This window comes from Peribacillus sp. NPDC056705 (assembly GCF_043656335.1).
In genome coordinates this window covers 57,672-115,342 of record NZ_JBHTYI010000004.1, presented here as the reverse complement: position 1 = coordinate 115,342, position 57,671 = coordinate 57,672, and the positions used below count along the sequence as shown (strand labels likewise).

The 57,671-nt window shown below is 39.9% G+C and carries 48 protein-coding genes, 1 tRNA gene, 1 pseudogene and 1 riboswitch (2 of these 51 cut by a window edge); of the genes and pseudogenes, 12 read left to right on the top strand and 38 right to left on the bottom strand.

Going from position 1 to position 57,671, the window contains the following annotated elements:
• The 3 genes from ACFRAK_RS07265 to ACFRAK_RS07255 form a co-directional block, all read right to left on the bottom strand.
• A protein-coding gene (locus ACFRAK_RS07265; RefSeq protein WP_034315159.1) for a PrkA family serine protein kinase crosses the window boundary here: on the bottom strand, window positions 1-779 show its 5' portion. It extends 1,117 nt beyond the left edge of the window; 779 of the gene's 1,896 nt are visible here — the first part of the coding sequence; the start codon lies at window positions 777-779; the stop codon falls past the left edge of the window.
• A 512-nt stretch (window positions 780-1,291) separates the two neighbouring features.
• Window positions 1,292-2,926 (bottom strand): glutamate/serine transporter AimA, encoded by a 1,635-nt coding sequence (locus tag ACFRAK_RS07260; RefSeq protein ID WP_394571478.1) that lies wholly within the window; start codon window positions 2,924-2,926, stop codon window positions 1,292-1,294.
• A gap of 167 nt (window positions 2,927-3,093) precedes the next feature.
• Window positions 3,094-4,083, bottom strand: coding sequence for a glutaminase (locus ACFRAK_RS07255; RefSeq protein ID WP_394571591.1), 990 nt, complete (start codon window positions 4,081-4,083; stop codon window positions 3,094-3,096).
• A 409-nt stretch (window positions 4,084-4,492) separates the two neighbouring features.
• Here ACFRAK_RS07255 and ACFRAK_RS07250 point away from each other — a divergent pair, with 409 nt between their 5' ends.
• A complete protein-coding gene (locus ACFRAK_RS07250; RefSeq protein ID WP_192208158.1) occupies window positions 4,493-5,755 on the top strand; it encodes an ATP-binding protein in 1,263 nt (420 codons plus the stop codon).
• Between the two features lie 4 nt (window positions 5,756-5,759).
• The gene (locus ACFRAK_RS07245; RefSeq protein ID WP_394571476.1) at window positions 5,760-6,707 is read left to right on the top strand and encodes a response regulator; all 948 of its coding nucleotides are present in this window, start codon (window positions 5,760-5,762) and stop codon (window positions 6,705-6,707) included.
• 78 nt (window positions 6,708-6,785) lie between these two features.
• On the opposite strand, the gene ACFRAK_RS07240 is transcribed toward ACFRAK_RS07245, so the two are convergent.
• From ACFRAK_RS07240 to ACFRAK_RS07210, 7 genes are all read right to left on the bottom strand, one after another.
• Window positions 6,786-7,793, bottom strand: coding sequence for a FecCD family ABC transporter permease (locus ACFRAK_RS07240; RefSeq protein ID WP_387596918.1), 1,008 nt, complete (start codon window positions 7,791-7,793; stop codon window positions 6,786-6,788).
• Window positions 7,790-8,800 (bottom strand): FecCD family ABC transporter permease, encoded by a 1,011-nt coding sequence (locus ACFRAK_RS07235; protein ID WP_387596921.1) that lies wholly within the window; start codon window positions 8,798-8,800, stop codon window positions 7,790-7,792. Before ACFRAK_RS07235 ends, ACFRAK_RS07240 begins: the two co-directional genes overlap by 4 nt.
• A 67-nt stretch (window positions 8,801-8,867) precedes the next feature.
• The gene (locus ACFRAK_RS07230; protein ID WP_387596924.1) at window positions 8,868-9,788 is read right to left on the bottom strand and encodes an iron-hydroxamate ABC transporter substrate-binding protein; all 921 of its coding nucleotides are present in this window, start codon (window positions 9,786-9,788) and stop codon (window positions 8,868-8,870) included.
• On the bottom strand, window positions 9,739-10,587 hold the full coding sequence (locus ACFRAK_RS07225) for an ABC transporter ATP-binding protein (protein WP_394571475.1): 849 nt from the start codon (window positions 10,585-10,587) through the stop codon (window positions 9,739-9,741). The genes ACFRAK_RS07230 and ACFRAK_RS07225 overlap by 50 nt, the downstream gene beginning before the upstream one ends.
• 300 nt (window positions 10,588-10,887) lie before the next feature.
• On the bottom strand, window positions 10,888-11,637 hold the full coding sequence (gene nfsA, locus ACFRAK_RS07220) for an oxygen-insensitive NADPH nitroreductase (protein WP_387596930.1): 750 nt from the start codon (window positions 11,635-11,637) through the stop codon (window positions 10,888-10,890).
• An 81-nt stretch (window positions 11,638-11,718) separates the two neighbouring features.
• Window positions 11,719-12,207 (bottom strand): tRNA (uridine(34)/cytosine(34)/5-carboxymethylaminomethyluridine(34)-2'-O)-methyltransferase TrmL, encoded by a 489-nt coding sequence (gene trmL, locus ACFRAK_RS07215; RefSeq protein WP_098370923.1) that lies wholly within the window; start codon window positions 12,205-12,207, stop codon window positions 11,719-11,721.
• A 67-nt stretch (window positions 12,208-12,274) separates the two neighbouring features.
• Window positions 12,275-13,132, bottom strand: a complete 858-nt coding sequence (locus tag ACFRAK_RS07210) for an amidase domain-containing protein (protein WP_387596933.1) — start codon at window positions 13,130-13,132, stop codon at window positions 12,275-12,277.
• A 277-nt stretch (window positions 13,133-13,409) separates the two neighbouring features.
• Here ACFRAK_RS07210 and ACFRAK_RS07205 point away from each other — a divergent pair, with 277 nt between their 5' ends.
• Window positions 13,410-14,102 (top strand): DUF421 domain-containing protein, encoded by a 693-nt coding sequence (locus tag ACFRAK_RS07205; protein WP_387596936.1) that lies wholly within the window; start codon window positions 13,410-13,412, stop codon window positions 14,100-14,102.
• A gap of 443 nt (window positions 14,103-14,545) precedes the next feature.
• Here the strand turns inward: ACFRAK_RS07205 and queG are convergent, their stop codons facing one another.
• Complete coding sequence (gene queG, locus ACFRAK_RS07200) at window positions 14,546-15,685, bottom strand: tRNA epoxyqueuosine(34) reductase QueG (RefSeq protein ID WP_387596939.1); 1,140 nt, start codon at window positions 15,683-15,685, stop codon at window positions 14,546-14,548.
• A 106-nt stretch (window positions 15,686-15,791) separates the two neighbouring features.
• Here queG and ACFRAK_RS07195 point away from each other — a divergent pair, with 106 nt between their 5' ends.
• A complete protein-coding gene (locus tag ACFRAK_RS07195; RefSeq protein WP_387596941.1) occupies window positions 15,792-16,460 on the top strand; it encodes a B3/B4 domain-containing protein in 669 nt (222 codons plus the stop codon).
• A 429-nt stretch (window positions 16,461-16,889) separates the two neighbouring features.
• Here the strand turns inward: ACFRAK_RS07195 and ACFRAK_RS07190 are convergent.
• The 7 genes from ACFRAK_RS07190 to mgtE form a co-directional block, all read right to left on the bottom strand.
• Window positions 16,890-16,963: transfer RNA gene (locus ACFRAK_RS07190), tRNA-Gly, on the bottom strand.
• A gap of 185 nt (window positions 16,964-17,148) precedes the next feature.
• Window positions 17,149-17,562, bottom strand: a complete 414-nt coding sequence (locus tag ACFRAK_RS07185; RefSeq protein WP_394571474.1) for a YbjN domain-containing protein — start codon at window positions 17,560-17,562, stop codon at window positions 17,149-17,151.
• A gap of 146 nt (window positions 17,563-17,708) precedes the next feature.
• Window positions 17,709-19,142, bottom strand: coding sequence for an FUSC family protein (locus ACFRAK_RS07180; protein ID WP_394571473.1), 1,434 nt, complete (start codon window positions 19,140-19,142; stop codon window positions 17,709-17,711).
• Between the two features lie 5 nt (window positions 19,143-19,147).
• Window positions 19,148-19,660 carry a hypothetical protein gene (locus ACFRAK_RS07175; protein WP_394571472.1) on the bottom strand — a complete coding sequence of 171 codons (513 nt, stop codon included), beginning with the start codon at window positions 19,658-19,660 and terminating at the stop codon, window positions 19,148-19,150.
• Between the two features lie 415 nt (window positions 19,661-20,075).
• Complete coding sequence (locus ACFRAK_RS07170; RefSeq protein ID WP_387705844.1) at window positions 20,076-20,243, bottom strand: hypothetical protein; 168 nt, start codon at window positions 20,241-20,243, stop codon at window positions 20,076-20,078.
• Window positions 20,244-20,275: 32 nt separating this feature from the next.
• Window positions 20,276-21,304 carry an NADP-dependent oxidoreductase gene (locus tag ACFRAK_RS07165; protein ID WP_387596947.1) on the bottom strand — a complete coding sequence of 343 codons (1,029 nt, stop codon included), beginning with the start codon at window positions 21,302-21,304 and terminating at the stop codon, window positions 20,276-20,278.
• Window positions 21,305-21,799: 495 nt separating this feature from the next.
• Window positions 21,800-23,158 carry a magnesium transporter gene (gene mgtE, locus ACFRAK_RS07160; protein WP_394571471.1) on the bottom strand — a complete coding sequence of 453 codons (1,359 nt, stop codon included), beginning with the start codon at window positions 23,156-23,158 and terminating at the stop codon, window positions 21,800-21,802.
• A gap of 282 nt (window positions 23,159-23,440) precedes the next feature.
• A riboswitch (M-box (ykoK) riboswitch) is annotated at window positions 23,441-23,606 on the bottom strand.
• 345 nt (window positions 23,607-23,951) lie between these two features.
• Between mgtE and ACFRAK_RS07155 the strand changes: the two genes are divergently transcribed.
• Window positions 23,952-25,295: an alpha/beta hydrolase family protein gene (locus tag ACFRAK_RS07155; RefSeq protein ID WP_394571470.1), complete on the top strand. Its 1,344-nt coding sequence runs from the start codon at window positions 23,952-23,954 to the stop codon at window positions 25,293-25,295.
• A gap of 1,077 nt (window positions 25,296-26,372) precedes the next feature.
• Window positions 26,373-26,501, top strand: coding sequence for a hypothetical protein (locus ACFRAK_RS07150; RefSeq protein WP_318290963.1), 129 nt, complete (start codon window positions 26,373-26,375; stop codon window positions 26,499-26,501).
• A 236-nt stretch (window positions 26,502-26,737) separates the two neighbouring features.
• On the opposite strand, the gene ACFRAK_RS07145 is transcribed toward ACFRAK_RS07150, so the two are convergent.
• From ACFRAK_RS07145 to ACFRAK_RS07135, 3 genes are read right to left on the bottom strand one after another with little or no spacing between them, the layout of a single operon-like run.
• Window positions 26,738-28,261 carry a sodium:solute symporter family protein gene (locus ACFRAK_RS07145; protein ID WP_387707715.1) on the bottom strand — a complete coding sequence of 508 codons (1,524 nt, stop codon included), beginning with the start codon at window positions 28,259-28,261 and terminating at the stop codon, window positions 26,738-26,740.
• Window positions 28,258-28,458: a DUF3311 domain-containing protein gene (locus ACFRAK_RS07140; protein ID WP_192207968.1), complete on the bottom strand. Its 201-nt coding sequence runs from the start codon at window positions 28,456-28,458 to the stop codon at window positions 28,258-28,260. The genes ACFRAK_RS07145 and ACFRAK_RS07140 overlap by 4 nt, the downstream gene beginning before the upstream one ends.
• A gap of 12 nt (window positions 28,459-28,470) precedes the next feature.
• Window positions 28,471-29,643 carry an amidohydrolase gene (locus ACFRAK_RS07135; RefSeq protein ID WP_387707717.1) on the bottom strand — a complete coding sequence of 391 codons (1,173 nt, stop codon included), beginning with the start codon at window positions 29,641-29,643 and terminating at the stop codon, window positions 28,471-28,473.
• 280 nt (window positions 29,644-29,923) lie between these two features.
• On the opposite strand from ACFRAK_RS07135, the gene ACFRAK_RS07130 reads away from it, so the two are divergent.
• Window positions 29,924-31,269, top strand: a protein-coding gene (locus ACFRAK_RS07130; RefSeq protein ID WP_394571469.1) for an IS3 family transposase whose coding sequence is annotated in 2 segments (ribosomal slippage) — window positions 29,924-30,380 and window positions 30,380-31,269 — 1,347 coding nt in all. Because the reading frame shifts where the segments join, the coding sequence is not laid out codon by codon here.
• Window positions 31,270-31,321: 52 nt separating this feature from the next.
• Here ACFRAK_RS07130 and ACFRAK_RS07125 read toward each other — a convergent pair.
• From ACFRAK_RS07125 to ACFRAK_RS07115, 3 genes and pseudogenes are all read right to left on the bottom strand, one after another.
• Window positions 31,322-32,620, bottom strand: coding sequence for a hypothetical protein (locus ACFRAK_RS07125; RefSeq protein WP_387596962.1), 1,299 nt, complete (start codon window positions 32,618-32,620; stop codon window positions 31,322-31,324).
• A 397-nt stretch (window positions 32,621-33,017) separates the two neighbouring features.
• A pseudogene (locus tag ACFRAK_RS07120) lies at window positions 33,018-33,296 on the bottom strand (LbetaH domain-containing protein); the annotation flags it as partial.
• A gap of 291 nt (window positions 33,297-33,587) precedes the next feature.
• Window positions 33,588-34,892: a helix-turn-helix domain-containing protein gene (locus ACFRAK_RS07115; protein ID WP_387596965.1), complete on the bottom strand. Its 1,305-nt coding sequence runs from the start codon at window positions 34,890-34,892 to the stop codon at window positions 33,588-33,590.
• A 484-nt stretch (window positions 34,893-35,376) separates the two neighbouring features.
• Here ACFRAK_RS07115 and ACFRAK_RS07110 point away from each other — a divergent pair, with 484 nt between their 5' ends.
• From ACFRAK_RS07110 to ACFRAK_RS07100, 3 genes are all read left to right on the top strand, one after another.
• Window positions 35,377-36,906, top strand: coding sequence for an AbgT family transporter (locus ACFRAK_RS07110; RefSeq protein ID WP_260287387.1), 1,530 nt, complete (start codon window positions 35,377-35,379; stop codon window positions 36,904-36,906).
• Between the two features lie 114 nt (window positions 36,907-37,020).
• Window positions 37,021-38,280 (top strand): amidohydrolase, encoded by a 1,260-nt coding sequence (locus tag ACFRAK_RS07105; RefSeq protein ID WP_394571468.1) that lies wholly within the window; start codon window positions 37,021-37,023, stop codon window positions 38,278-38,280.
• Window positions 38,281-38,319: 39 nt separating this feature from the next.
• Window positions 38,320-39,726 (top strand): M20 family metallopeptidase, encoded by a 1,407-nt coding sequence (locus tag ACFRAK_RS07100; protein ID WP_387596971.1) that lies wholly within the window; start codon window positions 38,320-38,322, stop codon window positions 39,724-39,726.
• Window positions 39,727-40,176: 450 nt separating this feature from the next.
• On the opposite strand, the gene ACFRAK_RS07095 is transcribed toward ACFRAK_RS07100, so the two are convergent.
• From ACFRAK_RS07095 to speB, 9 genes are all read right to left on the bottom strand, one after another.
• Complete coding sequence (locus ACFRAK_RS07095; RefSeq protein WP_394571467.1) at window positions 40,177-40,698, bottom strand: P-loop NTPase family protein; 522 nt, start codon at window positions 40,696-40,698, stop codon at window positions 40,177-40,179.
• A gap of 214 nt (window positions 40,699-40,912) precedes the next feature.
• Window positions 40,913-41,971 (bottom strand): alkene reductase, encoded by a 1,059-nt coding sequence (locus ACFRAK_RS07090; RefSeq protein WP_394571466.1) that lies wholly within the window; start codon window positions 41,969-41,971, stop codon window positions 40,913-40,915.
• A gap of 457 nt (window positions 41,972-42,428) precedes the next feature.
• Window positions 42,429-43,856, bottom strand: a complete 1,428-nt coding sequence (locus ACFRAK_RS07085; RefSeq protein WP_387596980.1) for an MDR family MFS transporter — start codon at window positions 43,854-43,856, stop codon at window positions 42,429-42,431.
• A gap of 59 nt (window positions 43,857-43,915) precedes the next feature.
• Window positions 43,916-44,488, bottom strand: coding sequence for a TetR/AcrR family transcriptional regulator (locus ACFRAK_RS07080; protein WP_387596983.1), 573 nt, complete (start codon window positions 44,486-44,488; stop codon window positions 43,916-43,918).
• Between the two features lie 462 nt (window positions 44,489-44,950).
• On the bottom strand, window positions 44,951-45,043 hold the full coding sequence (locus ACFRAK_RS07075; RefSeq protein WP_387596986.1) for a putative holin-like toxin: 93 nt from the start codon (window positions 45,041-45,043) through the stop codon (window positions 44,951-44,953).
• An 828-nt stretch (window positions 45,044-45,871) separates the two neighbouring features.
• Window positions 45,872-46,768 carry a D-2-hydroxyacid dehydrogenase gene (locus ACFRAK_RS07070; protein WP_394571465.1) on the bottom strand — a complete coding sequence of 299 codons (897 nt, stop codon included), beginning with the start codon at window positions 46,766-46,768 and terminating at the stop codon, window positions 45,872-45,874.
• Between the two features lie 88 nt (window positions 46,769-46,856).
• Window positions 46,857-47,663, bottom strand: coding sequence for a class II aldolase/adducin family protein (locus tag ACFRAK_RS07065; protein ID WP_387596992.1), 807 nt, complete (start codon window positions 47,661-47,663; stop codon window positions 46,857-46,859).
• Complete coding sequence (locus ACFRAK_RS07060; protein WP_394571464.1) at window positions 47,660-49,099, bottom strand: sodium:solute symporter family protein; 1,440 nt, start codon at window positions 49,097-49,099, stop codon at window positions 47,660-47,662. The genes ACFRAK_RS07065 and ACFRAK_RS07060 overlap by 4 nt, the downstream gene beginning before the upstream one ends.
• 101 nt (window positions 49,100-49,200) lie before the next feature.
• On the bottom strand, window positions 49,201-50,199 hold the full coding sequence (speB, locus tag ACFRAK_RS07055; RefSeq protein ID WP_394571463.1) for an agmatinase: 999 nt from the start codon (window positions 50,197-50,199) through the stop codon (window positions 49,201-49,203).
• A gap of 549 nt (window positions 50,200-50,748) precedes the next feature.
• On the opposite strand from speB, the gene ACFRAK_RS07050 reads away from it, so the two are divergent.
• Window positions 50,749-52,152, top strand: coding sequence for a sigma-54 interaction domain-containing protein (locus tag ACFRAK_RS07050; RefSeq protein ID WP_394571462.1), 1,404 nt, complete (start codon window positions 50,749-50,751; stop codon window positions 52,150-52,152).
• Between the two features lie 497 nt (window positions 52,153-52,649).
• On the opposite strand, the gene ACFRAK_RS07045 is transcribed toward ACFRAK_RS07050, so the two are convergent.
• From ACFRAK_RS07045 to ACFRAK_RS07035, 3 genes are all read right to left on the bottom strand, one after another.
• Window positions 52,650-52,901, bottom strand: a complete 252-nt coding sequence (locus ACFRAK_RS07045) for a hypothetical protein (RefSeq protein ID WP_394571461.1) — start codon at window positions 52,899-52,901, stop codon at window positions 52,650-52,652.
• 407 nt (window positions 52,902-53,308) lie between these two features.
• Window positions 53,309-53,629, bottom strand: a complete 321-nt coding sequence (locus ACFRAK_RS07040; RefSeq protein WP_394571460.1) for an antibiotic biosynthesis monooxygenase — start codon at window positions 53,627-53,629, stop codon at window positions 53,309-53,311.
• Window positions 53,630-54,222: 593 nt separating this feature from the next.
• Entirely contained in the window at window positions 54,223-54,507 is a 285-nt protein-coding gene (locus ACFRAK_RS07035) for an IDEAL domain-containing protein (RefSeq protein ID WP_387704834.1), read from the bottom strand.
• Between the two features lie 346 nt (window positions 54,508-54,853).
• On the opposite strand from ACFRAK_RS07035, the gene ACFRAK_RS07030 reads away from it, so the two are divergent.
• Complete coding sequence (locus ACFRAK_RS07030; RefSeq protein ID WP_387597014.1) at window positions 54,854-56,152, top strand: MFS transporter; 1,299 nt, start codon at window positions 54,854-54,856, stop codon at window positions 56,150-56,152.
• 90 nt (window positions 56,153-56,242) lie between these two features.
• On the opposite strand, the gene ACFRAK_RS07025 is transcribed toward ACFRAK_RS07030, so the two are convergent.
• Both ACFRAK_RS07025 and ACFRAK_RS07020 read right to left on the bottom strand, forming a co-directional pair.
• Complete coding sequence (locus ACFRAK_RS07025; RefSeq protein WP_387597017.1) at window positions 56,243-56,938, bottom strand: YjjG family noncanonical pyrimidine nucleotidase; 696 nt, start codon at window positions 56,936-56,938, stop codon at window positions 56,243-56,245.
• 232 nt (window positions 56,939-57,170) lie between these two features.
• Window positions 57,171-57,671: the final stretch of a sodium:solute symporter family protein gene (locus ACFRAK_RS07020; RefSeq protein ID WP_387597020.1), read on the bottom strand. It continues 984 nt past the right edge of the window; 501 of the gene's 1,485 nt are visible here — the last part of the coding sequence; the start codon falls outside the window, past its right edge; it ends in the stop codon at window positions 57,171-57,173.

The following is a 57,671-nucleotide window of genomic DNA, read 5'->3' as shown; positions in this document are numbered from 1 at the left end:
TCACATTTCAGCATCTCCTGGAACTCCATCATCCCGCGGTTCGCCTTGTTCAGCTCACCATCAAAGCGATAGGCACGCGGATCTGATTCCGATCCGTATTCGGCAATGGTCGAAAAATCGATGCTGCCCGTCAAATCAGCAATATCCTGTGACTTAGGGTCTGAAGGACTGAATGTTCCAATTCCAACACGCTTATCCTCTGAAAGGAAAATACGCTCGACCATCACATCTTCAATCCTGCTTCCATACTCCTGTTCTAACCTCATTACATTCAGCGGCGATAGGTTTCCTTCAATCCGGATCCCATATTCTTCAAAAAAATCATCCCGTAAATACTGCGGAATGAGATGCAGTGGGTCTTCATGCATCGGGCATCCTTTTATTGCATAAATCGCGCCAGAGTCTTTTAATGAATAATTTTCAAGTCCACGCTTCAGTAAAGAAACGAGTGTGGACTTCCCACCTGACACCGGACCCATGAGAAGCAATATCCGCTTACGGACATCGAGCCGCTTTGCCGCTGGATGGAAATATTCCTCGATGAGCCTCTCCAGTGAATCCTCTAGTCCAAACAACTGCCCGCTGAAAAAATTGTATTTCTTTGTCCCATTTACTTCCTCTATCCCTGCATCTCTGATCATGTTGTATACACGTGAATGAGCAGATTGAGCAACTAAAGGCGTTTCTTTCAATATTTCTAAGTACTCTGCGAAGGTGCCTTCCCACTTCAGCTTCTGTTCATCTTCTCTAAATTTTTCGATTTTCTTTAAAATATCCATTAAGGAACCTCCCCCTGTCACTTTCAGAGAATACTTAAATCTATGCTCCAAGTCTGACAAACATGTCAGACTTTAAAAAGTGGCCGGGCAATGTTTCGAATCCCCCTTGACTCTCCATGTATCGAAAAAGGCTTAATCATTGAGAATTGATGATAAATATGCTGACAAGAAAATTTGTGTGCACTCCTGCTAAAAATTAGGGTATACTAAGCCTATACTTAAGTGGGACAATATGGGTAAAGGGAGGTCATAACATGGGCACAGTTGTTATCGTTGGAGTTGCTATTACATTTTTAGCTGCTATCTTCACTGCCGGATATGAAGATAAACCAGGTGTGAAATAAAAGAATAAAGGCCTTTTCTTACATTCCAAAAAGGGGGACAGCAAATTAAATTTGCCGTCCTCCTTTTTGGTGTCCTCATTAATATAAATAGAAAGAAGCACTTTCGATGTCATTCTACGAATGTAATAGCTTATTGGAACATGCTAACCAATGAAGTGGATTCATCATTTATACAGCGTTCTTTTTATCAGTTTGAGATGCAACGTCGTTCTCCATCGATCTCAAGTCTTCATTTACTTTTTGTCCTTGTTCCAAATATTCTGTTTGGAATCCACTCTTTATTGCCCAACTATAAAACCCTAAGGCTAAACATGTAATGATGACCATATCCCAACCAAATGGGATTATGTTTAGTCCTCCAAACTTTTCACTGCCTAGGTATGAAACGGTCATCATACAGAGTAAGTAAACAACCATCCAAAGCCCAGCCGAAAAGTTTTGACGGAATCCCTTCCATTTCATTTTTGATTGATAATAGAAATAAATGGGAAGGCCAATCATAATGATAAATAATACTTGTCCTGTCAGCGGCCATCTTGCCCAATATAGAACCAAGGAAGCGAAAACAAAACCAAGCGGTGCAATGATGCTTAATCCTTTTAGACGTAATGGTCTGTACAAATTCTGACCTGTGCGCCTTAATGTCATAACTGTGACTGGACCTGTAATATAAGAAACTAATGTCGCAACCGAAATAACCTCTGCCAAAACGCCCCAGCCTCTAAACATGAATAAAAATAAGAAAGATACCCCTAGATTCAAAAACATGGCTTGACGAGGGATTCCATAAAGTGGATGCAGTTTTCCAAAAACGCTTGGCAAATATTTATTCTTTTCCATTCCATAAAGCATTCGTGACGTTGTCGCCGTGTATGTTATTCCTGTCCCGGATGGAGAAATAAATGCATCCACATATAGTAAAATAACTAACCAGTTTATGCCTAGAACAATTGCTAAGTCAGCAAACGGTGAATTGAAATTCAAATGTCGCCATCCGTTCACGATCATGGACGGATCCACGGCTCCTATAAACGCAACCTGTAATAAAACGTAGATGACCGTTGCAATTAAAATGGATCCAATTACGGCAATTGGGATCGAACGTCCAGGATTCTTTGCCTCACCTGCCATATTAATTGGACTTTGAAAACCGTTAAATGCAAAGATGATACCAGAAGTTGCTACAGCTGTAAGTACACTTGCCCAACCATTTGGAGCCATGCTTCCTGCAGAGGTAAAATTGGATCCATGAAACCCTGCAAATAAAAGTGACCCAATCGTAAGTCCAGGTATAATAACCTTAAACACTGTAATAAATGAATTAGCTTTCGAAAACAAACTAACTGTCCAGTAATTTAATAAAAAGTACACGATCAGTAAGGCAGAGGCAATTGCCAGGCCTCCCCCAGTAAGACTTCCATTTTCTACTAATCCATGTGTCCACCGTGCCCATTCCCATGGCCATGAGCTCATATATTGAACAGAAGCGATCGCTTCAACTGGAATTACCGAAACGATTGCAATCCAGTTTGCCCAACCTGCAAGAAACCCTAAAAAAGAACCATGAGAGTATTGCGTGTATTTTACCATTCCCCCAGCTTCAGGAAACATAGATCCTAATTCACTGTAAGAAAGTGCGATAAATAAAATAACGACCATCCCGATAATCCAAGAGATAATGGCAGCGGGTCCTGCGATTTGCGCCGCTCTCCAAGCTCCGAATAACCAACCTGAGCCAATAATAGACCCGAGTCCTACCATCGTTAACGAAAACGTTCCCATCTTTCGCTGCAAATTATTCATATGTTCATCACCATGCTTTCCAAAATTGTTCCTTTATAATAAGGTCCTTAAAGAAATTGGACTTTATGATTCGTCTCAAGTACATTCAACTGAATCTTAAAGTAATTGCTGCATTACATAACGTCTTGTTAAAGATTACCTTTTTATAAGAATAAATTCCCCTGCTTTTAGAAAATACTTAGATCCCATTCCTGTGCCATTTGTTTCAATAACATACTACCTGTTACACTATTCCCATATTCATCAATGGCAGGTCCATATATGCCAATGCCACATCCATCTTGAAAAGGCATTCCGCTTCGGGCACTTGGAGGAACTAGTGCCATAATCCCGCCAGATACTCCACTTTTGGCTGGCACCCCAACAAAAGCCGCAAATTTCCCCGAAGCATTGTACATACCACAAGTAAGCATTAATGCTTTGGCCAGCTTAGCCACTTTTTTAGGGAGTACTTGTTCTTTACGAATAGGATGGTATCCATCTTGTGCAAGAATCAGTCCAAGCAAGGCTATGTCTTCTGTGGTTACTTCTATGGAACATTGCTTGAGGTAAACCTCTAAAGCTTCCTCTACATCCGACTCTAAATAATTCGTCTCTTTTAAATAGTGGGCTAAAGCTCTATTTCTATGGGAAGTTTGCCACTCAGATTGATATACTTCCTCATTGATGGCTGGGCGCTTCCCTAACAAATTTTCAAATAATGCATAGAGAAATTCCAATTTTTTTCGTGAAGAATCCCCTGGGAGAAGCGATGCTATGGTAATCGCCCCTGCATTTATCATAGGATTAAATGGCTTTCCCGGCTTATGCATTTCTAAACGAATAATTGAATTGAAAGCATCCCCGGTTGGTTCCACATCGACCCTCTCTAGCACATAAGAAATGCCGCACCCCAAGCATGCGGCTATAAAGCTGAGCACTTTTGAAATACTTTGCAGCGTGAAGGGGACTTCCCAATCCCCTGTCTTGATCATTGTTCCACCAGGCTCCAATATGCAAATGCCCAATTGCGGTAAATGTGCATTTCTCAATGCCGGTATATAATTGGCGGTTTGCCCTTCAGTAGCAAAGGATCTGTAATGTGCTACCCATTCATCTAAGTCGGCTATTCTTTGACTATTAACATGAATGTCATACTCTTTTGACAATTCTTCAATCACATTCTTCCACCTCTTCAGTTGTTGTATCATTTTTTTCAATATGAGCGTCTTTCCGAATGCCATCAAGCTTACTTATAATAGATTCGATGAAGACATAATGAATATTCAAAATATTATTAAGCGCTTTCAAATATTTCTATCTACCGTTCATTTTAAATTGGGAACTACATAATCATACGAAAACCTACAAAATCAAAAAATAAAAAACCACAAAAAAACGTATTTATTTCACATATAGAAAAAAGATTGGGTTTGCCATAATCGGTAATAAGCCGTTCTATTCAGAAACAAAGAAAGCGTTGTATTGAAGCCGATGAAACTGTATACTGATTTTTTAAACAAATTGGGTGGTGACGACTTGAATCTCAGTACGTTAATGAAAAAAGAGGTCAATATCCTTGCTTTGATGTTGTTAACAGTGCCGTTGGCAGGCGAATTGAGTTTTTACCCTTTAAATGAAACGTTTCGGGTAAGCTTTGGTCCGCCTGTACTTTTCTTCTTTTTACTATTATTACAGAAAACACCTGCCATTTTTTCAGGCTTCCTGACAGGAACAATGGTTGTGGTATTTCGTATTCTAATAGATTTTTTCATGCTTGATAGTTTTTCCTGGTCTTCCTCTTTTCAAGTTCATTTTCCAAGTTTCTTTTTTTATTTCACCTACTCCTTTCTTTTTTATTTAGTGAAAATCAATCGCTTTCAAAACCGATCGTTGATTATTGGATTTATTGGTCTTATTATCGAAATTTTGTCTGACTCAATAGAATTAATCTTTCAATATATTGTATTAGAAACAACAATTACGTTAGGTTCACTAAACGAGATGATCATGATCGCATTCGCCCACAGTTTTATCGTTTTAAGCTTTTTTAATATGATGAAACTATATGAAGCACAATCAAGGGAACGGCAAATCAGAAAACAAAATGAACATATGCTGATGCTCATTTCCAATTTATACGAGGAAACGATCCACTTAAAAAAAACATTAAAAAATGCAGAGAATATTACAAAGAAATCGTATGATTTGTATCGAGAATTAAAAGCATTGGAAAAACGGGAAAAGCACTTTCATGTTCCTACAGAACCATATAGTCAAAAAGCATTGCGCATCGCGGGTGAAATGCATGAAGTCAAGAAAGATAATCAACGAATTTTTGCTGGTCTCTCCAAATTGATTTCCAATGAGAGCTTTAGGGATTATATGAATGCTGCTGAACTTTTTCATTTAATCATCCGAATTAATGAAAAATATGCCTTATCATTAGGAAAGGATATTCAATTTGAATACTCATTAGATGGAAAAAACGATTCACATTATCATGTATATACCGTGTTATCCCTTTTCAATAATTTAGTCGCTAATGCAGTGGAAGCAATTAAAGAAAAAGGAATCGTACATTTAAGTTTGAGTGAAAGTCGCGACAATGTAGAATTCAGGGTTGCTGATACCGGACCTGGAATTCCTCAAAAATATCAGACTGTCATATTCAAACCTGGATTCACATCAAAATATGATCATTTTGGGACACCTTCAACAGGGATTGGTCTCTCATATGTTAAAGAAGTCGTAAAAGAACTGGGAGGCGATATCCTGTTTGAGAATAGTTTTAACGGTGCCGTTTTTTCAATAAAATTACCCATTCATAAGTTGATCCAGAAAGGATGATTCCATGCGTTTTTTTATAACAGATGATGATTGTGCGATACGTTCAAACTTGAGCCAAATTATTGAGAACGAAGATTTAGGAGAAGTGGTGGAGGAAGCCGAGGATGGAAGTCTATTAGAAGGACATATTTTGAATTTAAAACAAATCGATATACTATTTATTGATTTATTAATGCCAATCCGGGATGGCATTGAGACACTTCGTCATATAAAAAATACATTTAACGGGAAAATAATAATGATTTCGCAGGTTGAATCAAAGGATCTGATTGGTGAGGCATACTCACTTGGAATCGATTATTATATTACTAAACCAATCAATCGTATTGAAATATTAACAGTCATCCGAAAAGTCATGGAACGCATTCATTTAGAAAGATCGATCACAAATATCCAGGCCTCATTAAACAGTGTATTGAACTTTGAACAGCCAAAAGTTGATAAATCCAATCGTTATAATGAAAAAAGTGTAAGAGAGGTGGGTGAGTTCCTTTTATCGGAATTAGGGATCGTTGGAGAAAAGGGTGCAAAAGATTTAATCGAAATCCTGCAATATTTATTTATGTATGAACGGACTTTTACTTTTGGAAGGCATTTCCCGACCCTTAAAGATATCTTTGTAGAAATCACCAAAAAAAAGCTCGGCACATCAGCTTTGCAGGTTGATATCAACCGGGAGATAAAAGCTGCCGAACAGCGAATACGCAGAACGATTAACCATTCGTTAAATCATTTTGCTTCGCTCGGTTTAACGGATTTTTCAAATCCGAAGTTTGAAAATTACGCTTCTAAATTTTTTGATTTCACAGTCGTTCGTCAAAAGATGAAAGAACTGCAATATGATTCAACAATAGTCCTTACACCTACCCGGGTAAATACAAAAAAATTTATTCAAGTGTTTTATTTCGAGGCGAAACGATTGAGCCCTGATGAAATAATTAGATATACATAATCCTGATTAAAACCAAAAACGAAAGCACTGAAAAGACATAAAATCCCCTGAAAAATTTCAGGGGGTTTTTGCAAGATTTTATTTTTTCAACAATAAATACATGAAATAAGGAGCACCGATCAATGCAACCATGATACCTGCAGGAATCCCCTCGGGTTCAATTATATTACGGCCTATTGTATCGGCAAGCAACAATAGCCATCCACCGATTAAAATGGCAACCGGAATGAATAGTTGATTTCGAGGTCCCACCAAAGATTTTGCTATATGCGGGGACATGAGTCCAATGAATGCAATTCCGCCTGTAACAGAAACGGCAGCCGCGGCCAATGCTACAGCAGTGATTAGCAATGTGATCCGCTCCTTCTCAATCGATACACCGACCCCAATTGCGACCGGTTCACTTAAACCAAGCAGATTCAAACGATTTGCTTTATATAATGTGAATGGAATGAGAATGATTAACCATGGAAGAACTGCCCAAATGAAAGGCCAATCCGTTCCCCATATATTTCCCGCCAACCATTTTGCAATGAAATCGACTTTGGCTCGTTCCGCTGATGAAATGAGGACAATCATCAGGCCTGAAAGCGCCATTGAAAAACCAACCCCGATCAACACTAACCGGACGGGTTCAAGGCCGCTCCTTCTCTTAAATGAGAGGATATATATTAAACAGGCCGTCAATAACGCGCCGATAAAACCGACAAGCGGAACCATATAAACAAATGATCCAGCGTCAAGCGGGAAAAACAGAAAGAAAGCGGCTATGGCAACACCAGCTCCAGAATTGATCCCGATGATTCCGGGATCGGCCAAATCATTACGTGTGATTCCTTGAAGGATGGCTCCCGACAGTGCCAGGGCCATGCCTGCTAAAATGGTAATGATGATTCGTGGTAATCGGACGGAAAATAATATGAATTCCTCTTTAAATGTCCCTTGCCCTAAAAGCGTTGGAATCAGTCGCCCTATAGAAAGATTCGAATATCCCGAACACGTTCCTATAATGATCGTAATGATAATGAGTGCGGACAATGCACCTACTATCCATCGCTGTTTTTTGACTAAAGCTGACTGGATCATGAAAATGCTTTACCTCCTTTGCGCACGATTAGGAGGAAGAAAGGTAAACCTATCATCGCAACAATCGCTACCACAGGTGTTTCATATGGAGAATTGATTGTACGGCCGATCGTATCGGCAAGTAGCATGAAAGTGGCTCCTAAAATCGCTGACATAGGCAGGATGAATCGATAATCCGTACCCACGAAAGCCCGGACCATATGGGGGACCATTAAGCCGATGAATACCATATTTCCAACAAGTGCAACGGCAGCGCCTGCCAGGAGAACGATGACTACGAAGAGTACCGCCTTTATTTGTGTTGTCTTTTGGCCTAATCCTACCGCCACTTCTTCACTTAAGCTTAGTATGGTGAGCTGTCTGGAAAAGAAAAGGGAAATCAGGATGCCAATTAAAATGAACGGGACGATTACCCGAAGCTGGCCCCATGATGTTCCGATATTCCCGCCTGCAGTCCACATCGATACATCTTTTGATACTTTGAAATAAAGGCCGACCCCTTGCGAAACGGCAAAAAGGAATGCAGAGACTGCAGCACCAGCCAATACGATCCGTAAAGGAGAAAATCCTCCCTTTTTCATCGCACCTATCCCGAAAACCATGGTTGCCCCCACCGCGGAACCTATAAAGCACGCAATCATGATCCCTAAGTTATTGGCATTTGGAATGAATGCCAAAGTAATGGCGAGACCTGCATTGGCTCCTGCCGTCAATCCAAGCAACCCCGGATCAGCAAGTGGATTCCTAGTCATTCCCTGCATGATCGCACCGGAAACGGCAAGTGCTGCACCCACAAAGATTGCCCCCACTTCACGAGGGAAACGGATTTCCCGAATGATTGAAAGTTTTTCACCAGCAGCATTTGATGTCAGTGCTTGCCAGACATCTTTTACGGTAACATCCGCCGCACCAAATGCCATTGAAATAATGAACATGCCTATGAATAGAGCGACCCCTATGATCAGTTTATATATAAATGGGATGAAACGTTGATTTTCATTAGTCATCTGTCTCTCTCATCTCTTTTTTTATAGAATAAAAGGAGAGGAATTGGAATCCCTCTCCCTCGCTGCATTATTTTCCAAGAAAACTTTTGGAAAAGAAGTCTAATTGGTATTCTAATGTTATTGGATCATTGAAGTAGAATTTTTTTGCATCAGCTTCATATAGTTGATTGTTTTTAACGGCAGGTATGTTTTTAAACGTATCTGTTTGTTGGAATGAATTGTCCTGATCTTTGTTATTGCTCAAAATCACATAATCACCGGCATAGTCTTTCAGGACTTCTAATGACAAGGCAAAGTAACCATCTTTCAATGCCGTTTCTTTTACCTTTTCAGGCATGCCCAATTTCATTTCTTGGTAAAGGATTTCCGTTCCACGGCCCCAATTATCGCCGTATACATAAAACTGTTTGTCAAACTTTTCGAAAACGGAAACGGTAGCATCTTCTCCAATTTTAGCCTTAATTTCATCACCGGTTGTTTTTGCCCGTTTTTTGAAATCATCCACCCATGCTTGAGCTTCTTTTTCTTTATTCAAAAGTTTACCAATTTCTACATGTTGTGTTAAATAGTCCACTTTTCCGTATGTATACGTTACAGTTGGAGCAATTTCCTTTAATTTATCAACATTTTTAATCGTTGATAAACCAATGATTAAATCCGGATTCAACTCGATGATTTTTTCCAGGTTTTCGTCCGTTACTTCCTCGACATTTTTTAACTCTTTAAAGTTCGGGTTCATTTTAGACCACGAATCAACCCCTACAAGGTTAACATCCAATGCCATTACGTTACCTGCGAAAGAAGATAGTACTAAAACACGCTGAGGATTTGCCGGAACTTCAACAGGACCATTTTCAGATTGATATGTGATAGTACCTGATTTTTCCTTTTTTGAATCGGTGCTTTTTTCTTTTTCGGTTGACCCGTTACCACAAGCACTAATAATTAACACTAACAGCAGTATAAACGGGAACATTATCTTTTTCATTTGTTGTCAAATCTCCTTTTAATAAATTGTATGTGCTGCACATTGGTTTGTTCGTTCGTTGATCTCGCCCGATTACCGCATCAATATGGAATACTTCCTTAAGCACTTCATGAGTGATGACTTCTTCGCAATCACCCGCTTTGACTATTTCCCCGTCCTTTAAGGCAATGATATAGTCGGCAAAGCGAGCAGCTTGGTTTAAATCATGAAGAACCATGACGATTGTACGTCCCTGTTCTACATTCAGCTTCTGTAATAATTCTAGAACCTCCAGCTGATGCGCCATATCCAAATAAGTGGTCGGCTCATCCAGGAATATGATTTCCGTTTCCTGGGCAAGGGCCATGGCAATCCAAACACGCTGGCGCTGACCTCCTGAAAGAGCATCCACCGGACGGAACTTGAAGTCTTTCGTTCCGGTCACTTCAAGTGCCCAATCGATCACATCATAGTCTTTTTGGGTCAGGCGCCCAAAACCTTTTTGATAGGGAAAACGTCCATATGATACGAGCTCCCCAACCGTCAATCCGCTTGCACTCTCGGGTGTTTGCGGAAGTATGGCCATTTTTCTTGCAAGGATCTTAGTGCTTTCTTTTGAAATATTCACTCCATCTAAAACAACCGACCCTGATTGATTTGGAATGATCCTGGTGATCGCTTTCAAAAGTGTGGATTTTCCACATCCATTTGAACCGATGATCGTTGTGATTTTATTATCTGGAATTTCCACACTGAGATCTTTTACAATTAAACGTTCACCATAACCAATATTTAAATTCTCTGTATATAGGCGAACCATTTTTTAACCTCCATTTACTGAAAAATAGATAAGTAAAAACTCAAATGAAAATGATTATCATTATCCATTACCTAATTACTATAATTCTATCTATATATATTGTCAATGGTAATTTCATGGGTATATTAAGAAGAAATTCTGCCGTGTTTTTTTTTTGAGCCGAACCGTATACAAATGAAAACGGTAAAGATCCCGGAAACATTTCCGGGATCTTTACCGTTTGGCCCATGCTCGGGACTTTGAAAGATGGTCTTTTATGGGAAGGCAAGAATACTCCTACCTAATAGGCACTTTCATCAATCAATGTTTCTTAAAACCTTGTTTCTCAACGTAATCTTTCATGTACAACCTGCTTTTCTTTCCAAGCATTCCAGCCATTTGCTCGGTCCAGGTGTCTTTTCGTTTACCTTTAGTCCGTTGCTCGTAATAGCTGGAAATCGTTTTATTATACTCTTCAAGTTGTCCGATGAACTCCTGCTTATCCTCCTGATATCCATTTTCATGATAGATATTGGCCAGCGGCAAACGCGGCTTTTTATCCGAACGGTTTTTCGGATATCCGACCACTAGACCGAATAATGGCATAACGCGATGCGGTATATTCAAAATCTCTGACACTTCCGGGAGATGATTGCGGATCCCGCCTATATAGCAAATGCCAAGATCCATCGATTCTGCTGCCAATGCTGCATTTTGAGCCGCAAGAGCAGCGTCGATACAGGCAACCATGAATTTCTCCGTACTTTCAATCGATTCGGACAGGTCCGTGTTTTCCATTTCGGAAACCATATCCTGACGATATAAATCGGCGCAAAAGACGAATAGATGTCCATTCTTCTCTACATATGATTGTGGTCCGGCAAGTTCAGCAAGCTTGGCTTTCTTATTGGGATCGGTTACCCCTATGATTGAATATGCTTGGATATAGCTTGAAGTCGATGCCGCTTGGGCACATTCCACAATCGTATTGATTTGCTCCTCAGACAATAACTTGTCCTCAAAAGAACGAATGGAACGGTGATCTAAAATCTTCTCAATAATGTTATTCAATGCTCCCACCCCTTAAGAATATGTAAAAAATCCCTCATCGGGGCTCAAATGTCCCCGATGACAGTATGACATTGGTGAAACTCAACCTTTTGTTTTCAAATCCAATTCACGGTAATTTTGCTGTCTCAGTGCTTCATAAACCAAGATAGCAGCCGTGTTCGACAGATTAAGGGAACGTACTTTATCCGTCATCGGAATCCGAAGGCAACGATCCATATTTTCTTGGATCAGCTCTTTCGGGAGACCCGTCGTTTCACGGCCAAAAATGAAGTATATTTCACTGTCTTGATCACTGTAATCGAAGCTGGAATGCGGCTGCTCCCCGAACTTCGTTAAGTAATAAAATTCACCGCCGGCATTTCTTTCATAAAACTCTTCTAACGAATCATAATAATGGATTTTTACATTTTCCCAATAATCGAGACCGGCCCGTTTAAGCTGTTTGTCATCCGTCGAGAAACCGAGCGGGCGGATGAGATGTAAAGACGTATCCGTCCCTGCACATGTTCTTGCGATATTTCCTGTATTTGCTGGAATCTGTGGTTGATATAAAACTACATGTATTGACACTTCATTTTCACCTCTAGTTTGAACTTCACCTTAATTATAGCATTAAACAAAAAAGACTAAAAACCAATCAACCTCCATCCAAAATCACAAAGAATTTATAAACGATGTTCGGTGTATACCTGGTCGAATCCTCATACGTCCAATATCGGTGACGGCTGTTCATCGTATGTGCATTCACAAGCGGCATCCCGTCCTGATCCTTCGCCGTAACAATCAAGTTATGATCAAACCGTCCGTCGCCTTCGAAATCTATGCAGAGGATATCACCCAAATTCAATTCCTGGGCCGACTCCACCCGCTTTGTCCTGATGACATTCCCGGCGTTTAGCAGATGATATAAGGAATGGGCCGTCGTCCATGTATAACTCCAGCTTTTCCCCCTTATCCACCAGCCCTTATTTTTGTTTGGCGCCCCCCACATCGGTATTCCTCCCGCATGCAAACATTGTGAAATGAAATTCGTACAATCATCAGTGAATTTATGATAAGCCGGATTGAATTCATTCCACCAACGCTCGGCATATTGGACGGCCTTCATCCGATCATATTTATATGCGAGACGATCTGCGCCCGGATCACATTTTGGCGGTGCCTCTACGGTTTCAAAGGTGGGAAAAAGCTCACGTTCATCCACTATATACCCATTTCGAAACCGGGCCTCCCTTTCTTCCATTTCTTCTTCTATATAAAATGAATCCTCCTGTTTCAATAAATATTGCAGATGCACATGATATGTCAGGACTGTATCATTGTCTTCCTTTTTCCTCGAATGCACCTTCCCTGCCGCATTCACCCGAACAATTTCAGCAGCACGGTTCCTCATCATTTCCCTTTTCAAATGTAACTTCCTTTCACTCCGCTCCAAATCATCGGAAGTATAAAACTCTATTCTTTCTTGTAAAAGGCGTTGCAATTGTTCCCTCAAGTTCATGCCCTCCTTCTTACCATCTATGCTAATGTGTATGTGCGAAGGGGAGTAAAATGCACCTGATGATTTCCCCCTGCCTTTTTACGATTTTAAAGGGTAATCCAAACAACCCTCACATTCATAAATTTTACTGTCACGTGGTGAAGCCTTTCCGTATGGGTCGATTACAGTATGGCTTATTTATGCTGAATTATAATCAAAGTAATATTGGGGAAATAATAAAGATGGATACACAATTTTCTAACCTGATTAGACCAGATTGGAGAGGGAAATTTTGAGCATTATTGAAGTGTTAAGTAGGGTGGTCGCCGCTTTTGTGGTTTTACTATTGATTACTCGAATTATGGGAAAAAAGCAAGTAAGTCAGCTGACTTACTTCAACTATATTACAGGTATCACTATCGGCGCGGTGGCTGCTTCCATCACAATTGATACAAGTATTGATGTGGTTGACGCCTTCGTTAGTTTAATCGGTTGGTCCGTACTCACTATTCTTGTAAGCTTTATTAATTTAAAATCTCCAAAAGCTCGTATAATACTTGACGGCGAACCTACAATTGTAATCAAAGATGGAAAAATCCTAGAGAAAGCTTTGAAAGGGGAAAAATTAAACATGGATGACCTTAGCATGCTATTGCGAGAACAAAGCATATTCTCCATGCAAGAGGTAAACTATGCCATTTTAGAACCAAATGGTCAATTGTCTGTCTTAAAAAAAGTGGATAGCCAGAGTGGTTCCAAAAAGGATATTACTTATGTGAAACCATTATACATACCTACTGAAATTATTGTGGATGGAAAAATCGTTCCTCATAATTTAAGTAAACTGAGTTTAAACCAAAGCTGGTTGGAAACGCAATTACAGCATTTTGGTGTATGCCTACAAGATGTATTTTATGCTGAAATACAAAGTGATGGCACTTTGTATATAGATAAAAGACAAGATAACCAGTATCCTCCACGTTAAGAGGGAAAGGGGAACTCAAGTCATTTAAATTTGGACAGTCATGCATCGAGAGCTAACGAATTGCTGATTATTAACAGCCCAATAATCTCTATTTTTAGGTTCCCACAGGTATATATTTATTTATATATATACAAACATCTCCATCGCAGGAATAGTACAACAACTAGTTATTCAGCATGGCAAGTGTCCCAAATAAGCGGTGCTGCAGCTCACCTTAAGTATGAATTGGTAGATGCCGTAACAAATATACCCGTATAACAGCAATCTTATGACGGGGATGTAAGTTCTGCTGATAATCGATACTAAGTTTTATCTTCTGTTCAATAATGTATTTACTACAAAAGACTACTACTTAGAGTGGTAATTTCCATAACTAAAAAAAAGAGGAAGAAGCTGTCACAAAAGTCATTTACGACTTATGGACAGCCTCTACATCTTAAATATCATTTTGTTTCCAAGGTAAACTGCAGTCCTTTCTCAATTTCCGCCAGTACCTCTTCATCCGTTTCCTTCATTCTTGCTTCTTCCAGAATGGAAACGGCCTGCTCCCGGCCAATTTTCCCGACTGCCCAAGCCGCCGTTCCTCGGATTACAGGCCTTGGATCTTTCTTCATGACCTGTATCAATTGGGGCAATGCCGTTTCATCTTTGAAGTGGGCCAATGCTAAAATGGCATTTCGTTGGATTGGCTTTTTACCACGCCAAGATCCAGATACATGGCCGTATTTCTCTTTAAAGTCCCGATTTGAAATCGTAAGCAATGGTTTCAACAGCGGTTTCGCCAGCTCTGGGTCGGGTTCCATCTCTTCATGGAAATGAAAATCCATTCCTTTGTTTTTCGGACAAACTGTCTGGCATGTATCACACCCATACAAACGATTGCCTATTTTCGTCTTGAACTCATCCGGAAGGAAACCTTTTGTCTGCGTTAAGAATGCAATGCAACGCTTGGAATTTAGCTGCCCGCCCTGAACGAGCGCACCAGTCGGGCAAACATCGACGCATTTATTGCATGTCCCGCATTGATCTTCCATCGGTTGATCAGGTTCAAATGGCAGGTTGGTAATCATGTCCCCCAAATATACATAAGACCCGAATTCCGGAGTGATGATCATACTGTTTTTTCCACTCCAGCCAATTCCCGCACGCTCAGCCACTGCCCTATCTGATAATTCACCCGTATCAACCATGGATTTCGTCAATGCTCCTGGCACTTTATCTTTAATGAAGTTCTCAAGTAACTGCAATCTATTTCGAAGAACGGTATGATAATCCGTTCCCCAAGAAGCCCTGCAAAAGATCCCGCGTCGCTCACTTTTTGTACTTTGCGGAGCATCCTTCAATTTCGAAGGATATGCAAGCGCAATCGAAATGATGGATTGCGGTTTATCGAATATCAATTCAGGCCTTACCCTCTTTTCTATATCGGCTTCTTCAAACCCTGACTGATAATCCAGCTCCTGTTGACGTATCAGCCTACCTTTCAATTCGGTAAAAGCCGTGGCCGATGTAAAGCCGATTTTATCAATGCCGATTTCCTTACTATATAAAATCACTTCTTGCTTGAATAAGTTCATATCCATATATTAATCACCTACTTCATTCAGTATTCCCATTGAAGCTTGAATCCATTTCAAACCATTGCTATCTATGATAAACTAATTGCAATCATTTTTGGAGGTGAAACGGTTGGAAATTACCATATCAGCTAATCTAAGCAGTAAAATCCCTGAATTCAAAGTCGGGATCATTACATATGAAAACATCGAAGTAGGTCCCTCCCCGCAAATGGTGAAAGGAAGACTACAACTATTTCAGGAAGCACTTTTCTTCGACCTTGAAGAAAAGGAATTGACCGACTTTTCCGGCATTAAAGCGTGGCGGGAGATTTTCAAGGCTACAGGAGCAAACCCGTCGCGGTATCGCCCCTCCGTGGAAGCCCTTTACCGCCGCGTAAAAAAACAGAATTACTTGGCACCCATCCATTCAGCCATCGATTTGAATAACTTCTTCTCGCTGTTATATGAAGTTCCGATCGGCATTTATGATGCGGACAAATTATCAGGAGACATCTCGATAAAGATTGGCGAAGGGTCAGATGGTTATGAGGGACTGAACGGCCGCTTGAATTCCATGGAAAATATGATTACATCAGCCGACCATGATGGCGCATTCGGAAGTCCTTACGTTGATTCAGAACGCACGAAAGTCACCGAAGGAACGAAAAAGGCCATCCAAATCATATATTTACAACCCAATACTCCAATCACCGAAGCAAATCAGCTAACGAAATCCTTGATGGACATGTTCCTTGAAATCCACGGGGGTGTAGGGACTTACTCGATAGTAGAAGGATAATTAAAATTGAACGGAAATAAGCCCTTTCCACAATCGGAAGGGGTCTTTTCATGATTCTTCCTAACTTATATGGATAAATAAAACCAGTGCGCGAATATCCTTTTATTCAACCGTTCGGTCATACCTAATTACACAAGCTTTTCAGTTTGAACAATAAAAACACACACCTATTCAAACTGATTCTACTAACATAGTTAATCTCTTTGAACAAGTTTGCATCGAAATCCCCACTCTCCCAGATGTAGAATCACAATAAATAGAAAGCTACGATTTTCATTACGGTATGACATCCGGTATTACCGCTTCCATAGAATGTAGTTAATTGGGACAATAAAAAAATCCCACTGTGAACAGTAGAATTCTTGTAATAATATTTAAACGCAAAGCTTCGTTCTCCAGGTAACGAAACCCTACGTTATGAGTATGTATTGGAGCGGGTGAAGGGAATCGAACCCTCATCATCAGCTTGGAAGGCTGAGGTTTTACCACTAAACTACACCCGCATATCCATGTAGAACTTTGTCGAATCACTAACAAAATTAATTATATAGTTTAATGTGAAAAAATGCAATAGTTCTTTTAAAAAAATTTAATAATTAATGTATTGTAACGTTAATATATTCATTCACTCTAGTAAAGATGTTAAAAGTCCCCTGATTCAGAGAACTTTTTCATCCTATATGATGATTTAAGACCAAATGACTTCCATTAACCGCGGATAAACCTGCTGTGCCGTTTCAAACAGCATGATTAACTTCCTGAACGCCAGATCCGGTACGATGTCCCCCTCAATGGAGTATGAATACCGAATGGAAATGGTCCCATTTTCTTCATACAGCTTGGAATACCTAAAATTAGCATTATATTCATTCAACAGTGTATGTACATCCTGTTTCTTTTCAGGATTCTTCAACTCGGCGACATTAAAGCAAAATAAGTCCGCCACATTTTCATCTTGATTGAAAGCAAATACTAAAAGGACCTTCCACCCGTCCTTTAACTTTTGCTCGGCTCTAAAAAAGGTGGTGCCATCTTCTTTCAACTCATTCATATAGATTTTCTCACTAGTTAAAAAATCACGAAATTTAGCAACGTTTGACATGGTTCATCACCTTTCTGTTTGTAAATACATTTTATAATGAAAACCGGCATTTTTACAGACTTTTCTATAATCCTGCCCATTTCATCTTATTAACAGTGGCGATTGAGATTCTAATAAGAACTCCCTTATTAGAATCACTAGATTGATTAACTCGTTGCTTCACCGCAAAACCGAAGTGCTTTTTGAAGATCCAAAATTTCGTGGCGGATTTTTGAGTACCCTTCAATTTCCGGAACCTCTTTATTAGTAAGTGACCGCCCCTTATCTGCAGCGATTGCCATTGTTTCAAAAACATACAGTAATTGAGCAAGTTCACTCTCTGAAAGTACCGACCGATCGGAGAATTTCAAGCTTGCATTTAAATAATATCCCAGCTGTTCTATCGAAAATATTACGGGCCAAAGAGATTCCAGTCTAGCCTTGTTTTTGAATATCTCACCAAGAGCCGCATTGTAGACCGTTAATAGATTAACCATATTGGTTTGCATTTTGTTCCTTTCACTGCTTTCATCGATTGCAAGTCCATTATCCTGTCCAGAGAACGCCACCAACAGAAATTGCCCCTGGCTTCGAATGGTTTTGGCCATCAAATGATTGAGAAGGCTTGAGGCCGATTGACTGCCGATTAGCAGCGATCCAAGAAGACCTATCATGCTCCCGACGACGATATCGGTTATTCTTACGGTCGCAAAAAAACTAAAATCATAGCTTTGAGTTGAATATTCCGCCATGATTAAAGCTGAAGGGGTAAAAAACATCGCCGCCAATCCATAATTCCGTACGATGAAAAGCTCTGTAATGATTGTCAAACACAAAATGATCAGAACGATAATGAACTCGTTATGAACGGATGCAAGAATTAAGCTTGCCAATAGGAGTCCAATTATTGTCCCGAAGGTCCTTTGTACCGCACGATGAAATGTGGCAACGATGGTCGCACCTGACATAACGGCTGCACAGGATAAGGGAATCCAGTACGAACGGTTAAAATCAGCGGAATAGGCGATGATGGCCGCAATGGTAAGGACTGTTCCATATCGAACGGAAGAGAGAAAGACAATCGAGTTCTTATCGAACGCCCCAAGAAAAATCGTTTTTAAAGAAGGCTTTGAGATTGAAGCTTCCTTGTGGATTTTACTAACCGGTTCATTCATGATGGCATCCGCATTGTAAATTTCTACGAATAGCTTTGCAACCTCTAGTTCCATTTGGTCCGGCTGAAGAATCTTTGATTCATTTTTAGTTTTAGATGCAATGGAGTCAGCCAAGGCACGTACCGATTGTCCTAATTCTGGCGGTAGCACAAACTTTTTGTGCAAGGATAGTTCCAATGCTTCCAGGAAAATGACATTCGCCTGGTCATTCAATAGAAACAACCGCTTTAACATGTCTGAGCTTCGCCTGTTTGAAAACCCGGCTAACAATGTACCTTCCGCTTGTTTCATCGCCAATACCGTTCTTTGTCTTGCTGCATTGAATCTCCCGGTGCCTAGCGAATCAAAAAATGCACCCAATTCTCTGTACACCTTTTCCACCGCAAGCTTTTCTGGTCCATGAGGATTGAAAAACCAACCTAACATACAGATTATCCAAGACAGTGCCCCCCCAATAAAACAAGACCTCCACGCAACGGTGCAAGCGTCTGATCGATGGGCATACCTGTCGCTAGCGCAAAACTCAAGACAAAGAAAACCGCCGAAGGACCGGTAATCTTTAATGCACCAAAAATAAAAAAAACACTTGCCCCGATGATCCCCATCATTATGGCTGTTCCCAATTGGTATGGAGCCAAAAGCGTCCCTAATACAACAGATAAAGCAAGACCCACCATCACAAAGAAAATCTTTTTAGCTCTTTGGTGATACGGTTGGTTAAATACGTATAAATAAGTGAAACCGCCTATTCCTGCCAGTAAACCGTACGCTAAATTGCCGAATAATAAGCCAATGAAAACAGGTAAGGCAGCCGCTATCCCTGCACTTAAAGCTTTTATCCAAGGAAATGGATTCTTTTTTAATTCAAAAGCCTGTTTAAATGTCGTATGTATTACATCCAACTTCAGAGATTTTGAAGATGTCCCTTGCTTATCTTTACTCATTTCAATTTTCCCTTTCATCAAATGATTACCTAGGTAACTGTTCTTTTTACTTTATCATGTCATTATGTCGAGAGCCATGTTTATAGAGACCCTTTTTTAATATCCTTCATATGGAGAAAAAGATACGGTAAAGGGTAAGTAATTCTTGTTAGCCTTTGTTTTACACCTAATTTTCGTATGATTTCCACATGTATCGAAGCCCTTGACTTTCAAGAAGGAACATCACTGTCATCCCTTCAACAGATAGACAAACACGGCCTTTCATGTGTTAGTGACCAGTATCGAAATTATTGATGATATATATAACTATCTTATCTCGGGTGTTATTCATAGCGACAAATTGTCCGATAACGACATTGATCCCAACATATGAAAATCCAGAGAATTCTTTTTTACTCCAAAGCTTGATTATCTTTCATGAAGGACATGCTTTGTAAATGATCAGGAATGGACACCATCCAAATAGAAAAAGGTCGAAGCACATCAATTTAGCTGAAAGATGTGCTTCGACCTCTATTATTGGTTTAACGGGATTTTTTTGAAATAACAGCTCTTTTAATACACCTTCATTTTCAAAGGTCAAACAAGATTCCGCCTCCACTTTGTTCCCTAATCTTATAGTTGAGCGAATTCAGGTTCCGCAACTTTTACAAGCTGTTTACCGAGGTTCGTTCCTTTAAATAAACCTAAAAAGGCATCAGGTGTGTTTTCGAATCCTTCAATAATCGTTTCTTCGTACTTCAGCTTTCCTTCTTGAAGCCACTTACCTAAATCAGTAGCCCCCTCTTGGAATCTAGCTGCATAATTCCCAACTGTGAAACCTTTCATAAGGGCACTCGTTTTGATCATCGCCGATTGCAGACGCGGTCCTAGATCTTTCCCTTCTGCATTATACGAGGAAATCGCTCCGCATAATGGAATTCGGGCATTCGCATTCAAAAGTGTGAAAACAGCATCGGACACCTCGCCGCCCACATTATCGAAATAAACATCGACTCCATCGGGAACAGCATTAGCTAAATCTGTCTTAAAACTATCTCTTTTATAATTTACGGCTCCATCAAATCCGAGCTCTTTCGTTAAGTACTCAAGTTTTTCATCTGAACCGGCGATGCCAACAACCTTCGCACCTTTAATCTTAGCAATTTGTCCGACTGCTGACCCAACTGCTCCAGCCGCTCCTGAAACCACTACAGTTTCACCTTCTTGAGGTTTACCAATATCAAGCAAGCCAAAATAAGCAGTTAAACCGGTCATTCCAAGAATCCCTAAATGAGTTGTGACCGGAGCCACCTTGGGATCGATCACACGGATTTCATTTTCAGTGACAACTGTGTATTCCGCCCAGTCGATATTCCCGACAACGACATCCCCTTGTTTGAAGGAATTCGATTTGGACTCAACAACTTCAGCAACCACTCCACCGGTGATAACCTTATTCAATTCAAATGGAGCAATATATGATTTTGTATCTTGCATTCTGCCACGCATGTATGGATCGACAGATAAATATAGTGTACGTACTAAAATTTCATTATCCTTTGGTGTGGGAACGTCACTCTCAACAAAGTTAAAATCCCCTTTCGAAGGCATACCTTTTGGACGATTTGCCAGGGTGATCATTTGCTGTTTGGTTTGTGTCATCATTGTTCCTCCTTGGTTTTAAATACGTAATTTCGAAAAGAAGCGTATCACTGATGAAGTTCATCGGTCAAAGAATATGATTGGCTATTGCTTCCATAACACTCTTTATGTAGCCTTTCCTGCAAATCCTAAACTTGCTACGACCTATTATGTCCCATGTTTTCCTTTCATATAAAGGTCATCAGCAATTGGCTTTGTTACCTTCAATGTTCGTTTAAGAATAAATCATGTACGTAGACTTCTATATTATACGGTTCGCTTCCCAGGAAAATTTAACAGCCTTTCCCCTTTTGGATACCGGAAAAGGCCGCAGCTTGAAATACACTATTTTTAGTCTGCTTGGCAAATGTTCAAGCTCAGCAGCTACTTTTTTTCTTCTTATCTATAATTCCGATTTAAATCGTCGGTATGGACATTTTGTTCTGAAATCTTTGAGACTAAGTTCACACTTAAAAAAACTTTGCAAGCATATGTGAACTTGGTTTACTGGAAAGTCTACATCAATTTTGAAATAAACATCGTTGCAATTCCAAAGTAAATGAGTAACGAAAGTATATCATTCAGTGTTGTAATTAGCGGACCAGAAGCAACGGCAGGATCTATGTTGAATTTATATAATATCAAAGGAATGATGGTCCCAGCTAATGTCCCGATAATTAGGGTCATCACTAACGAACTTCCAACCACTAATCCTAGAACAGGATTTCCCTGCCAAACATAAGCAATGATGGAAATTAATATTCCACAGGTAATCCCTATTATCAATCCAACTTTCATTTCCCGTATGATAAGTCTGGTTACGACACCTTTATCCGTATCACTAGTGATTAGGCCTCTTACAACAACAGCTAAAGATTGAGTACCAGTATTTCCAGTCATCCCTGCAATCATCGGCATGAAGAAAGCAAGTGCAACAACTTTGGACAATGTTTCTTCAAAACCGCTTATTATCGTTCCGGACACTAATCCGATAAATAAAAGTAAAATAAGCCAGGGCAGCCGACGATATGCGGCCACGTGCGCCTTCGTGTCAAAGTCTATAGCTTTTCCCGAAGCCGATAATTTTTCAATATCTTCATTCGCTTCCTTAATGACAACATCAATAATATCATCGACGGTCACAATTCCTAATAACTCATTATTTTTTTCAACTACAGGAATTGCTAAAAAATCATATCGCTCAATAACACGCGCTACCTCTTCCTGGTCTTCATAAGCAAATACGGAGATAACCCGGCTATACATAATATCTTGAATTTTTTCAGATTCATCATTTATTATTAAATCCCGATATGACACAACACCTACTAATTTTTTATCATTATCTATTACATAAAGATAATTGATCGTTTCCGAAAACTCCGCAAAGACTTTCAGCTTTTCAACTGATTCTCGAACCGTATAATGTTGGGGTATCCATACGAAACGGTTTGTCATTATTCGCCCTGCCGTTTCAGGTGGATAATTCATGATATTTTGAACGATTTTTGATTCTTCTTGTTTCATACCAAAAAGAAGTTCTTCAATTTTTTCAGGGGATAGGTCCTCTAACAATGAAGCTAGGTCATCATTATCCATTAGATCCATTACATGGCCGGATTTCTCTATTCCTAATTTACTAAGGATTTTCAATTGATGAACCTTTTCAGCTTCTTGAATCAGTTCAGCGATTTGTTCTGAATCAAGTAATAATAAGAAACGTGTATGATGTTTTTCTGGAAGCCCCTCAAAAATTCGCGCAATGTCATATGGTTGGAGTTCTTCTAATATTGCTTGAAATTCTTTCTTTTTTCCTTCTTTTAATACTTTTATGATTTGTAAAGTCATTTGATCTTCCGTCAGGATTTTTATCATTTCGTCACTCACTCCTTTAGGGGAGCCAAAAAATATTTCCCTTAAATATCAAGAGTAAAAAAAATATTATTATTCCCCTTCCCAAACTCTTTGTGTTCATTCAATTTTAATTAAGCTTCGAATATATCGTCGTGAATAGTTCCCCACTACCCTCACCTCCAGAAAAAAATAAAAGCACCTCCATTACAAATGAAGGTGCTTAATACGGTTTATATGCGTACATTGCCTGGATGACAAATACAAACAGTCGTATATGACTGAATGACAAATACAAGCATAAATCCAGTTCCTCCATTCGTAGAGCTTTAGCACTGTGTGGCATAGGACAAAGCCAGCTACATTAAAAACCACCTTATGTCGATGGTTTCTGTTGACCCATTGGCGTCTTTCGACGTTTTTGGGCAGTAGCGTATCTCCTACACAGGAGCCTCACCTAACGAGGATATTTAATTTACAAATTCACTCTAAAAGAGTTTCTTTTAGATGTCAATGTTTGATTCAAATCATCTAATTTTGACCTAATTTCTTACCTTTAAAAGAGTGCCATGAGAAAAACCGACTTAAGCGCTCCCGATTAAGACAGTCTGATTGAATGTCTCTTCGATATTTTTTTAAAACGTCCCATACTGCCACCATATTTAAAAGGGTAAATTGGAAAAATAAACATCTTTTCAAGGGAAAATATTGGAATTATATATTAGAACTTACTTATAATGAAGACGGATATGAATGGCTGAAACAAAGAAACACTTTACATGTTTATCTCTAATTATTAAAGAAAGGGATTGCTCAAATGAAAAGACCTTTGGCGATTATATGTTTTATCGTAAGTGCTTTTGTATTAATGGTAAGTTGCAGAACCAAGGACACGGTAGAGGTGGAAGAGAAATCGAAGGAAGTGAGCTCATTGAAAGCTATTGAAGGCAGGTGGGAGGGAGATATTAAGATTCCAAATCAACCGCTTCCAATCATTGTTCATTTCACGAAGAAAGATGGAACGATAAGCATTCCTGTACAAGGGTTGAACGAATTCCCCTTAACAAGCGTAAAGTTAAGCAATTCAGACTTGTTTTTTAATATGGATATCCAAAATCAGAAAATAACGTTTGATGGGAAATTAGATAAGGAAAGGATTTCAGGAACATTTGTTCAAAATGGGCAATCGTTCCCCTTTGAATTGCTTAAGAAATCCGATCAGGCAGTTAAAGAGAAAGAAACAGGTGAAATCGTGCAGGCCGACTTAAAGAACGGAACCATAAAAGGTCTTTTGGAAACACCCAAAAATGAAGGGCCTTTCCCTGTGATGATTATAATTGCCGGTTCTGGTCCAACCGATAAAGATGGTAACTCCATTGCAAATCCCGGAAAAAATAATAGTTTAAAAATGTTAGCCGAGAGTCTTGCAGAAAAAGGTATCGCAAGCATTAGGTATGATAAGCGCGGAATTGGTGAAAATATGCAATTGGCAGGAAAAGAAAAGGACCTGAGATTTGAACAATATATTGATGATGCAGCTGCTTGGGCTCAATTTGCCAAAAAGGATGGCCGTTTTTCCAAAGTTGGCATCATCGGCCATAGTGAAGGCTCTTTAATTGGGATGGCAGCCGCAAAGAAAACGGAAACAGATATATTCATTTCATTGGCGGGTGCAGGCGAACCCATTGACCAAGTACTCATTAAACAGCTTGAAGAGCAACTGACACCGACGTTATTAACGGAATCCAAAGAAATACTGGCAAAGCTTAAACAAGGAAAACAAATCGGGACTGTCAGTGCTGATCTACAAAGTGTATTCCGACCTTCTGTTCAGCCTTACATGATATCATGGATTCAATATAACCCGATAGAATTAGTAAAGGAACTGAACATCCCTGTTCTAATCGTGAACGGTAATAGAGATATTCAAGTGCCGGCAACCAACGCAAAAGCATTACATAATGAAAAAAAAGATTCTGAATTACTTATACTTGAAAAGATGAATCATGTCTTGAAAGAAGCCCCTGAAGATCGAAAGGGAAATTTAGCAACATATACAAATCCTGAACTACCTTTATCCCCTGGATTGGTGAATGGAATCATTGAATTTTTAAACAAAAATGACATTACAAGTAATGACGGTCATAAAAATAACCATTGAGAATTGCTTCTCCCCCGGGTTCAGGTGATCGGGTTGTTGTTGACATTCATAATGATAACCATAGGCGTTGATATAGAAGAAGTCAAAAAATTTAACATCTAGAGTACATTTAGCAGGAAAGAATTTCACCCAAATCTATAGAAATTGAAATTTGTGGACGCTGAATGAAAGATGGTTATAGTGGTTAAATCATGAATAGGAATAATCAATATAGTTTAGAAAGACCAACAGGGGAATTTTTAAACCTAAAAACAAAAGGCAGAATCAATCTGCCTTTTGTTTTTTATATTTTCTCCGAGATACTCTGTCCCACTTTTAAATTATATGCTAATAATCTTTTTTGAAGGCTCTTTTCGTAAAGATTGTTGTTTTTAAAAACTTAACGATTTAAGGTTGATTGTAGCGTAAGTGCGAGACTCCTGCGGGAGCTGCGGGACAGATGAGACCCCACAGGCGTTTACGCCGAGGAGGCTCACCGCCCGCCCCGCGGAAAGCGAGGATCTGGAGGGGAAATCAACCACACCGCTTTACTTGGTAATAGCAACAAAGTATGCGAAAACAGCCTTTTTGAAAGAGCATGAAAAATAAAATGGCACTAATTAAGAAAAAACAGTAACCAGAAAAGCTCTCATGTCGAATTAATGGTACAAGTGCTAGTAACTGTGGAGCAAATATTCGGCAGGCCCTTCATAAGGTACATACCAAAATCAGTTTTTGTCATTCCAAAATTAGTGCGAAAACTATATTTTATCGAGGTAGTTTTTGGAAATATTGTCCACTTGAATTGACCCCAGTTTGGAATTGGTGAACGACTCTTTTTCAACAAAATCTTACTCTGGCCTTAGATGCAGTGTGAAAGAAATGCGTTTCCTCGCAGCATCTCAAGGTTCATGTTTCTTTCTTGTTGTACGTCAAAATATTTTTATCACATGCCTATATCCTGAAAGGCAATTTTCGGTTTTTATTTTTGAAACAATGGTTTGAATATCACTTGGATTTGATGTTCTTACCAAGTGAAAACATAAGATCACCAAAAAGGGACAAACTGTATTTGAAAAAAGAAAGGAGATGTGAGACATGACAAAAAAATTCAATAAAGGCAGCGGTAACCAAAATTCACCGCAATTACACGGTCAAACTCCTGTTAGTGGGGACAACAGTAAAGGAAATAAAAGAAATAAAGATCAAAGTTCCAAAACAGAGTAATTAACTGAAACAAACCGGCCATATTCAGACCGGTTTGTTCCTTTTGTAGACCATCTTCTTTGTTATTGGACAGAAGGCTGTCAAGCATATGTGCACGGACAACTTTGATTCCAGAAAGCCCAATTCATCATCGGCGTTATCCGAACTGTAAATAGCGTCCTGCAAAACTGCCCCCAGAAAAGAGCGCATTCATTTTTCATTATCATATCGTTAGTGAAATTATTTATCATGTTAAGTTAACTATTTGATTCTTTTGGTGTTGGAAACTTGTGCCCTTCCGTTGTCGTTTCCAAACTATCGGTACCTTGATGAGTATAATTAATGTTTTTTGTCATCAAGCTAACCACCACCAATACTACGATATTGACAAATAGGGCAATAATTCCTACATTCAGGTCTTTAATTGCTTGAGGAAGATGAGGAAATAGTTGACTGATTTTCATGTTCCCCAGTTCCATAATAGAGACTAGCACCCCTCCTGTTATTATCCCGGCAAATGCCCCATGTTTGGTTACAAAATTCTTTCTCATCAAACTTGCGAAAAAGGCAGGAGCAAGTTGTGTAATGAAATTATAGGCGATTAGAGCGAGACTAAAGAGGGAACTTCCACCTTTAAAGGTCAAGTAAATCCCTAAGAGAGAAATTAGGGGAACCAAGTATTTTACCAGTTTTGCAATCTGTTTTTCCGTTGCTGATGGAGTGAATACGCAATATACATTTTTTGCAAGCATTGTTGATATGGACATCAGGAGCATGGAACTTGGCACTAAAGCGGCTAACACGCCAGTTCCACCGATTAAGCCCACAAACCATGGATCAAAATCCTGTTTAGATAGCTGCAGCAAGATTTGATCGGCTTCGCCGCCTTTTAATCCAGGCATCTGCAAGATCGCTGCAAAACCAACAAAAAAGGCAAACAATAATATCAGTTGGTACATGGGCATTAGGATTGCGTTTTTCCGTAAAGCTTTTTCGCTAGAGGCAGCATATATAGGAGAAAACCCGTGCGGCCACATATAAAATCCAATAGAGCTTAATATAACAGTGGATATATACCACGAAACGCTCATTCCCTGATCTGGAAGTATAGTATAGTTCGGCTTTGCATTTTCAATTGCTTCATACATAGGTTGGAGCCCGCCATAATAATGAAGAGGGAAATAAACTCCTAAAAATACGACAATGCCAAGAATCAGAATATCCTTCAAAATAGCTGTCCTCGCAGAGCCGTGAATACCGGAAACCATTACAAAAATGGTAACGCCAATTGCTCCGGCCCAAATGGCAGCTGTAGAAGAAATAGCCCCATAGGATGTTGCTGAAACGATATATCCTAACCCCTTCAATTGCAGCACTAAGTAGCAAGTACAGGCTACAACACCTATAACCGCAACAAGCACACCAAGATAAGGACTTTGATATTTTTTTACAAAAAAGTCAGATTGCGAAACTAATTGGTGTTTCTTTGCATACCTCCAGATAGCAGGAAATGTCCAATAGGAAATCACTGTAGCCAGGCAGCCATATGATACGATACTAAAGATGGACCCCCCTTCCCCATAAGCAGATCCACTTGCACCCAAAAAGGTAAAGGTTGTATACATTTCACCAGCGGACAAGAGGAAAATCAATAGGGCTCCCATCCCGCGTCCTCCAACCGACCATTGTTCCAAGTTCATTTCTTTCCCTTTTTTAGCCTGGATACCGATCAAAACAGAAATAACGAAAAAAAACAGGATAAAAAAAACGGCAATATTCATCTTGAATCTCCCTTCTGATTAGCCGGATCCAGTAGGTAAATAACCCCCATTATACCTGTGGTCAGCACAGACCAGAGTACAATCCAAAAATGAAAAAATGGCATTCCCAGAACATAGGGAGTCACTTTATTTGTAAACAAAGCGCCCACAATAAAGCCAAGAAACGGGATAATTCCGAGCCAATATATTTTTTTCATCCTCTCAACCCCCTAGTATGTTAGATTTAACATTTTCAAAGTCCCATGAACAAATAACTTCACCCCATTTTGTAAAGCCTGTTCATCGAAAGTGAATTTTGGATGATGGTGAGGATGTATTATCCCTTTTTCTTCATTACGAGCCCCTATTACAATATAAGATCCCTGAACCACTTTTTGAAAAGCAGAGAAGTCTTCACTTCCCATAATTGGCCTTAAAATCTCTCGACTTTCTTCACCAAATACTTCACAGATCGTTTCATCCATCAATCTGGTAACTTCTTCATCATTAATGGTAGGAGCATAACCAAACAGATAATCGAATTCATAAGTGGCTCCATGCGCTTCCGTAATTCCTTTTACTATACGCTCGATAAAATTCGGGATTTCTTCCCGTAGTTCTGGATTGAAGCTTCGAACCGATCCACCAATGTTTACACTACTTGGAATGACATTAATCGCACTTCCCGCATGGAACTGGGTCACTGAAATCACAAGCGCTTCCTGGGCATCCCGATACCTCGAAACTATATGCTGGAGATTCGATACAACCTGTGTTCCAATCGCTATGGGATCGACGGTAAGTTCAGGCTGTGAGGCGTGCCCCCCTTTCCCCATAACGGTAATGTTAAAAGTATCAGCTCCAGCCATCACCGGACCGTAGCCCAAACCAATTTTCCCTAAAGGAAGAGTTGACAAGAGATGGGATCCAATGATCATATCCACTCCATCAAGCACACCGGCTTTCACCATTTCTTGAGCTCCACCGGGCGGCAATTCCTCAGCATGCTGAAATAAAAAGCGCACCTCCCCTTTAACTTGATCCTTTAACTGTGTAAGAATTTTTGCTGTACCAAGCAGCATCGCCGTATGCCCATCATGTCCGCAAGCATGCATAACTCCAGAATTCTGTGACACAAAGTCAAAATCATTCTCTTCTACAATTGGAAGCGCATCCATATCTGCCCTCAGTGCAATAACCTTCCCAGGCTGCTGACCGATCAAACGAGCCATAATACTCGTTCTTGTCGGACGCGAAATTTCCAATTCACCAAAAGTTTGCAGCTTTTCATAAACAAATTGTGCTGTCTTTTCCTCCTGGAAAGACAGCTCCGGATACTTATGTAAATATCTTCTCCAAGCAACCACTTCATCTTTAACAGCCTCGATTAAATCATGAATCATTATCGTTTGAGACACCCACTACAACCCCTTTTTCATTCAATTTACATAACAGTCCTTGTTTTAGGATAGTTTAAGGAAAAAATTCCTTAAATAGAGTATAATCTCCCTCGGTGTTTATTTCAATATTTTTCGAAAATTCCAAACTGTTTTCAAACTTCATCTACTCTCCATGCTTTACAAAAAAATTGAAACGCAGCATGAAGCGAAAATAAAAAAGCACCCCAAATGAACTGCACCCCAATTGTTAGACACATCTATCAATTGGAGGTGCAGTTTCTCTATGGCCAAATTTACAGCACAACAAAAAATACAAGCGGTACAGAGATATCTTGAAGGAACAGAGGGACATAAAAGCATAGCTAAATCTGTTGGTGTTAACTCTGGAGTATTACTCAATTGGATTCGACAGTACCAATATCATGGAGAACGTGCATTCGAAAAACGCTATACAACTTATACGGTAGAAGATAAACTGAAAGTACTTGAATATATGAACTTACAGGGGACGTCTCTCCGTGAAACCGCTGCGTTTTTCAATATTCCGGCACCTTCTACCCTATTACTTTGGCAAAAACAATGTGAAGCGGAAGGAGTAGACGCCCTCAAACCAAAGAAAAAGGGGCGTCCATCCATGAAAAAAGAAACCAAGAAACCACTAGCAGAAGGATCATTAGAAGCATTAAAGGCTGAAAATGAGCGGTTACGTGCGGAGAATGCCTATTTAAAAAAGTTAAACGCCTTAGTTCAGGAAAGAGAAGCGTCAGAACGCAAGAAAAAGCGAAAGTAGCGCACGAACTAAGGGGAGAATTTAATTTAAAGCTACTTCTATCTGTCGCGAATATCGCACGGAGCACCTATTATTATTGGAGAAACGCCTTCGGGCGTCAGGATAAATACGTGGAGATAAAGCCTGTCATCGAAGAGATATTTCAGACGAATAAGGGGAGATATGGATATCGACGCAGCACCTTAGAATTACATAATCGGGGCATTGTGATTAACCATAAAACGGTGCTTCGATTGATGAATGAGTTGGGTTTAAAGTGTATGGTACGTATGAAGAAATACCGTTCGTACAAAGGCAAGGTTGGAAAGATTGCGCCCAATATTCTCGAGCGTGATTTTAAGGCAACAAAGCCAAATGAAAAATGGGTCACTGATGTGACGGAATTTCATCTATACGGTGAGAAGTTGTACTTATCTCCCATTCTTGATTTATTTAAAGGAGAAATCATCGCCTACAATATCGAATCACGTCCTATTTACCCTTTAGTCTCCAAGATGTTAGACCAAGTTATAATGCGATTGGAATCGGAAGATTCACCCATCCTTCATTCGGATCAAGGCTGGCATTACCAAATGAAACCATATTCACATACCTTGAAGTCACATGCGATTACACAAAGCATGTCTCGGAAGGGAAATTGTCTCGACAACGCTGTCATGGAAAACTTCTTTGGCTTATTAAAATCCGAATTGCTTTATTTACAAACGTTCGACAGCATGAAGCATTTCAAACAAGAACTAGAAGATTATATTTATTATTACAATCACCAACGAATTAAGGTGAAATTAAAAGGCATGAGCCCGGTTGATTACCGGGTTCATGCCCTCAAGGTTGCCTAACTAAATAAAGTGTCTAACTTTTTGGGTTCACTTCATTATGGGTGCCTTTTATTTATAATAATCGATAAATTTTACTCGGCCTTCCACGAGTGGCATTAGCCTCTTCCCCAATGCATTGTGCCAAATCAACTTCGCACATATCTGCAACAATCCGCCGTACATTGCGCTCTGTCATTTCAAGATGTATCGCTAAATTCTTTGTAGTAAAATCACTCCAGCCCATTCTTTGAACAAGAGCCGATATTTTCTTATACGTTTTAACACTGATATTTCCGTATTTCAACTTTTCTATAAGAGGTTTATTATGGGAACGGGTATCATATTGCAATTCTTTCTTTTTGCCTGGTGATTCGATAATTTTTCCATCATCTTGAATAATCACAATTTCACGCTTTTTCATCTCTTTCGAATGTTGAATAGCACGAAAAGCATTGATTTCCGCTGAATAGGCTGTCTCTCCAAAGCCAATTCCCACGGTAACGGGTGTATCTGCTTCAAAGGCCAATTTTTGTATGGTATCTTCGAGCGTAATGATTTCTCGTTCAATTGCGCCGCGAGAACTAAAAATCATGTACCTTCCATTCCCTTTCTCTGAAAAGGAGCCATTTATTTTTTCTCCAAGTTGAATCAACATTTCTTTTAGGCGAAGCTCCAAGTACTGTAAATGATATGGAGTTTTCATTTCCTCTGCCACTTTGTTAAAATATTCGACTTCAATGATTTCAACTCCGATTTGTGTATCCTTAAAGTAAGATGTCTTTACTTTTTCAGAAAGAATTCGAAGCGTTTGCCTCACTTCCATCTTACTCATCGACAAACGGTAGGCTGGAATGCCATATTCCCTTAAAGCTTCACACACGGACGGAAAACAAGAAAGAGCTCCTTCTGTCTTTCCCGTATTCCATAAATCCAAGTGAAAATGCACCAATTCATCCGTATCAACATCTGTCTCAAACACTTTCGTATAAATCTTTTTGGTTTTTATATTCAACTGGGACAAAGCTTCTTCGCTAATATTATTTGAGGACATAGTATCAATACTTAGATGCTCGATGATTTTCCCTTGTTCGTAGATCATTTCTAATAAGGATTTATAAAAACCTGATTCCGTGGCCGGAACATGGACCATTATTTTATCTGTACCTAGTGTCTTTTTGGCAATTTCATAGGGAAGTGGACCTGAAAAAAGCCATGCATGTACGTTAGATTCATGTTCCTTTACAATATTCTCTACCTCTTCTGTCTTTACATAGGGCAAAGAGATGAATTCCAACTCATGTTTATATTCTTCTGCCAAGATTAAAATTTGTTCTATAGAAGTCTTTAGGCCGACCAGTCCGATTTTATACATCCGGTAATCTACTTCCTTTTATAATCTGTAATAGAATCATTGTTCTTTTTAGAATATCCTAGTTTAATCTCAGTCATGGTATCATAATCCTAATTCTTCTGCTGCCTAATTATTGCTTAATTTGTATTGAGTCGTGATTATGAGTTGTCTAGTTACTCTTATCGTATCGGCAGCAAAAAGAAAAGAGTGATAGCACTGGTATATATAGTTGTATTCATACCCACGCAAACTTTTCTCTTTTGATTCATTTTATCATGCAACACTTTTATTCGTGAACATCTCCTCTTGGGAATTATTATACTTTCCTGCCCATTACAATAAAAAAGCTGCCTCAATGACAGCTTCGCATTTCTATAAAGAGTCCTTACGAACAGAACTCGATCCAGCATGCATTTCACTAGTCATAGGCAACTCCGCAGGAGCAACGATTTTTCCCAAATAACAAGTGATAAGATGCAGGGAATTCCTGATTGACTCGTTGAACTTCATTCGCAAATTCCTTACTATCCTTTGGTACTCGTGAAAGTGCATCCGCTTTTTCCTGCGAATCAATATTAGCTCCAGGTGGTATCCGAACGCCATTTGTCACTACTGCATTATAAGAAATAAATGCTCCTCTTCCTACAATTGCGGTATAAACAATGGAGTTAAAACCAACAAATACTTCGTCTGCAATACCCCATTAAATTGGTAACTAAGGAAAATACAACCAATCCTTTTATACACCTGTCCTTTTGCAGTTTGTGAATCAGCCGTGGAAAATCAACTCTGCCCGTTACAACAAATTGACATAAATTTCTTGATGTCACTTTTTAGATCCCCGGGTAGCTAAGAAACTTCCTTCGACGGGTGCCATGACCGCATGAAATTAACGGTTTAACAGCATCCACATAGAGCAAAGAATAGCCTTCAAAATATGCATCGCAACTCGAATTTCATTTACGTGTATACCAAGAATGTCAGGGTGTTACTTCTTTAACCTATAAATTTTACGAGGTCTTCCCCGTGGTGATTGAAGTTCTTCTCCTTTGTACTCCACTAAACCGCTATCACTCAAACTACTCATAATTCTCTGGGCATTTCGAACGGTCATTGATAAATGAGAGGCTAAGTCTGAGGAAGTGAAGCCGTCCCAGCCCATACGATCAACCAATGCTTCTATCTTTTTATACGTTTTTACACTAATGTTAGCCTGATTCAATTTATCTAGCAGTTCTTTATCATCAGAACGAAAGGTATATGCCAATTGTTCTTCTTGACCTACGGATTCAATCATTACACCATCTTCTTGGATAACGACAATTCCGGAACTGTCTTGCTTCTTCGAATGACGGATCGCCTTACGGGCATTGATTTCTGCAGATGCAGCCGTCTCACCAAAACCAATACCAACTGCAACCGGGACATCCATTTCAAGGGCCAGTTGTTGAACAGTACTTTGCAAGCTGCCAATTTCCCGTTCAATTGCCTTTCGTGAACTAAATATTTGATAGCGGCCGTTTCCATTTTCGATGAGGGATCCATCTAATTTTTCACAAAATGTAAGTAATGTTTGTTTAATCTTAAGCTCAACATGCTGCAGATGGTAACGAATATCAACCTCGTCAACAAATTGATCGAACTGATCAATTTCAATGATTTCCACACCTATCTGGCTATCTTTGAAATAAGTACTTTTTGCTTTTTCAATTAAAATCTTGACCGCTTGCCGGATTTCCATCTTCGTCATATTTATTTTGTAAACAGGAACATTCTCCTTCTTCAATGCTTCATATACGGATTGTAAAACGGTAAGGACACCATGTACCGCCCCTTCCCTCCACAGATGAAGGTGAAATTGGACAATGTCTTGAAAATCATATTGTTCATCAAATGTTTTTACATAAATATGTTCGGTGGAAATCCCCAGCTCTTGTAGCGATTCTTGCAAAAAAAAGTCTTCCAATCGAATCATATCGATGGATATCTTATCGAAAAAATATTTTTGATCTGCCGACATTTGTAGAAAACATCTATATAAACTAGATCCTACAGGCGGACAATACGTAAAATTGGCATCTGAATCTAACATTTCTTTAGCTATTCGATATGGGACCGGTCCAGAGAAAAACCAACCATTTACTGCATTTTGGTGATTTTTTATAATGTCCGTTACCTCACGTGCATCTTCATATGGAAAATCAATAAAATCTATTTCATGTTCAAATTCATTGGTAACATCCCGAATTTTCTTTATAGATGAAAGTGGACCTACAACACCAATTTTATACAAGTTTATTTCACCCCTACATCATACTATTAGTTTTATTATATCAAAATAACCAACCACAACATGGAAAATATGAGCTCCAAATATAAAAGCATGTAAAGCACCGTTTGACATAAATAAACGGTGCTACTTAATATGGATTCTTATCTATCATGAGTCCAAGAGTGGCAGAGCCTATTCATTCAAAGGTTTCGAATCCATTTTCATTTAACAAGAAATTCCAGAAAATAATTTCCCTTTTTTCTGAAAATTTTATTGAAATAGATTATTCTTAATTATATAATACATTTAACGAAAATAACGTTAAATGTTCGTTAAATAAAAATCAGTATATTGAAAGGAATTAATGAAGTTCACAAAGGAATGTAAGTCGGTAATTTGAGTTTAAGGCATGTTTAGGGAAAAAGTTTGTAAAGGGAATGGTGCAAAACGCACAAACTACAAATGGAAGAAGGTTTAGGAGGAGAATGTAATGGAACAAAAAGTAATGAAAGATACAACTAATCTTCAAAATCATAAAACGGGTGGTTTTTTCAATCGAGTAGAGCGAATAGGAAACAAAATCCCCCACCCCTTTATCTTATTTATTTATATGATTGCCTTTTTATTTGTTGTAACCGCTCTCTTATCAGTCTTCCATGTTTCGGCATCGGACCCCATAAGTGGAGAGAAAGTGGAAGTTCAAAACCTCTTAAGCCGTGAAGGCATCCAATGGATTTTGCCGAATATGATTAAAAACTTTTCCGGCTTTTTACCACTGGGATCTATTTTAGCTCTTATGCTAGGAGTAGGATTAGCGGAAAAAGTTGGATTGTTGGAAGTTTTGATTCGGAAGATGTCGTTAAAAGTCTCAGGGAAATACGCTAGTTATTTAGTTGTATTTGTTGCTTTTTTTAGTCATGTTTCTTCTGATGCTGCGCTTGTTATTATGCCTCCCCTTGGTGCTTTGATTTTCCTTGCTGTGGGGCGTCACCCTGTTGCTGGGTTGCTCGCTGCCATCGCTGGGGTTGGTTCGGGTTTCACTGCCAACTTATTAATCGTCACAACAGATGTCTTGCTATCAGGAATCAGTTCGGAAGTAGCGAAAGGCATGAATGCTAATTTGACCGTTAATGTTACGGATAACTGGTTCTTTATGGCGACGTCCGTTCTCGTACTCACGGTAGTTATATCCTTGATTACAGATAAATTTGTCGAGCCGCGCTTAGGAAAGTATGAAGGTGGCGGTCAGCATAAAAAATTGGAGCAATTAACGAAGCAACAAAACAAAGCACTCCTGGCTACAGGTATTTCAGCTTTGATTTTTATAGCTGTTATGGCCGTTCTAGTCGTTCCAGAAGGAGCTCTATTACGAAACCCAGAAACTGGAGCCATTCTCCCCTCTCCATTCATGTCTGGAATTGTCGCAATCATCTTACTCTTCTTTTTTACTGTTTCTATTACTTATGGAGTTAAGGTGGGAGCAATCAAGAAACAAAATGACATTCCGGAATTATTGGTGGACCCCATTAAAGGAATGGCTGGATTTATCATTATGGTTTTCCCGCTTTCCCAATTTGTCGCTTGCTTCAACTGGAGTAATATGGGTAAATTTTTGGCTTTATCCATCACAGATCTCTTGGAACAGCTAAACATAGAAGGTGCACCTGTCCTAATTGGGCTAATGTTCTTATCTGGACTTCTTTCCATGTTCATTGCCAGCGGCTCTGCAATATGGTCTATATTGGCACCCGTTTTTGTCCCAATGTTCATGGTATTAGGCTATCATCCTGCCTTCGCCCAAATGTTGTTCAGGGTAGCAGATTCATCTGTACTGCCATTGGCACCTGTATCTCCATTTGTCCCACTATTCTTAAGTTTCTTACAAGAGTATCGAAAAGATGCAAAACTAGGAACTTATTATTCTCTTATTTTGCCTTATCCGATTATCATCTTCATCATTTGGACGCTATTGGTAGTCGTTTGGTATTTCCTTGGCCTCCCTATTGGTCCCGGAGTATCTCCGAAATTACCATAATTCGCAAAATCTCAAGCGCCTCACATGCCCCTTACTTGAGGGGCTGGGCCGCTTGGTGTCGACAACAAATCGAATTATATGAATGATCATCAAATAAATCAGGAGTGAAATGAATTGGATATTATTTCTTTAAGACGTGATCTTCATCAACATCCAGAAGTTGGCTTTACGGAATTTCGTACTGCTTCAAAGGTAGTAGAAGCACTAAATTCTTTGAAATATAATTTGATATTTGGAAAAGATGCTTTAAATGGTGAGTCCCGCCGTGGAGTTCCCCCTGTAGAAGTATTGGAGGAAACATTTAATAGAGCATTACAAGATGGCGCCAATCCAAAAATCCTCCAAGAAATGGAGGGTGGATATACTGCTGTCATTGGTATTTTAAAAGGAAAAGCTGATGGCCCAACCGTAGCTTTCCGCTTTGATATGGATGCATTGCCTGTTACGGAAAGTACTGATTCTGACCACTTCCCGCAAATGAACGGTTTTCGTTCCAAATATGAAGGGAATATGCATGCCTGTGCACACGATGGCCATACAGCAATCGGTTTGGGACTTGCTGAAAAATTAGCGGATGGGAATTTTTCAGGAACGGTAAAACTTATTTTTCAACCTGCTGAAGAGGGAGTACGCGGTGCCTATTCAATTGTACAAAAAGGGATTTTGGATGATGTGGATTATTTATATTGTCTGCACCTTGGCACAGATGTCCCCCTAGGAGAATTTCATGGTGGTTCTTCCGGCTTTTTAGCAAGTACGAAAATGGCTGCCCATTTTCATGGGGTATCTTCTCATGCAGGTGCTTCTCCGGAAAAAGGGAAAAATGCTTTGTTAGGGGCAGCCACCGCATTATTGAATATACATGCCATTCCAAGATTCAGTTCAGGTTCTACCCGCATAAATGTAGGTATTCTTAACGGAGGAACAGCCGCTAATATTATTCCCGCGCATGCAAAAATGGTCATTGAGACACGGTCTGTATCCGAAGAAACAAATGCTGAAGTGGAGCAGCGTGTTCGAAATATCGTGGCTCATAGTGCAGGTATGCATGAGCTTGAACATGAAATTGAAATCATAGGTCAAGCAATTACGATTCGTTGTGATCAGGAACTTGTCGAACTCGCCATGGAAGAAGCCAGGAATGTAGATGGTTTTTCAACAATCAAAGCATGCAGGGAATCCGGTTCTGCTGGTAGCGAAGATGCAAGTTTTATGATTCGAAGAGTACAGGATAATGGCGGGAAAGGGACATATATGATTATTGGGACTGATATTCCTGCACCACATCACCACCCTAAATTTGATGTTCAAGAAGAAGTTTTACCAAGGAGTGCAGAACTTTTGAATCTAATTGCAAGACGCCTATTAAAATAATTCTTCAGATATATATATATAGGAAGGAAAGAGTATAAAATGACACATGTAAATAAATTATCGGAAATCATTGAACAAAAAAAAGATAAATTCATTGAAGTCAGTGACTGTATATGGAATTTTGCCGAAACACGCTTTGAAGAATATCAATCTGCTGAATTGCTGTGCAGCACGTTAGAAAACGAAGGATTTTCTGTTGAAAAAGGTGTTGGGAACATAGAAACGGCATTTATCGGTAGCTATGGGACCGGTAAACCTATTGTGGCAATCATGGGCGAATTTGATGCGCTGTCAGGTATGAGTCAAAAAAAAGCTACAGCTAAACAAGAGCCAATAGTCCAAGGTGAAAATGGCCATGGATGTGGTCACAATTTACTTGGTACTGGAGCTTTAGCTGCAGCTGTTGCGGTGAAGGATTATATGGAAGAGAATCATATAAATGGGACAGTTCGTTATTATGGATGTCCAGGAGAAGAAGGCGGATCAGGCAAAACCTTCATGGTCAGAGAGGGTTTGTTCGATGACGTTGATTTTGCATTTTGTTGGCACCCACTGGATGTCAACGGCGTTATGTCGATGGATTCGCTTTCCAATTTCCAAGTGTATTATAAGTTTAAAGGAAAAAGCTCTCATGCAGCTGCATCACCACATTTGGGACGGAGTGCTTTAGATGCCGTAGAACTTATGAATGTTGGCGTGAACTATTTAAGGGAGCATATTATTCAAGAAGCAAGAGTCCATTATGCAATAACGAATTCAGGCGGATTATCGCCTAATGTTGTCCAACAAGATGCAGAGGTTCTTTATTTATTACGAGCTCCGGAAGTTTCACAAGTTCAAGATATTTACTTGAGAGTTTGTAATATTGCTAAAGGAGCTGCCCTTATGACAGGAACTGAATTAGAAATCGTTTTCGATAAAGCCTGTTCCAATGTTATCCAAAACAATGTGCTAGAATCCGTCATGTACAAGAATTTTCAAGAATTAGGTATTCCACAACACGATGAAAAGGAAAAACAGCTTGCCAAAGAAGTCCGCGCCACCTTAACCGAACAAGAAAGGAACAGTACAATCAATCCTTCTAAAGATAATCAAGATGATGCATTGGCAAATTGGTTAGAACCCATCGAGGGCTTACAAGCGCCATTAACAGGTTCCTCGGATGTGGGAGATGTTAGTTGGATCGTTCCTACCGCCCAATGCACAACAGCTTGTTTTGTTCTTGGGTCACCTTTGCATAGCTGGCAGTGGGTTACACTGGGATCAACATCCATTGCCCATAAAGGAATGCTTCATGCTGGCAAGGTTATTGCGGCAACTGCAGTAGAAGTGCTTCAAAATCCGGAATTAATTGAAAAGGCTAAAACAGAGCTAAAAGAACGATTAAAAGGGAAAAGCTATATCTCCCCTATTCCGCAGGATGTAAAGCCTTTAGTTAAAAGATGATAAACTAGATTAGTGTGTTGCCGTAATCATTAATTGTCCGTAGCTATATGGTCATTTAGCCTCATGGAACTTATGATGTATAAAAAGGGGCTCGGGAAACTTATCTTTCAGCACATGATATTCCCAAACCAACGCCTTCCACTCCTCAAGTATGGTTTCCATCTACCTGTTGTAACTAAGTTGACTGGAGCGGGTGTTCGAGACTCCTGCGGGAAAAGCGTGTCTAGGGGAGACCCCGCAGGCGCATGCCGAGGAGGCTCCCCGACCGCCCGCGGAAAGCAAGTTTCTTGAGCGGAAATCTACGTCAAATTGTACAAGCCATAAAAGAAACTGTGTCTTCGAATTTGTCTAAAGTCTCAGGGGGCTTCGATTGGAAGGTCCCTTTTCCATTCTGGCTTTATATTTTCTCTCGGAAACCTCTAAGTGTCATAAAAATTGATGGGAAGAAGCTTATCCCTTCATATTCAACAGATATCCTTCAATTTCGTGCTTGCTTTTCAATATAACTATTAGCTTTTCAGGGTCACTCTTTTGAATATCTGCAAGTCTCTTTTTCATTTCTTTCTTGCGAGGAAAGTAGGTGGTCATGATAAATTTAACAAACTGCCAGTCTAATTTTTCATTGCAGCCTTTGCCCATATCAGGTCTTGTTTTACCTAGATAAGATAACCTACGATTTATAACACGGTAAAGGCAAACACGGAGAGGAAGTTCTAAATAAATAATCGTATCGGCAAGCTCCGAACGCAAATTAAAAGAATTACTATAATTGCCTTCCATTATCCACTTGTCATAACTCAATACATCCTTCTGAGCAGAAATAAAATCCTCTAAAGGAGCTTCCACCCAGCCTGGCCTCCAGTAGAATGTATCCAAATGATGTACTTCGATATCCAAATTATCTCCAAGTCTTCTTGCAAAAGTAGATTTTCCGACTCCCGCGGACACTCCGATAACCATGATACGTTCCATTTATATACCAACTTCCCCACTTTATTAATTGAAATAACCAGTATGTCTACCAAATATATATAACCTTTTTAACAGCCTTCTTCCTTTGCACTTCCCTTTAGTTCCATAGAAAAGGCGACCCTTCTTGAATGAAGAATCGCATCAGTTATAGAAAAGGAAGTATGGTTACTGCGGTGTCCTGTCGATGAACAAGCCTGACTCTATTTTATCTTTATTAATTCAGTTGCCCTAAATGTTTCCTTGCCTCGTAATCAACAAGTTTTTCATCCTTCTTAATTCGTGCCAGATAATCCGGGTTAGCTATAAGTGGACGTCCAATCGCCGCAACGTCAATAATGCCTTTTTCCAGTGCGGCTTCTGCGGTTTCAGGATCAAGCCCCCCTACACCAATTATGATTCCATCCCAGTTGCTGCGTACCAATTCATGCATCGTCAATCCTCTTGCAATCGGTTTGGAAAATTCCATCGTGGATGGGTGAATCATTTTGACCCCTGTTTCATTGAACGCTTCAATAAATGTTTGGATCGCTTTTTCAGGGTCTTCCCACATGTAGGACGGCTGGTCAATTTTCAAAGCCGAGAAACGAATAAGGGTGCGCTCCACTCCAACAGCATCAATAACTGCTTTTAACACTTCCTTCATAAAAGTCAGACGCTGTTTTAAATCACCACCGTACCGATCGGTCCTTTTATTGGAGGTGTCTGAATTGAACTGGTCTATTAAGTAGCCGTGTGCACCATGAATTTCAACGCCATCAAAGCCAGCATCCATTGCATTCTTTACAGCTTGTTTATATTGGTCCACAACTTCTGCAATATCCGTCTCTGTCATTTCTTCAGGAGTGTCAAAAGGTTTACCGAATCGTGAAACCTTACCTTCTGCAGCGATGGGTGACGGAGCCTGCGGAGGAAGTCCTCCTGCAATTTCATGGTGGCTTGCACGGCCCACATGCCAGATTTGCGCAATAATCGTTCCGCCTTCTGCGTGCACTGCTTCCGTTACTTTTTTCCACCCGTTGATTTGCTCATGAGTATATATTCCGGGAACCCCAGGATTGCCCTTTGCTCTTGGTGAAATCACTACACCTTCAGTGATGATAAGTCCGATTCCATCTTGGGCCCGTTTTCGGTAATATTCTACGGTCAGGTCGTTCACAACACCCGTTTCGTTATCGGCAAACGACCGTGTCATAGGAGCCATTGCCGTTCTTGTTTTTAAGTTCCATGCACCTATTGTTACAGGTTCAAACATTTTGGCTTTCATTGTATTCATTTGAATTCCTCCTGTTAACCGCTTTACCTGGGCTAATTTTTAGTAACTATTACTGTGTAAGATTATCCGATAAGTGGTTGGTTTTCAAATAATTCACTCTGTTTTTAAAGCATTGGATAAAATATGGGAATAAAGACCAATAAGAACTTTATTGTTTTTTTCCAAGGCTGTTTTCGCATAATTTGTTGCTATTTACCAAGTAAAGCGACGTGGTTGATTTCCCCTCCAGGTGCTCGCTTTCCGCGGGGCGGGCGGTGAGCCTCCTCGGCGTAAACGCCTGTGGGGTCTCACCTGTCCCGCTGCTCCCGCAGGAGTCTCGCACTTGCGATCCAATCAACCTTAAATCGTTTCGTTTTAAAAACAACAATCTTTACGAAAAGAGCCTTTTCCAAACAAAAAGCCAGACAGAGAAAATTTTTCCCTGCTGGCTAATTTATCTTTTTTCGGTAATATCTTTTCAGTCCCGTGCTGTCCTGATAAAAAACGACACGATTAAACCAATGATTGCAAGGACAAGACCGAAAATAAAGGCATCTTGAACACCTGCAGTCAATGAACCGCTGATGGCAGATGGATCGAACGGATCTTCTGCATTTGCCATATAATTTTTTTGGGATGCTGACATGATTGTAATGGCAACGGTTGTACCGATGGCCCCCGATACTTGCTGCAATGTATTCATTAGAGCCGTTCCATCCGGATAAAGATTTTTCGGCAGTTGATTCAGACCATTTGTCTGGGCCGGCATCATGACCATCGAAACACCAATCATAAGGAGGGTATGCATGACGATTACCATAATGATCGCCGTTTCAGTCGTTACGTTCGTCAAAGTCCATAACATGACAATCATAATAATGAAGCCCGGGATAACTAACCCTCTTGGCCCAAACTTATCAAAAATGCGCCCAGTAACCGGAGACATGATACCATTAAGCACTCCACCCGGTAATAGTACAAGCCCAGCAGAAAACGCAGCTAATGCAAGACCGGTTTGCAGGTATAACGGTAAGAGGATCATGGATGACATGATGATCATGAAGGTGATGAAGACGGTTATTAACCCTAATGTGAACATCGGGTATTTAAAAACACGCAAATCAATCATCGGTTTATCCATGTTGAATTGCCTCACAGCAAACAGGAATAGTGCTATAAGTCCAACAATGATCGAAGATAGAACTATCGCATTGCTCCATCCTTGTTCTCCGACAATACTGAAACCATAAACAATTCCCCCAAAACCAATGGTCGATAATATAATGGATGGTACATCGATTTTAGGTTTGGTGATTGTTGAAACGTTTTGCATATACTTGAGACCGAATAGTAAAGCGATCACAAAGAACGGCAAAGACACCCAGAAAATGTAATTCCATTCTAGATTTTCGATAATCAAACCTGAAGCCGTCGGTCCGATGGCTGGGGCAAACATGATCACCAGCCCCATCAATCCCATCGTCGCTCCCCTTTTATGAATAGGGAAAATCAATAAAATGGTATTGAACATGAGAGGTAATAAAAGACCCGTTCCGATAGCCTGGATGACACGTGCTAGCATCAAGATGCCGAACCCAGGGGCAATTGCTGCAATGAGCGTCCCAATGATGGAGAACACCATTGAGGCAATGAATAATTGACGAGTATTGAACCACTGAATCAAGAGTCCCGAAACGGGTACCAATATCCCCAATGTTAATAGGTAACCCGTTGTCAGCCATTGCACTGTGGAAGGACTGACATTGAATTCTTGTATTAGATCCCCCAGCGCCATGTTTAATGCCGTCTCACTGAATAACCCAATGAACCCTGCAATTAAAAATGCTATTAATATAGGGGTCGTTCTAATGACTGGGTTTTGTTGCTGTGTTGCATCTGCAGACATAAAATAATTCCTCCAATTACTAACTGTTCGACCTAAGCTTAAGATAATTTTTCTATGACTTATTTATTTATCAGCAATAATGGTATCTGTTCCGCAATGGCTTGGAGAGGTTCCCCGCTTTTCGCCGTTAAGGATAAAAGGATACCGCCTTCGATTAAAGCATTAATTACGATACTCAATTCCTTTGCCTGTTTCTCACTGAATTCCGCCTCGAGTAATTTCTTCACATATATGGATTGCCAATCTTCTATCGCTTCTTGACAGGCCGTTCTTATCTGCTCACTCGTCGTATATGTTTCTGCTGCAATCGTCCCGATTGGCAGTCCTAATAGATTTTCACTATCACCAAATACCTCGGACAAATGAAAAATATGAGACTGAATGGCTTTGATAGGGTCTTCAATTTCATCAAATCCCCGTTCAATTTCATCTATAACGAATTCTTTAGTATGAATAATCGCCTCGATCGCCAATTCTTCTTTGCCTTTCGGAAAATAATGATACAGCGAACCTTTTGGGATACCACTTTCCTCAATGATGTCCTTGAGCCCCACACCGTAATATCCACGTATCCGAAAAAGTCGGGAAGCAGCTTCAATAAGAATGTCTTTCGAGTTTCGTTTTTCTGCCATAGCTGGATCACTCCTTGAAATTATATCAACCGGTCTATTAGACTATACTTATATATCATGGTTTTGTCAAAATGACAAAGCCAGTGAATGGAATATGCTATTTTCTCATTGAAAACAAAAGGCTGTTTTCGCATACTTTGGTGCTATTTACCAAACAAAGCGGTGTGGTTGATTTCCCCTCCAGATGCTCGCTTTCCGCGGGGCGGGCGGTGAGCCTCCCCGGCGTAAACGCCTGTGGGGTCTCACCTGTCCCGCTGCTCCCGCAGGAGTCTCGCACTTGCGCTCCAATCAACCTTAAATCGTTTAGTTTTTAAAAACAACAATCTATACGAAAAGAGCCAAACAAAAAGAACACCTCATGATGGTGTTCTCTGCAAGTTTAAAAATCGGAGAATACCTACAATCCGCTATTTTAAAACGCTTCCATTAATGGTCAAAATAATCGGCCGGCCATCATTATCTTCAAGGATTCCTGTCATGATTTTTAAAATCAAGAATAGCAATTACAAACATGCCAAAGCTTAGCATTAGGGAAATAACTTCGAAAGTACCCATTCATACATCGCCTCCTTATATCCAGCTTTTCCTGATCAGAGATTGTCCTATACAAGAAAAAGATGAAGCGTTGGCTTTTAAATAAAAGGCTCTGTTAAAGGATTTTGTTGATTTTCTTGATGAACTAACGGGGCAGTTTAGTTAAAGAATCAAACCGGGGTTTTTTATTTGTTTTAATAGTTTGGAGAGTAGCCTATAATTGTTTTTATATAAGAAGTAGTTGGAAAGAGGTTTATATGTTTCAAATTTTTTTAAAGAGAACGTTAATTTTAATATTACGTATAGTAACATTGTTAATTATATTAGTGGTGTGCTGTGCTGGTATTATGTTAGGTGCTGTAATATTTGGTATTATGGGTATTGATGTACCTAATTTACAACTAATCATAAATATAGCATCAGTACCCTTTATGTTTATCGACCATAAAATTGCCACAATAATAATAAACATACTCGTCTTTTTTCTTCCTGCTTTAATATATTTTCAATTAAGAAAGATGAAGAAATAACGATGTTAAGCTAACGAGTTAAAAATTTGTCTTGTTAAACTAACGGGTGCGTTAGTTCCATAGGATGAACTAGACAAGACCACTTATAGGTGGTCTTTTTTATTTGTTCAAGAATCAACATTAATCTTTAACAAAGCCAAATAAAAAAAGCAAACCCAATCAGGGTCTGCCCTCGTACTTCATTCTTATGATGGGTCGTTGAACTTTTTTCAAAAGACCGAACACTGTTAATAACCAAGTTTTTTTTCCACAACGTTCATTAGGGGCTTACCGTCAGAAAAAAGCTTTAAATTTTTCAGGAATAATTCCATCACACGATCTATGTGTTTGGAAGAGTTATAAGCATTATGCGGGGAAACCATGACATTTTCCAGCTGCCAGAAAGGGTGATCCTTAGGTAAAGGTTTACTTCAAACACATCTAGAGCCGCTCCTGCTATGTGCCCATTGCTTAAGGAATCGATTAAATCTTCATCCACAATCGTATTGCCGCGGCCGACATTAATTACATAGCTGCCTTTTTTCATTTTATTTAAGCGTTCTTTATTAAAAAAGTATGAGGTATCTTGTGTATACGGCAATGCCAAGACGACAAAATCGGACCTGGAAAGGACATCATCCACTTGATCCATACCCATTATCAAATCAGCAGGTTCGTATTCTTTGTTCCTCTTTGAGGGATTCCGGCGGCACCCGATAACGGTCATGCCTAGTGCTTTACATCGCTTTGCTATCTCATAGCCAATATCACCATACCCAATTATCCCCACTATCGCATTTTCAAGATCCTTCACAGGAATTTCAATCCAGGTTTTGTTTATTTGATTTCTGATCATTGTCGGTATGCCTCTTGCTAACGAAGATAGCATCGCAATTGTATGCTCGGCTATCGGGACTGATGTGCAGCCTTTGACATTGGTGATGATGACATCGCTGTTTTCTATATCTTCATTCAGCATGGCCTCCACACCAGCACTGTCTGAATGAACCCATTTAATCCTTGGAGCTTTTTTTATAATGTTAAGATTATCATGAAGCCCCAGCGTATAAAGGATATCAAACTTTGATAAATCAACTGTTGGCTGTGGTTCAGGTTCACCGAATTCCCATGGCTCGACAACAACTTCTGAACAAATCTCCTTAAACTCATTGATGTATTTTTCCGGTATATCGACCCTGATATAAAGTGAAGGTGCTATTTTCTTAGAACCAGACATTATAAACCCCCCTCAAGACCCTCCGATTCCCTTTTCCTGTATTATTGGAAGGCAATCCGTTGCGACTATATCATGCCGTGCATGATGATCACTTCAAGAAATCCGGTTGCTCTTTTCTGATTCTGTCCCAAAGAGGCTGAAAACTCAGCCACCCCTCATATTCCGTTCCCGTTTGTTCTGCTGTTAACTTTGCATACTCTTCTTCTATAAAAATCGGCTTACCAACAGATTCAGCCATTATCTGAGCTTGACATGATCGTTCCATCGTTATGAACCACCAAGCAGCTGAATCTACAGATTGGCCGACCGTTAACAATCCATGGTTGCGGAGGATGACAGCTTTGTATTGACCTAAAGCCTTAGCAATACGCTTACCTTCTTCGGATGCATAAACCACACCAGTAAAATCATCAAATAATGCATGGTCATTGTAAAATTGGCAGGCATCTTGCGTAATCGGATCTAATAGTCTCCCTAAGGAAGACCATGTCTTTCCATATACCGAATGAGCATGTGCCGCTGCAATCGCATCCGGCCGCGCTTTATGAATTTCAGAATGAATGGCAAAGGCGGCACCATTTACGGAATGTTCACCCTCTACAATATCACCTTTATGATTAACCAATATAAGATCCGAAACGGAAATTTGACTAAAATGCATCCCAAATGGATTGACCCAGAAATGGTCTGTATATTTAGGATCACGGACCGTAATATGGCCAGCTACCCCTTCATCGAAACCAAACTTTGAAAAAAGCCGGAATGAAGCTGCCAAACGTTCCTTCCGGTGTGTGCGTTCTTCTTCCATCGTATTGAATGTTGCGGGTTGCAGGGAAATTGTCTTTGTCATTTTTACTTTCCTCCTCGATTTTTCCGTTTTTTGCCGGACCTTCAATTAGCCATGGTGTCCATGTCAGCTTTACCCTTTACCTCTTGCTTTACTTCACTTTCGTTCTTGTGTTCATTATTGGAACTTAGGAAGGTAATCGTAGTGATGACGACAAAACTAGTAGCAAGCCCGTACAGAATTGGTTGAGTGGAGGAAGGTCCATTTATCACCAATCCCACAATAATAACGATCATGCTGGCCAGAATGGAGTAAAATGCCGCTGTGGCCGTGACCCTTTTCCAAAAGAAACCAAGGATGATCGGAAAGAACACAGCACCGGATAAAATTGCGTAAGCTACATCCAATGCTACTAAAATATCTTGAATCCATATCGAAACGATTATGGTCAATACACCGATCGTTAAAGTTGTAATTCGGGATGTTTTTAAAAATTGTCGTTCACTCATTTTTGGACCAATATATTTTTTAATGATGTCATTAACGACTAAAGTGGACGAAGCTAGCAAAGTTCCTGAAGCTGTGGACATTAGGGCAGATACCACGCTCGCAATGACAACCCCCAATAGACCAGCAGGTAAAGTTACCATCGCTATGCTGGTAAATGCATTTTGTGGATCTCCTAAATCGGGAAGGATAATAAAAGCGCACATTCCAATGATACTGATTGCAATTGCATAAAAAACACTATATAGTCCCGCTCCAACCGTTCCGCCACGAGAAACTGCTTTGGTTCGTGCGGTAAAAAGACGCTGCCAAATATCCTGGCCAACAACTACCCCTAGAGTAAATAGTAGGAAATATTGAAAAATTGTCTCTCCGCCAATGTTTCCTAGCTCGAAATGTGATGCAGGGAGACCTTCTTTTAGCGAGCCCCACCCTCCTGCCTTAGAGATGCTCATCGGAAGCATGATAAAGAAAATACCGATCGTCATGATGACGAATTGCACGACATCAGTCATGGTGACTGACCACATACCTCCTAATATTGTATAAAATAAAACGATCCCACCCCCGACTATCATGGAAACCGTTAAATTCCAGCCAGCCAAAACATGTAAAATCGTCCCCATCCCAATCACTTGCGTTACAGTCAGCATGAATGTATAGATAACAGAGACAAGGGCACTGATCAATCTTGTTTGAGAGTTGTAGCGCTTCTCAAGCATTTCACTGATCGTCAATACTTTTAAATTGAATATCTTATTGGTTAAAAACAACCCGATAGCGATAATGCCGATCCCGATCATCACCACTAGCCAAATACCGGATATCCCAAACTGATAACCTAACTTTGCTGTTCCTAGAGTAGAAGCCCCCCCTAATATCACAGCAGCTAAACAGGATAAATACATAAAATGACCAAGATTACGTCCTGCCACAATGAAATCATCTGCCGTTTTTGCCCGTTTGGATCCGATTACTCCCACAATGATTAAAACAGAAAAATATAGAATCATGATCGATATATCCAAAATATGCATTTACACATCTCCTTTTTGGGCTTGTTATGTTCTATCGCTTTGTAAAGAGGGAAGGAAGGGATTACACCGATACCTTCCTTCTTTCCAGTAAAAATGAGGAATTACTTGTTAAGCTGGGTTTCCAACTCTTCAGCTCTCTCTTTTTTCTCCAGTTTCCCTTTTTTTGCGAGAGCGATGAGTGTGATGAATTCATAAACAATATTAGCGGCTGCGGCAGCCGTGATTTGTCCGTGATCGTATGATGGTAAAACCTCAACAAGATCGAATCCAACAAAATCTATATTTGTCAATCCTCTCACTAAGGCTAAAGCATCATCAATGCTGGCTCCGGAAACTTCAGGGGTACCCGTTCCTGGAGCATAGACCGGATCTAAGAAATCAATGTCAAAGGATAGAAACACCGGACCATCCGCAACACGCTCATGAATGACCCTTAGCATCTTTTCGACCCCGATACGTTTATAATCGTTTGTCGTATAAACGCCCAAACCTAGATCCCGGGCATCCTGAAGATCTTCCGGCCCATACAGACCGCCCCTCATACCAATTTGAAGAGATCGTGATAAATCGATGAGACCCTCTTCTATCGCGCGGCGAAAAACGGTTCCGTGATTATACTTTTGATCAAAATAACTATCCCAAGTATCAGAGTGAGCATCGAATTGAAGCAGGGCAACTGGACCATGTTTTTTTACGATCGCACGTAACTCCCCTAGCGTAATGGAATGATCGCCCCCCAATGAAATGGGAATGATCCCTTTTTCAATGACGGGGGTAAGCTCTTCTTCGATCTTTTTATATGTTTCAGAAATATACCCCGGAATGATCGGAATATCCCCATAATCAATTCCGGATATATAGTCAAAAATATTAATATCTTGTTCTGGATTAAAAGGACGTAAAAGGATTGAAAAATCGCGTATGGCTTCTGGTCCGAATCTCGCACCCGTTCTAAATGATTGTCCGGAATCAAAAGGAATTCCCGTAATGACAAAATCCATATGCTCATCTACCCGTTCAACAAATGGGAGCCGCATAAACGTACGCACTCCACAAAAACGGGGTGATTTGAATGAGTCTTTCGGTTGATACTTCATCATGTAACATCCTCCTAAATTCTAAATCTGCTATTATTATTTTTCACTCCACTGCAATGGCAGTTGCCATACAAACTTCCATTTTTTCAAATGGCTGTTTTCGCATACTTTGTTGCTATTCACCAAGTAATGCGGTGCGGTGTGGTTGATTTCCCCTCCAATGCTCGCTTTCCGCGGGGCGGGCGGTGAGCCTCCTCGGCGTGAACGCCTGTGGGGTCTCACCTGTCCCGCTGCTCCCGCAGGAGTCTCGCACTTCCGCTCCAATCAACCTTAAATCGTTTCGTTTTAAAAACAACATCCTTTACGAAAAGAGCCTTTCAAATAGAATGGACATATATAACACCTTGTTTGAAAATTCTCTTCTTACCTTTTACTAAGCAAGATTCAGGCCAACTATTTCGCTGCGGTATATAAGGCTTTTCGTTATTTTATTTCATCAAATGATTAAAAACTTAATCATTTTCTTGTTTTTTGATTCAATTTTTGATTATTTAGACTATTTGATTTATATTTTAATTAAACAGCATCCCAAAACCGAAAGGAGCGGAATGTATGTACGATGATATGCTGGAGGAAGAACTAAATAAGATTATTGAAACATCGAATAATAACATTCTCATTACCGATCAAGACGGAATCATTTTATATTCCAACCCAAAGCTTTGGGAGATTTATGGTATGGAAAGTGACTCTTATATCGGTACCTCCGTCTATCAATTAGAAAGCGAGGGCCTTCTCACACCTTCCATCAATGCGATTGTTTTAAAAGAAAAGAAAGCGATGAGGATCATGCAGGAAACGAGAACGGGTCATGTTGTCATGTCGACTGGCTATCCCATTTTTAATAAGGACGGACTTCTCGTCAGGGCAATCAGCTATGGTCAGGATCAAACCGAGATTCTGCAATTGCAGGATCAATTTGAACAATTACAACGAAAAATAAAAGGCTATCAAACCGAAGTCGAGGATTTAAGAGAAAAGGAACTGGATTACCATTATTTGATTGCTAGAAGTAATGAAACCAAGCATATTTTAAAAACGATCCATAATGTTGCAAAAACCGATGCCACGATTCTCTTATTAGGACCTTCCGGGGTAGGGAAAAGCACTTTTGCCCGTGCAGTTCATGACCAAAGCAACCGAAAGAAAGAACCTTTTATCGAAGTGAATTGCAGTACGATACCTGAAAGCTTGTTTGAATCGGAAATATTCGGCTATGAGCCGGGATCATTTACAGGGGCAAATAAACAAGGGAGGCAAGGCCTGATTGAGCAGGCTGACAGCGGAACCCTTTTCTTGGATGAAATCGGGGAACTCCCACTTGCCATGCAAGCTAAATTACTGAAAGTATTACAGGAAAAAAAGATAAAGCGCATCGGTGGAAAAAAAGAAAGCCATATTAACTTCCGCCTGGTTGCAGCAACTAATCAAGACTTGAAGGAGATGGTAAGTCAAGGTAAGTTTAGATTGGACTTATTTTATCGTTTGAATGTTATTCCCATCCAGATTCCGGCATTACATGAACGTAAAGAAGATATCCCTCTCTTAATTCAGCATCACTTACAGAAAACCAGTGATAAATACCAGAAATTCAAAAAAATCCATCCATCGACGTATGAAGTTTTGACTCATTATCATTGGCCCGGAAATATACGGGAATTAGAAAACTTGATTGAACGGTTAATCCTGACCATCGAAGAACCAATTATATTTCCGGAACACCTTCCGCAATCCATCACAGGGCAAATTGAACAGCCTGAAGACTCCACCTTCCTTGCAATCGAACAGGATTGTGAAGAGAATTTCGATTTAAAGAAGACTCTGGAAAGGGTTGAAAGGCAACTGATTGCAAAAGCATGGAAAAAATGCAGAACCACATACGAGATGGCAGAACATTTGGGCATCAGCCAGCCAACAGTCATCTATAAATTAAAGAAATACAAACAGTATTTGTAATTTCATCTGGACTGAAATCCACTGAAAGTGAAATCTTTGATCCGAAAATAAGGCCAATTAGAAAGCCCTAAACATTCAATTAAAAAAATCCACATTCAAGATGAATGGGATTCACAAACATCGTTTACGTTTCCAAATTATTAAGGTAAAGCTTACATTAATTAAACGAATGATGTCATTGAAGCTCCTGCAACACCAGTTAGCGATAATTCACAGGAACGGTAAACACAGTGTTGGCTCCTTTCACTGTATAACTGGAAACCGGTTGCCCCCACCGGTTTCACCTGTTATCCCTATCGATCCTGTTGCTCCCGTTGTTCCCCCGCTTTATTGACTCAATAATTCATACTGTGAAAAACCCTCCTGATATGTTTTCCCCACAAATGTGGTTTTTTCACATCTTAGGCTGCAGGCAAAAAGGCTCCCATAAAAAGAACCTTTTATTACTAACATAGCAATCTTAACAAACATTTTTATACATTCAAGCTTTTTTCCAATTAGGAACCGCAAGATTCGCGGATGATCAACTCATCTTCCAAAACGAATTTTTTCTTTTCAATGGTTTCGCCTTTCATTAAGGTCAACTTAATATATTTTTTGATTATCAAGCCAATATAAGGATCGTCGTCAAATGAAACCGTTCGCATTTCTTTCAGTTCCACCTGAAGGAAAAGGTAAACGCCTATACTGGCGCACGAATCGTAATCGGAATCTGCTGGGACCGGTTTGGTTTCAGATAAACTAACCACTACTTTAAAGACATCTTAATGGTATTTTTAAATACTAATATTTCTAAACTTAGTTGACTTTTAGGAATCCTAGCCATCCTTAGATTTAACCCCCTTATAAGTTCATAAATATCAACATACTAAACGACCTTCCTTCTTCCCACTCTTCAATTTTCAATCAAAGTCAACCTTCTAAAAAAATATTTTACTATATCAACAGAATAGGAATAACCTAAACCTATTTTGAGATGATTCCATCGACAAAAAGAGGCACCCATAAAGGGAGCCTGAATTTTAGTGAAGGTAAGCTATTGTATGTGAACGGCACCCATTCCGCATCCCTATACGACGCGATAGTTGAGAAATGGGATATTCCACCCAGTAACTTAACTTTTCTAATGTACGGAATTCAAAAAAAGGCTAGTAAGTTATTCCACTGCCTTTTTAATAGCCTTCACTTCATATAATGATCCTTCCGAACTGACGATATATTCAGGCTTTGGTTTCCCAAGGTTTGCTTTATGGCCTTCGATATGGGCTTCACTCTTTTCCCACAGCTTCCAATGTGCCTCCGACTCCCAATTGATCATGATGATGACCTCTTCATCGCCGCGTCGCACTTTTTTCACCATCACACTTAAATCGATGAACCCATCCTGCCTTTCAATGATTCCTTCCCCACTGAACCGTTTTACTACTTGGTCTGCATTTCCTTCTTTTACTACCATTTTCCTCATCTGAACGAACATTATGAACAACTCCAATCGATATGCTAATAATGAAACATTTTAGTCGATAACGATTCTCATTGTCCATTATTGTACCTTTGACTATGGGCCTCCGAACTCTAAATCCCAAAAACAAAATTAAAAAATGAATCAGGAAGTCATGCAGTTCTTCCTGACCCGTTTTTTATTGCCATTCACCTTTTATCTTTAAGTCTTTTGGGAACATAGTCATTCAGTTTGTTAAATAAAGAAGTAATGTAGGAGCTGAGTTCAAATCGATCCTCCTGAACAAATTCGATTAACGACACTCCATCCTTTTTCATATCTTTTCCCCCTTTTAGTCATTATCCCGGTGTATGAACATTTCAGCCACTAATACCCGTGTATTCCGCCATTAGTTCACTTACATCTACTCTCCATCGTTTTCTTTATTTGATTATACAAGAAAGCGCTTACAATGTAAAATGTTATAAATACTATAGATTGCTATTTAATTAGAATGTTCCAGTTATATAAAGCTTCATCTACATCATATTTAAATGATCGAGCCATGCTGGCTTTTAGGTGCACTTTCAATATCATTACTACTTGTCTTTTTCACAGTGTATGAAATTTCATGAAATTCCCTTCAATATTTCAGTTAAACGAAGGAACTCTTCCTTATCTCGATTTCTTAATGAGTCATCGATTTCTTTTTCGATTTGTGCTCTCTGGTAATCACTTAGGGCCTTTTTTAAAACCATTTCAGCCATCTCTTCAGGTTCAAGCGATGTTCCTGGCAATTGCTTCTCCATACGAAACCAACTCCTTAACCTTTTTTCTATTATACTAAATAACTTGGAGATTATTATTATTTCTTGAAATCTTATCCTTTCCACTTTTTTCATTTCCTTATCCACATGATTTCCACTTTGCCACTCTTCTATACATGAAAAATTCTAAATGTTTTGAGTTTAATTCTCCTCCTTAGTTAAAACTTTTTCATTTTATCCGGGAAGTTCAAATCATTATTTCCATTACTTTAGAATGAATTATATTCCAATACAGGTGGTGAGAGCTAAGTTATTCGCTTCATTTTTTCAGAAAAATCAGAAATATGTTGACCAGCATGGATAACCTCTCTAAAATAATCTAAATAATCCAGTTTTTTACTTATATTCCTTAAGCATCATTTTTGTTCATTTCAGCTTTATTTATTGCTGTAAACAATTTTGATGAAATACTACGCATTAAAGGAGCATTTCCATGAAAAAAAGTCGAGTTCTTTTCGCTAGTTTAGCTGGTTCCGTTATTGAGTGGTATGATTTCTATTTATACGGGACAGCAACAGGCCTAGTTTTTACAACTCTATTCTTTCCCAATCATGATCCTGCGATTTCACTTCTTCTCGCCTTTGTCACTTTCGGGGCTGGTTACGCTGCCCGTCCAATCGGAAGTATCCTATTCGGCCATATGGGTGATCGCATCGGAAGGAAGGCAGCACTCATGTTCACCCTTATTGGTATGGGAGGGAGTTCAATGCTTATCGGTGTTCTGCCCACTTATGCCCAGGTTGGGTTGGCCGCCCCCGTCATCTTGGTGGTGCTGAGGTTGATTCAAGGAATTTCCTTGGGTGGTGAATGGGGCGGCGCCATCTTATTGGCAACGGAATCTGCTCCAAAGGGTGTCCGTGGGTTATATGGATCCATTCCCCAACTAGGGGTCCCCATCGGTTTGGTTGCCGGTTCATTCAGCCTAACACTTATCAGTTCCTTGACAACCGATGCCCAATTTTTAGCTTGGGGTTGGCGGATTCCATTTCTTTTAAGCGGTGTACTGATCGCATTGGCAATCTGGGTAAGGAGTGGCATTGAAGAAACGCCGGAGTTCCAGCAACAGAAAGATAGCGGTGATCTTGCGAAAGTTCCCATTATTGAAACGTTGAAACACGATTGGAGAAGTGTGCTCCAAGTGATCGGACTAAAAATCGGGGACGGGTTCTTCAATGTATTCATCATGTCCTATGTTCTCGTCTTTACTACACTGTATTTTGGTTATTCCCAAGATTCAGCCCTTACCGGTTTAACGATTGGCTGCGCTACAATGCTAATTACCATTCCTGTCATTGGTTACATTTCAGATTTCATTAATCGAAAAATCATCTATTTTGGGGGCCTGATTCTCCTTTTCGTCTTGGCCATCCCATATTTCACATTGATTGGGCGTGGGGTCGGCTGGTTCTACATTATGCAGGCAGTTGTACTAGGCGTCATCTGGGGAGCCATTTTTTCGACACAAGGGACATTATTCTCGGAGCTCTTTCCAGCCAAGGTCCGTTATACTGGATTATCTGTCGGTTATCAGGTCGCGGCAGCCATTGCAGGTTTCGGTCCGCTCATCTGGACTGCCATGGCGGAATCATATGGCCCATCCCCTTTGGTTTTTGGCGGATTCATGATGGCAGGTCTCGCAATTTCCCTGGCGCTTTGTATATTATCACCGCATTTCAGCAAAAGGATTGAAAAGGATCAGGCACTCGAGCCACATGAGCTGGATTTGAACTGATACTAAAATCTCTGCATGAGTAATACAGAGGCTGCAAGTCCTATCACTCGGACGAGCGGCCTCTGTTTTTTTTAGAAAGCATATACCTCGTTATACTTCCTTGCTTCCTACAATCTCCAAAAGATTAGTGAGCGTCCGGATTTCATAGGTGGGCTTGATTCCGAGATTATTATCCTTTTGATGGGGATTGTACCAGCATGTATCCATTCCATAATTCAAACCGCCTTGTATATCTGATGTCAAGGAGTCCCCCACCATCAACACTTTCGATTTATCCGTGGTCTTTAACTTGGAAAATGCATAATCAAAAATCCTCCTATCAGGCTTCTGAAACCCAGCCTCTTGGGAAATTATCAAAGTCTCAAAGGTATTGCAAAGGGGTGACCCCCCGATTCTTGCTGTCTGCACTGTCGTGAAGCCATTTGTTATAATAGCCAGCCGGCATCCCCCAAGCTTCTCGCAAACCTCTAAAGCCCCAGGCAGAAGCTGTATTTCCTTTCCCAAATGTCCAAGGTACGCACGGCTGAACGAATCCGCATCGATATCAAGCCCATGCTTCAGGAACAATCGCTTGAACCTCTCCACTCCCAGATTTGGTAAATCAATAAGCCCTTGTTCCAGGTCCCTCCATAATACCTGACTGATTTCTTGGTAGCATCCTGCATAGTCCTCCGCCCCTGTGGGCAAACCGAACTCCAAGAAGACTTCATGCAGTGCCTTTTTTTCCGATATTCCAAAGTCTAGCAATGTATCATCAACATCAAATAAGATAATCTCGTATTTCATCGCTGCCTCCATAATCATTTTAGTCCAACTTAACACATTTCCTTTAATTACGTATTAATTATGCAAATTCATGGAAAATATATACTGAAAGCTTGGAAAACTACAAAAAGGATAGCTTCAAAGGCTATCCTTTTTGTATGGTTCTTTATAGAAGATACACCCCAGTTCTTTATCGATAGTCATAGAAGGTAAGGCGAATAGGACGGTTTCTAATATACCACGCTTCCTTTGATCAAGAAGTGATTATACGTTTAACCGGACCTTCCTCCTGAATCATTTGTTGGTCTTTTCTTTTGAAAGCACTGACAGCCAGCATGACGATAAGGTTAAATGTAATGGCGACGATCCCTATATCAAGATCCTGGATGAAATGTGGTGCCTTCGGTAATAAAGTGGCCATTGTTGCCTCTGCCAGAGTAAAGTAGGCGACCAACACCACCCCTAAAATCATTCCTGCAGAGGCCCCAGCTTTACTTACCGGATTTCTCTTAAGTAAGCTGAATACTAAAGGAGGGAAAAGTTGCAGGACAAAACTGTAAGCCATGGTCAGTAACGCAATCATCGTATTACCTCCATAGAATGTAAAGATTAAGGAGACCAATGATACGATTGGAACAAATATACGGGTTAGTTTGGCAAGCTGTTCATTCGATGTGTCAGGCTTAACGGCTTTATAAATATTCTTTGATAAAATCGTGGCTGCCGTCAAAATTAACATCGAGCATGGTACAAG

Bases quoted from the DNA above. Each gene is read 5' to 3' on its own strand.
- ACFRAK_RS07260 (WP_394571478.1), bottom strand. From the start codon at position 2,926: ATGAATAATTTGCAGCGAAAGATGGGAACGTTTTCGTTAACGATGGTA.
- ACFRAK_RS07250 (WP_192208158.1), top strand. From the start codon at position 4,493: ATGTTGTTAACAGTGCCGTTGGCAGGCGAATTGAGTTTTTACCCTTTA.
- ACFRAK_RS07245 (WP_394571476.1), top strand. From the start codon at position 5,760: ATGCGTTTTTTTATAACAGATGATGATTGTGCGATACGTTCAAACTTG.
- ACFRAK_RS07240 (WP_387596918.1), bottom strand. From the start codon at position 7,793: ATGATCCAGTCAGCTTTAGTCAAAAAACAGCGATGGATAGTAGGTGCA.
- ACFRAK_RS07235 (WP_387596921.1), bottom strand. From the start codon at position 8,800: ATGACTAATGAAAATCAACGTTTCATCCCATTTATATATAAACTGATC.
- ACFRAK_RS07230 (WP_387596924.1), bottom strand. From the start codon at position 9,788: ATGAAAAAGATAATGTTCCCGTTTATACTGCTGTTAGTGTTAATTATT.
- ACFRAK_RS07225 (WP_394571475.1), bottom strand. From the start codon at position 10,587: ATGGTTCGCCTATATACAGAGAATTTAAATATTGGTTATGGTGAACGT.
- queG (WP_387596939.1), bottom strand. From the start codon at position 15,685: ATGGATATGAACTTATTCAAGCAAGAAGTGATTTTATATAGTAAGGAA.
- ACFRAK_RS07185 (WP_394571474.1), bottom strand. From the start codon at position 17,562: ATGTCAAACGTTGCTAAATTTCGTGATTTTTTAACTAGTGAGAAAATC.
- ACFRAK_RS07180 (WP_394571473.1), bottom strand. From the start codon at position 19,142: ATGTTAGGTTGGTTTTTCAATCCTCATGGACCAGAAAAGCTTGCGGTG.
- ACFRAK_RS07175 (WP_394571472.1), bottom strand. From the start codon at position 19,660: ATGAGTAAAGATAAGCAAGGGACATCTTCAAAATCTCTGAAGTTGGAT.
- ACFRAK_RS07165 (WP_387596947.1), bottom strand. From the start codon at position 21,304: ATGACACAAACCAAACAGCAAATGATCACCCTGGCAAATCGTCCAAAA.
- mgtE (WP_394571471.1), bottom strand. From the start codon at position 23,158: ATGATAAAAATCCTGACGGAAGATCAAATGACTTTACAAATCATAAAA.
- ACFRAK_RS07155 (WP_394571470.1), top strand. From the start codon at position 23,952: ATGAAAAGACCTTTGGCGATTATATGTTTTATCGTAAGTGCTTTTGTA.
- ACFRAK_RS07150 (WP_318290963.1), top strand. From the start codon at position 26,373: ATGACAAAAAAATTCAATAAAGGCAGCGGTAACCAAAATTCACCGCAA.
- ACFRAK_RS07145 (WP_387707715.1), bottom strand. From the start codon at position 28,261: ATGAATATTGCCGTTTTTTTTATCCTGTTTTTTTTCGTTATTTCTGTT.
- ACFRAK_RS07140 (WP_192207968.1), bottom strand. From the start codon at position 28,458: ATGAAAAAAATATATTGGCTCGGAATTATCCCGTTTCTTGGCTTTATT.
- ACFRAK_RS07135 (WP_387707717.1), bottom strand. From the start codon at position 29,643: ATGATTCATGATTTAATCGAGGCTGTTAAAGATGAAGTGGTTGCTTGG.
- ACFRAK_RS07125 (WP_387596962.1), bottom strand. From the start codon at position 32,620: ATGTATAAAATCGGACTGGTCGGCCTAAAGACTTCTATAGAACAAATT.
- ACFRAK_RS07110 (WP_260287387.1), top strand. From the start codon at position 35,377: ATGAAAGATACAACTAATCTTCAAAATCATAAAACGGGTGGTTTTTTC.
- ACFRAK_RS07100 (WP_387596971.1), top strand. From the start codon at position 38,320: ATGACACATGTAAATAAATTATCGGAAATCATTGAACAAAAAAAAGAT.
- ACFRAK_RS07095 (WP_394571467.1), bottom strand. From the start codon at position 40,698: ATGGAACGTATCATGGTTATCGGAGTGTCCGCGGGAGTCGGAAAATCT.
- ACFRAK_RS07090 (WP_394571466.1), bottom strand. From the start codon at position 41,971: ATGAATACAATGAAAGCCAAAATGTTTGAACCTGTAACAATAGGTGCA.
- ACFRAK_RS07085 (WP_387596980.1), bottom strand. From the start codon at position 43,856: ATGTCTGCAGATGCAACACAGCAACAAAACCCAGTCATTAGAACGACC.
- ACFRAK_RS07080 (WP_387596983.1), bottom strand. From the start codon at position 44,488: ATGGCAGAAAAACGAAACTCGAAAGACATTCTTATTGAAGCTGCTTCC.
- ACFRAK_RS07075 (WP_387596986.1), bottom strand. From the start codon at position 45,043: ATGGGTACTTTCGAAGTTATTTCCCTAATGCTAAGCTTTGGCATGTTT.
- ACFRAK_RS07070 (WP_394571465.1), bottom strand. From the start codon at position 46,768: ATGTCTGGTTCTAAGAAAATAGCACCTTCACTTTATATCAGGGTCGAT.
- ACFRAK_RS07060 (WP_394571464.1), bottom strand. From the start codon at position 49,099: ATGCATATTTTGGATATATCGATCATGATTCTATATTTTTCTGTTTTA.
- speB (WP_394571463.1), bottom strand. From the start codon at position 50,199: ATGATGAAGTATCAACCGAAAGACTCATTCAAATCACCCCGTTTTTGT.
- ACFRAK_RS07050 (WP_394571462.1), top strand. From the start codon at position 50,749: ATGTACGATGATATGCTGGAGGAAGAACTAAATAAGATTATTGAAACA.
- ACFRAK_RS07040 (WP_394571460.1), bottom strand. From the start codon at position 53,629: ATGTTCGTTCAGATGAGGAAAATGGTAGTAAAAGAAGGAAATGCAGAC.
- ACFRAK_RS07030 (WP_387597014.1), top strand. From the start codon at position 54,854: ATGAAAAAAAGTCGAGTTCTTTTCGCTAGTTTAGCTGGTTCCGTTATT.
- ACFRAK_RS07025 (WP_387597017.1), bottom strand. From the start codon at position 56,938: ATGAAATACGAGATTATCTTATTTGATGTTGATGATACATTGCTAGAC.